60 protein-coding genes (2 of these 60 cut by a window edge) are annotated in these 57,671 nt (G+C 39.7%); 21 read left to right on the top strand and 39 right to left on the bottom strand.

Going from position 1 to position 57,671, the window contains the following annotated elements; genetic code table 11:
* A protein-coding gene (gene pepF, locus ACQKEV_RS02015) for an oligoendopeptidase F (protein ID WP_427442867.1) crosses the window boundary here: on the top strand, positions 1-1,444 show its 3' portion. 377 nt of this gene lie to the left of the window's left edge; the window shows 1,444 of its 1,821 coding nt (coding positions 378-1,821); its start codon lies off the left edge, out of view; its stop codon occupies positions 1,442-1,444.
* A gap of 57 nt (positions 1,445-1,501) precedes the next feature.
* On the opposite strand, the gene ACQKEV_RS02010 is transcribed toward pepF, so the two are convergent.
* Positions 1,502-2,449: a DMT family transporter gene (locus tag ACQKEV_RS02010; RefSeq protein WP_427442865.1), complete on the bottom strand. Its 948-nt coding sequence runs from the start codon at positions 2,447-2,449 to the stop codon at positions 1,502-1,504.
* Positions 2,450-2,633: 184 nt separating this feature from the next.
* Here ACQKEV_RS02010 and ACQKEV_RS02005 point away from each other — a divergent pair, with 184 nt between their 5' ends.
* Positions 2,634-3,113: an Lrp/AsnC family transcriptional regulator gene (locus tag ACQKEV_RS02005; protein WP_427442863.1), complete on the top strand. Its 480-nt coding sequence runs from the start codon at positions 2,634-2,636 to the stop codon at positions 3,111-3,113.
* A 218-nt stretch (positions 3,114-3,331) separates the two neighbouring features.
* Here ACQKEV_RS02005 and ACQKEV_RS02000 read toward each other — a convergent pair whose 3' ends face one another.
* Positions 3,332-3,958 (bottom strand): protein kinase family protein, encoded by a 627-nt coding sequence (locus ACQKEV_RS02000; RefSeq protein ID WP_427442861.1) that lies wholly within the window; start codon positions 3,956-3,958, stop codon positions 3,332-3,334.
* Positions 3,959-4,307: 349 nt separating this feature from the next.
* Here ACQKEV_RS02000 and ACQKEV_RS01995 point away from each other — a divergent pair, with 349 nt between their 5' ends.
* Together ACQKEV_RS01995 and ACQKEV_RS01990 are read left to right on the top strand one after the other, a co-directional pair.
* The gene (locus tag ACQKEV_RS01995) at positions 4,308-5,312 is read left to right on the top strand and encodes an EAL domain-containing protein (protein ID WP_427442859.1); all 1,005 of its coding nucleotides are present in this window, start codon (positions 4,308-4,310) and stop codon (positions 5,310-5,312) included.
* A gap of 73 nt (positions 5,313-5,385) precedes the next feature.
* Positions 5,386-6,678: an MFS transporter gene (locus tag ACQKEV_RS01990; RefSeq protein WP_427442857.1), complete on the top strand. Its 1,293-nt coding sequence runs from the start codon at positions 5,386-5,388 to the stop codon at positions 6,676-6,678.
* Positions 6,679-6,729: 51 nt separating this feature from the next.
* Here ACQKEV_RS01990 and ACQKEV_RS01985 read toward each other — a convergent pair whose 3' ends face one another.
* A complete protein-coding gene (locus ACQKEV_RS01985) occupies positions 6,730-6,993 on the bottom strand; it encodes a hypothetical protein (protein WP_427442855.1) in 264 nt (87 codons plus the stop codon).
* A gap of 144 nt (positions 6,994-7,137) precedes the next feature.
* On the opposite strand from ACQKEV_RS01985, the gene ACQKEV_RS01980 reads away from it, so the two are divergent.
* Together ACQKEV_RS01980 and ACQKEV_RS01975 are read left to right on the top strand one after the other, a co-directional pair.
* The gene (locus ACQKEV_RS01980; RefSeq protein ID WP_427442853.1) at positions 7,138-7,572 is read left to right on the top strand and encodes a GNAT family N-acetyltransferase; all 435 of its coding nucleotides are present in this window, start codon (positions 7,138-7,140) and stop codon (positions 7,570-7,572) included.
* A 135-nt stretch (positions 7,573-7,707) separates the two neighbouring features.
* Positions 7,708-8,691, top strand: coding sequence for an NAD(P)/FAD-dependent oxidoreductase (locus tag ACQKEV_RS01975; protein WP_427442851.1), 984 nt, complete (start codon positions 7,708-7,710; stop codon positions 8,689-8,691).
* A gap of 70 nt (positions 8,692-8,761) precedes the next feature.
* On the opposite strand, the gene ACQKEV_RS01970 is transcribed toward ACQKEV_RS01975, so the two are convergent.
* The 3 genes from ACQKEV_RS01970 to ACQKEV_RS01960 form a co-directional block, all read right to left on the bottom strand.
* Positions 8,762-9,388, bottom strand: a complete 627-nt coding sequence (locus ACQKEV_RS01970) for a YczE/YyaS/YitT family protein (RefSeq protein ID WP_427442849.1) — start codon at positions 9,386-9,388, stop codon at positions 8,762-8,764.
* A gap of 174 nt (positions 9,389-9,562) precedes the next feature.
* Positions 9,563-10,222 carry a type 1 glutamine amidotransferase domain-containing protein gene (locus ACQKEV_RS01965; protein ID WP_427442847.1) on the bottom strand — a complete coding sequence of 220 codons (660 nt, stop codon included), beginning with the start codon at positions 10,220-10,222 and terminating at the stop codon, positions 9,563-9,565.
* Positions 10,223-10,332: 110 nt separating this feature from the next.
* A complete protein-coding gene (locus tag ACQKEV_RS01960) occupies positions 10,333-10,815 on the bottom strand; it encodes a hypothetical protein (RefSeq protein WP_427444795.1) in 483 nt (160 codons plus the stop codon).
* 273 nt (positions 10,816-11,088) lie between these two features.
* On the opposite strand from ACQKEV_RS01960, the gene ACQKEV_RS01955 reads away from it, so the two are divergent.
* On the top strand, positions 11,089-11,754 hold the full coding sequence (locus tag ACQKEV_RS01955) for a GntR family transcriptional regulator (protein WP_427442846.1): 666 nt from the start codon (positions 11,089-11,091) through the stop codon (positions 11,752-11,754).
* A gap of 66 nt (positions 11,755-11,820) precedes the next feature.
* On the opposite strand, the gene brnQ is transcribed toward ACQKEV_RS01955, so the two are convergent.
* Positions 11,821-13,179, bottom strand: a complete 1,359-nt coding sequence (gene brnQ / locus ACQKEV_RS01950; protein WP_427442844.1) for a branched-chain amino acid transport system II carrier protein — start codon at positions 13,177-13,179, stop codon at positions 11,821-11,823.
* A gap of 825 nt (positions 13,180-14,004) precedes the next feature.
* Positions 14,005-15,660, bottom strand: a complete 1,656-nt coding sequence (locus tag ACQKEV_RS01945; protein WP_427442842.1) for an FAD-binding dehydrogenase — start codon at positions 15,658-15,660, stop codon at positions 14,005-14,007.
* A 243-nt stretch (positions 15,661-15,903) separates the two neighbouring features.
* Here ACQKEV_RS01945 and ACQKEV_RS01940 point away from each other — a divergent pair, with 243 nt between their 5' ends.
* Entirely contained in the window at positions 15,904-16,878 is a 975-nt protein-coding gene (locus tag ACQKEV_RS01940; protein ID WP_427442840.1) for a rhodanese-related sulfurtransferase, read from the top strand.
* 57 nt (positions 16,879-16,935) lie between these two features.
* Here ACQKEV_RS01940 and ACQKEV_RS01935 read toward each other — a convergent pair whose 3' ends face one another.
* The 8 genes from ACQKEV_RS01935 to pxpB form a co-directional block, all read right to left on the bottom strand.
* Complete coding sequence (locus ACQKEV_RS01935; protein ID WP_427442839.1) at positions 16,936-17,205, bottom strand: hypothetical protein; 270 nt, start codon at positions 17,203-17,205, stop codon at positions 16,936-16,938.
* A 228-nt stretch (positions 17,206-17,433) separates the two neighbouring features.
* The gene (locus tag ACQKEV_RS01930) at positions 17,434-18,276 is read right to left on the bottom strand and encodes a DegV family protein (protein ID WP_427442837.1); all 843 of its coding nucleotides are present in this window, start codon (positions 18,274-18,276) and stop codon (positions 17,434-17,436) included.
* A 274-nt stretch (positions 18,277-18,550) separates the two neighbouring features.
* Positions 18,551-18,727 (bottom strand): hypothetical protein, encoded by a 177-nt coding sequence (locus tag ACQKEV_RS01925; RefSeq protein WP_269926908.1) that lies wholly within the window; start codon positions 18,725-18,727, stop codon positions 18,551-18,553.
* A 141-nt stretch (positions 18,728-18,868) separates the two neighbouring features.
* Positions 18,869-19,642 (bottom strand): putative hydro-lyase, encoded by a 774-nt coding sequence (locus ACQKEV_RS01920; RefSeq protein ID WP_427442836.1) that lies wholly within the window; start codon positions 19,640-19,642, stop codon positions 18,869-18,871.
* A 43-nt stretch (positions 19,643-19,685) separates the two neighbouring features.
* Complete coding sequence (locus tag ACQKEV_RS01915) at positions 19,686-20,891, bottom strand: NRAMP family divalent metal transporter (protein ID WP_427442834.1); 1,206 nt, start codon at positions 20,889-20,891, stop codon at positions 19,686-19,688.
* Positions 20,892-20,909: 18 nt separating this feature from the next.
* Entirely contained in the window at positions 20,910-21,680 is a 771-nt protein-coding gene (locus ACQKEV_RS01910) for a LamB/YcsF family protein (RefSeq protein ID WP_427442832.1), read from the bottom strand.
* Between the two features lie 2 nt (positions 21,681-21,682).
* Positions 21,683-22,693: a biotin-dependent carboxyltransferase family protein gene (locus ACQKEV_RS01905; RefSeq protein WP_427442830.1), complete on the bottom strand. Its 1,011-nt coding sequence runs from the start codon at positions 22,691-22,693 to the stop codon at positions 21,683-21,685.
* Positions 22,680-23,378 (bottom strand): 5-oxoprolinase subunit PxpB, encoded by a 699-nt coding sequence (gene pxpB / locus ACQKEV_RS01900; RefSeq protein ID WP_427442828.1) that lies wholly within the window; start codon positions 23,376-23,378, stop codon positions 22,680-22,682. The genes ACQKEV_RS01905 and pxpB overlap by 14 nt, the downstream gene beginning before the upstream one ends.
* 215 nt (positions 23,379-23,593) lie before the next feature.
* Here pxpB and ACQKEV_RS01895 point away from each other — a divergent pair, with 215 nt between their 5' ends.
* Positions 23,594-23,776, top strand: a complete 183-nt coding sequence (locus tag ACQKEV_RS01895) for a hypothetical protein (RefSeq protein WP_427442826.1) — start codon at positions 23,594-23,596, stop codon at positions 23,774-23,776.
* Positions 23,777-23,860: 84 nt separating this feature from the next.
* Here ACQKEV_RS01895 and ACQKEV_RS01890 read toward each other — a convergent pair whose 3' ends face one another.
* Together ACQKEV_RS01890 and ACQKEV_RS01885 are read right to left on the bottom strand one after the other, a co-directional pair.
* Complete coding sequence (locus tag ACQKEV_RS01890) at positions 23,861-24,037, bottom strand: YfhE family protein (protein WP_427442825.1); 177 nt, start codon at positions 24,035-24,037, stop codon at positions 23,861-23,863.
* 58 nt (positions 24,038-24,095) lie between these two features.
* Positions 24,096-25,301, bottom strand: a complete 1,206-nt coding sequence (locus ACQKEV_RS01885; RefSeq protein ID WP_427442823.1) for an MFS transporter — start codon at positions 25,299-25,301, stop codon at positions 24,096-24,098.
* Positions 25,302-25,797: 496 nt separating this feature from the next.
* Between ACQKEV_RS01885 and ACQKEV_RS01880 the strand changes: the two genes are divergently transcribed.
* Positions 25,798-26,115, top strand: a complete 318-nt coding sequence (locus ACQKEV_RS01880) for a winged helix-turn-helix transcriptional regulator (protein WP_427442821.1) — start codon at positions 25,798-25,800, stop codon at positions 26,113-26,115.
* 63 nt (positions 26,116-26,178) lie between these two features.
* On the opposite strand, the gene ACQKEV_RS01875 is transcribed toward ACQKEV_RS01880, so the two are convergent.
* Both ACQKEV_RS01875 and ACQKEV_RS01870 read right to left on the bottom strand, forming a co-directional pair.
* Complete coding sequence (locus tag ACQKEV_RS01875; RefSeq protein WP_427442819.1) at positions 26,179-27,297, bottom strand: NAD(P)/FAD-dependent oxidoreductase; 1,119 nt, start codon at positions 27,295-27,297, stop codon at positions 26,179-26,181.
* A 302-nt stretch (positions 27,298-27,599) separates the two neighbouring features.
* Positions 27,600-27,785, bottom strand: coding sequence for an aspartyl-phosphate phosphatase Spo0E family protein (locus ACQKEV_RS01870; RefSeq protein WP_427442818.1), 186 nt, complete (start codon positions 27,783-27,785; stop codon positions 27,600-27,602).
* 209 nt (positions 27,786-27,994) lie between these two features.
* Between ACQKEV_RS01870 and ACQKEV_RS01865 the strand changes: the two genes are divergently transcribed.
* Positions 27,995-29,059, top strand: coding sequence for a saccharopine dehydrogenase family protein (locus ACQKEV_RS01865; RefSeq protein WP_427442816.1), 1,065 nt, complete (start codon positions 27,995-27,997; stop codon positions 29,057-29,059).
* A 243-nt stretch (positions 29,060-29,302) separates the two neighbouring features.
* Here ACQKEV_RS01865 and ACQKEV_RS01860 read toward each other — a convergent pair whose 3' ends face one another.
* On the bottom strand, positions 29,303-30,313 hold the full coding sequence (locus ACQKEV_RS01860) for an LLM class flavin-dependent oxidoreductase (protein ID WP_427442814.1): 1,011 nt from the start codon (positions 30,311-30,313) through the stop codon (positions 29,303-29,305).
* 377 nt (positions 30,314-30,690) lie between these two features.
* Between ACQKEV_RS01860 and ACQKEV_RS01855 the strand changes: the two genes are divergently transcribed.
* Together ACQKEV_RS01855 and ACQKEV_RS01850 are read left to right on the top strand one after the other, a co-directional pair.
* Complete coding sequence (locus tag ACQKEV_RS01855; protein ID WP_427442812.1) at positions 30,691-31,665, top strand: proline dehydrogenase family protein; 975 nt, start codon at positions 30,691-30,693, stop codon at positions 31,663-31,665.
* Positions 31,666-31,989: 324 nt separating this feature from the next.
* Positions 31,990-32,619 carry a YfbR-like 5'-deoxynucleotidase gene (locus tag ACQKEV_RS01850; RefSeq protein WP_427442810.1) on the top strand — a complete coding sequence of 210 codons (630 nt, stop codon included), beginning with the start codon at positions 31,990-31,992 and terminating at the stop codon, positions 32,617-32,619.
* A 268-nt stretch (positions 32,620-32,887) separates the two neighbouring features.
* Here ACQKEV_RS01850 and ACQKEV_RS01845 read toward each other — a convergent pair whose 3' ends face one another.
* The 6 genes from ACQKEV_RS01845 to ACQKEV_RS01820 all read right to left on the bottom strand — a co-directional run bounded on the left by ACQKEV_RS01845 (position 32,888) and on the right by ACQKEV_RS01820 (position 37,542).
* The gene (locus tag ACQKEV_RS01845; RefSeq protein ID WP_427442808.1) at positions 32,888-33,205 is read right to left on the bottom strand and encodes a MazG-like protein; all 318 of its coding nucleotides are present in this window, start codon (positions 33,203-33,205) and stop codon (positions 32,888-32,890) included.
* Positions 33,206-33,518: 313 nt separating this feature from the next.
* Positions 33,519-34,058, bottom strand: coding sequence for an SMI1/KNR4 family protein (locus tag ACQKEV_RS01840; RefSeq protein ID WP_427442806.1), 540 nt, complete (start codon positions 34,056-34,058; stop codon positions 33,519-33,521).
* Between the two features lie 67 nt (positions 34,059-34,125).
* Positions 34,126-34,362: a hypothetical protein gene (locus tag ACQKEV_RS01835; RefSeq protein WP_427442804.1), complete on the bottom strand. Its 237-nt coding sequence runs from the start codon at positions 34,360-34,362 to the stop codon at positions 34,126-34,128.
* Between the two features lie 333 nt (positions 34,363-34,695).
* Entirely contained in the window at positions 34,696-36,558 is a 1,863-nt protein-coding gene (gene asnB, locus ACQKEV_RS01830; RefSeq protein ID WP_427442802.1) for an asparagine synthase (glutamine-hydrolyzing), read from the bottom strand.
* A gap of 87 nt (positions 36,559-36,645) precedes the next feature.
* Positions 36,646-37,014 (bottom strand): hypothetical protein, encoded by a 369-nt coding sequence (locus tag ACQKEV_RS01825; protein ID WP_427442800.1) that lies wholly within the window; start codon positions 37,012-37,014, stop codon positions 36,646-36,648.
* Positions 37,015-37,242: 228 nt separating this feature from the next.
* Positions 37,243-37,542 (bottom strand): hypothetical protein, encoded by a 300-nt coding sequence (locus ACQKEV_RS01820; protein ID WP_427442798.1) that lies wholly within the window; start codon positions 37,540-37,542, stop codon positions 37,243-37,245.
* Positions 37,543-37,780: 238 nt separating this feature from the next.
* Between ACQKEV_RS01820 and ACQKEV_RS01815 the strand changes: the two genes are divergently transcribed.
* Entirely contained in the window at positions 37,781-37,933 is a 153-nt protein-coding gene (locus ACQKEV_RS01815) for a hypothetical protein (protein ID WP_427442796.1), read from the top strand.
* Positions 37,934-38,398: 465 nt separating this feature from the next.
* Here ACQKEV_RS01815 and ACQKEV_RS01810 read toward each other — a convergent pair whose 3' ends face one another.
* From ACQKEV_RS01810 to ACQKEV_RS01780, 7 genes are all read right to left on the bottom strand, one after another.
* Positions 38,399-38,974 (bottom strand): C40 family peptidase, encoded by a 576-nt coding sequence (locus ACQKEV_RS01810; RefSeq protein ID WP_427442794.1) that lies wholly within the window; start codon positions 38,972-38,974, stop codon positions 38,399-38,401.
* A 144-nt stretch (positions 38,975-39,118) separates the two neighbouring features.
* Entirely contained in the window at positions 39,119-39,349 is a 231-nt protein-coding gene (locus ACQKEV_RS01805) for a hypothetical protein (protein ID WP_427442792.1), read from the bottom strand.
* A gap of 523 nt (positions 39,350-39,872) precedes the next feature.
* Positions 39,873-42,965, bottom strand: a complete 3,093-nt coding sequence (locus ACQKEV_RS01800; protein WP_427442790.1) for an AAA family ATPase — start codon at positions 42,963-42,965, stop codon at positions 39,873-39,875.
* Positions 42,962-44,149, bottom strand: a complete 1,188-nt coding sequence (locus tag ACQKEV_RS01795; RefSeq protein WP_427442788.1) for an exonuclease SbcCD subunit D — start codon at positions 44,147-44,149, stop codon at positions 42,962-42,964. Before ACQKEV_RS01795 ends, ACQKEV_RS01800 begins: the two co-directional genes overlap by 4 nt.
* Before the next feature lie 170 nt (positions 44,150-44,319).
* Positions 44,320-44,616 (bottom strand): DUF3817 domain-containing protein, encoded by a 297-nt coding sequence (locus ACQKEV_RS01790; protein ID WP_427442786.1) that lies wholly within the window; start codon positions 44,614-44,616, stop codon positions 44,320-44,322.
* A gap of 118 nt (positions 44,617-44,734) precedes the next feature.
* Positions 44,735-45,601: an AraC family transcriptional regulator gene (locus tag ACQKEV_RS01785; protein WP_427442784.1), complete on the bottom strand. Its 867-nt coding sequence runs from the start codon at positions 45,599-45,601 to the stop codon at positions 44,735-44,737.
* Between the two features lie 410 nt (positions 45,602-46,011).
* Complete coding sequence (locus tag ACQKEV_RS01780) at positions 46,012-47,463, bottom strand: IS1182 family transposase (protein WP_427442782.1); 1,452 nt, start codon at positions 47,461-47,463, stop codon at positions 46,012-46,014.
* 138 nt (positions 47,464-47,601) lie between these two features.
* On the opposite strand from ACQKEV_RS01780, the gene ACQKEV_RS01775 reads away from it, so the two are divergent.
* From ACQKEV_RS01775 to ACQKEV_RS01765, 3 genes are all read left to right on the top strand, one after another.
* Positions 47,602-47,784 carry a hypothetical protein gene (locus tag ACQKEV_RS01775; protein ID WP_427442780.1) on the top strand — a complete coding sequence of 61 codons (183 nt, stop codon included), beginning with the start codon at positions 47,602-47,604 and terminating at the stop codon, positions 47,782-47,784.
* A 65-nt stretch (positions 47,785-47,849) separates the two neighbouring features.
* Positions 47,850-48,185, top strand: coding sequence for a CHY zinc finger protein (locus ACQKEV_RS01770; RefSeq protein ID WP_427442779.1), 336 nt, complete (start codon positions 47,850-47,852; stop codon positions 48,183-48,185).
* Between the two features lie 184 nt (positions 48,186-48,369).
* Positions 48,370-49,608 carry an MFS transporter gene (locus ACQKEV_RS01765; protein ID WP_427442777.1) on the top strand — a complete coding sequence of 413 codons (1,239 nt, stop codon included), beginning with the start codon at positions 48,370-48,372 and terminating at the stop codon, positions 49,606-49,608.
* Positions 49,609-49,662: 54 nt separating this feature from the next.
* Here the strand turns inward: ACQKEV_RS01765 and ACQKEV_RS01760 are convergent, their stop codons facing one another.
* A complete protein-coding gene (locus tag ACQKEV_RS01760; RefSeq protein WP_427442775.1) occupies positions 49,663-50,511 on the bottom strand; it encodes a class I SAM-dependent methyltransferase in 849 nt (282 codons plus the stop codon).
* Positions 50,512-50,678: 167 nt separating this feature from the next.
* On the opposite strand from ACQKEV_RS01760, the gene ACQKEV_RS01755 reads away from it, so the two are divergent.
* Positions 50,679-51,407 carry a BsuPI-related putative proteinase inhibitor gene (locus ACQKEV_RS01755; protein ID WP_427442774.1) on the top strand — a complete coding sequence of 243 codons (729 nt, stop codon included), beginning with the start codon at positions 50,679-50,681 and terminating at the stop codon, positions 51,405-51,407.
* 188 nt (positions 51,408-51,595) lie between these two features.
* Here the strand turns inward: ACQKEV_RS01755 and ACQKEV_RS01750 are convergent, their stop codons facing one another.
* Entirely contained in the window at positions 51,596-51,868 is a 273-nt protein-coding gene (locus ACQKEV_RS01750; protein WP_427444794.1) for a YqhV family protein, read from the bottom strand.
* A 380-nt stretch (positions 51,869-52,248) separates the two neighbouring features.
* Here ACQKEV_RS01750 and ACQKEV_RS01745 point away from each other — a divergent pair, with 380 nt between their 5' ends.
* From ACQKEV_RS01745 to ACQKEV_RS01735, 3 genes are read left to right on the top strand one after another with little or no spacing between them, the layout of a single operon-like run.
* Positions 52,249-53,034 (top strand): transporter substrate-binding domain-containing protein, encoded by a 786-nt coding sequence (locus ACQKEV_RS01745; protein WP_427442772.1) that lies wholly within the window; start codon positions 52,249-52,251, stop codon positions 53,032-53,034.
* A 55-nt stretch (positions 53,035-53,089) separates the two neighbouring features.
* Positions 53,090-53,749, top strand: coding sequence for an amino acid ABC transporter permease (locus ACQKEV_RS01740; RefSeq protein ID WP_427442770.1), 660 nt, complete (start codon positions 53,090-53,092; stop codon positions 53,747-53,749).
* Positions 53,742-54,464, top strand: a complete 723-nt coding sequence (locus ACQKEV_RS01735) for an amino acid ABC transporter ATP-binding protein (protein ID WP_427442768.1) — start codon at positions 53,742-53,744, stop codon at positions 54,462-54,464. The genes ACQKEV_RS01740 and ACQKEV_RS01735 overlap by 8 nt, the downstream gene beginning before the upstream one ends.
* A 186-nt stretch (positions 54,465-54,650) precedes the next feature.
* On the opposite strand, the gene aceA is transcribed toward ACQKEV_RS01735, so the two are convergent.
* The 3 genes in view from aceA to ACQKEV_RS01720 are tightly spaced (at most 57 nt apart) and all read right to left on the bottom strand, a layout consistent with a single transcriptional unit that may run on beyond the window.
* Entirely contained in the window at positions 54,651-55,928 is a 1,278-nt protein-coding gene (aceA, locus tag ACQKEV_RS01730) for an isocitrate lyase (protein WP_427442766.1), read from the bottom strand.
* A gap of 57 nt (positions 55,929-55,985) precedes the next feature.
* The gene (locus ACQKEV_RS01725; protein WP_427442764.1) at positions 55,986-56,144 is read right to left on the bottom strand and encodes a hypothetical protein; all 159 of its coding nucleotides are present in this window, start codon (positions 56,142-56,144) and stop codon (positions 55,986-55,988) included.
* 29 nt (positions 56,145-56,173) lie between these two features.
* On the bottom strand, positions 56,174-57,671 hold the 3' portion of the coding sequence (locus ACQKEV_RS01720) for a malate synthase G (protein WP_427442762.1). It continues 674 nt past the right edge of the window; the window shows 1,498 of its 2,172 coding nt (coding positions 675-2,172); its start codon lies off the right edge, out of view — the gene reads right to left on this strand; it ends in the stop codon at positions 56,174-56,176.

Genomic DNA, 57,671 nt, shown 5'->3' with positions numbered 1-57,671 from the left:
CGCAATGAAAAACTCAACTGAATTCGGTCACTATTTGGAAAAACTGATTCGTAAAAAACCACATCAGCTCCATCCAGAAGTGGAAAAAACGTTGGCCGCTTACTCTTCTTCATTCGGTGGTCCTTACGAGTTATATAATACGACGAAAATGGTTGACCTTTCTTTCGAGGATTTCGAAGTGAACGGCAAAAAATATCCATTAAGCTATGTACTCTTTGAAGGTGACTGGGAAGCGGAAACGGATACAGAAGTACGTCGTGCTGCATTCGAGGCATTCTCAAATCAATTGAAAAACTACCAGCATACGACTGCAAAAACATATGATATGAAATTACAAATCGAAAAAACAACATCCGATTTACGCGGCTATGACAATATCTTTGATTACTTGTTGTTTGGACAAGAAGTGGATAAGTCGTTGTTCGACCGCCAAATCGACTTGATCATGACTGAACTTGCACCTCATATGCGCAAATATGCGAAATTGCTTCAAGACGTTCACGGGTTAAAAGAAATGACTTTTGCGGACCTGAAGATTCCATTAGATCCATCATATGAGCCCAAAATCACAGTTGAAGAATCTAAGAAATACATGAACGACGCACTTGCGATTATGGGTGAAGACTATTTGGACATGGTCAACCGTTCATTTGATGAGCGTTGGATTGACTTTGCACAAAACAAAGGAAAGTCGACAGGTGCTTTCTGTTCCAGCCCTTACGGATCTCATCCTTACATTTTGATTTCATGGTCAAGCCGTATGAATGAAGTATTTGTATTGGCCCATGAACTTGGACATGCCGGTCATTTCTACAATGCACATAAAAAACAAAATGTCTTTAACTCTCGCCCATCGCTATACTTCATTGAAGCACCATCGACGATGAATGAAATGCTGATGGCAAATCATTTACTTGAGAACTCGGATGATCCGAAGTTCAAGCGTTGGGTTATTTCTTCGATTGTGGCACGCACTTATTACCACAACTTCGTGACACATTTACTGGAAGCAGCTTATCAACGCAAAGTATATGATCGAGTGGATGCAGGGAAAAACGTCAATGCGGGCATTTTAAATGAAATCAAACGTGGCGTACTGGAAGAATTCTGGGGAGATGCAGTCGACATCACGCCAGGTGCTGAATTAACTTGGATGCGTCAACCTCATTACTACATGGGCTTGTATCCGTACACTTACAGCGCGGGACTGACAATTTCTACCCAAGTTTCAAAACGTATTTTGGAAGAAGGAGAACCAGCTGTAGCTGAGTGGTTGGAAGTTCTTCAAGCAGGCGGAACGAAATCTCCAGTTGAACTTGCTCAAATGGCAGGCGTCGACATTACGACTGAAAAACCACTTCGCGACACGATTGCCTACATCGGCGAACTAATTGATGAATTGGTCAAATTGACAGAAGAAATCGAAGCAGTACCTGCTAAATAGATACAACTCAAAAAAACGAACCTCGGTCTATATACGACCAAGGTTCGTTTTCATTTGTTACATTTTCAATTGTTTTCGAACGAAAGCGATAGTGACACTCTTTTCTCTAAACAATAGGAATCTTGCGGGAAACTGCTTCATTTTAAAATATGTGAACAAAAAACAACCTATGATGACAATTAAACTCCCAACTCCCTGTATCCAAGTCATTCGTTCCCCAAGAATGAAATAAGCAAGAATGGCAGTGAAGATTGGATTAAAATTTAGGAAAACACCTGAAGTGGTGGCACCTATTTTTTGAACGGCCATGTTCCATAACAACATACAGATGACTGTAGAAACGACACCTGTGTATAAAATCGACTGGATAAAAGTAGCATCCACTTTTGTAAGTGTAAAATCATGAACATTAAAAGGTAATAACATGATTACACCAAATACTCCCGAATACAAAGTCGCTTTTAAAGCGGTCGTATATTTCATCGCCCACTTACTGATCACCGAATACAATCCCCAGATGCATACCGCAGCCATCATCAATAAGTCACCTTTATTAAAACCAATGGAAAACAGCACTTCAACATGCCCTTTGGTTAAAACTAATAGCACTCCCATGAAAGAAATAAACATAGAACCTAACTGGAACTTGTTAATTTTCTCTTTTAAAAACAAGAATGAAAACAAGGCAATGGAAAACATGTTAAATGTAGAAATCAATCCGACATTTGTTGCAGAAGTGAACTCTAAAGACAGGAATTGAAAAAGGTTAAATAAAACGACTCCAGATGCCCCCATTAAGACTAGAGGTACGATGGCTTTACGGTTTAGGAACAAACTTCTCTCTTTCCACCAAACAATTGGAGTGAGGCAAATGACTGCAATTAACCATCTTAGTGTTGTCAGTGTCATAGGAGAAGTATGGTCCACTAATGATTTCCCAACTACAAAATTGCCTCCCCATAACAAACTTGTAAACAACAACAAAGCATAATAAATGTATGGCATGTCATTTAACCCCCTTTTCTTATTACATTAATATTAACACCACCATCGCCTTGACCATATATTATTTCGTCATATCCGTTAATTTCAAAATAAACAAAAGAATATACTGTAATTACTTAAAAATATTCCGTAAAATACTACTCAAGAAATCCTTTTTGGAATAAAAATGAAAGAGGTAAATTATATGGAATCATTTATTAGCAAAGTACTCGATTCAACTGATATTCAAATTCTCGATATTCTGCAAAGAGAAGCGAATATTAGTAATGCAGAACTTGGACGTCGGGTGAGTTTATCACCCCCAGCCACACATGCACGCATAAAACGTTTAGAAATGGAAGGATACATCAACAGGCAAGTGGCGATTCTCAATCAACAGAAACTGGGCTTCGACTTGTTGTGTTACATCTTTATTAGCACAGACATCCATCAAGCAGAGAAACTTGAAGTATTAGAAAAGAACTTGGAAGCCCTTCCTGCCGTTCTTGAGTGTCATTGCCTAACTGGAGAATACGATTATTTATTAAAAGTGGCGAACAAAAACCGTCACGAACTTGAACAGTTCATTCGGATTCTGAACAAATTGGGCATCTCACGCATCCAAACCAGCCTGGTCCTGCGTGAAATCAAACACTCTACCGTCCTACCGATTAATAATTCCTAAGAAGCTCAAAGAAGAAAAAAACTGCGGTCGCAGATGTCCATAACTAATTAGCTTTATTCTCGGTTTTCTTTATATTGGCCGGTCTATTCGCGTTCGCTGGGGTTCTATTCGCGTTAACGGGCCATTTATATACTTTCCTTATCCCATAAGAAAAAGCGGCAGTTGAAAAACTGTCGCTTTCTTACTTACTAATAAAATCCTCAAAGGCAGCCTTCCTGTTAATCCATTTTTGATGATGACAACTGATGCGGAATCAGCTGTTTTTTATAAAAGAATGCAACGGTGTTCATAACAGGTGCAGGAATTTTTTTCGGGAAATACGGCTTCGTATAATAATGGGAATACACCGCTTTTAAATCGCTCCACTGGGTACAATCTTTTGTTTGCCTGAAACGGGCGACATCGATTAGCTTGATTTCATTTGTCGCTGTAATAAAAATATTCCTTAAGTGAATATCCGATGGATTAAGCCCTCTCTTTAAAGCCATTGATAAAGCGCGATCGATTTCATCGATATGCTCTGACGTGATAGGAAATCCTTGATTGACGCATTCAAAAAGCGTACGTCCTTCTATATGATCCATGACAATATAGTTCGGTCCCGCATCGTAAATGGTCGGGAAATACGAGATATCCTGTAATGCTTTATAAATATCCGCTTCTTCTTTTGCGATATATGTGAATTCGGGAAAAAAGATTTTTATGGCTTTACTGGAAGACTTGATTCGAAAGACAAATGCACTTCTCCCGGTACCTACCAGCGTCAAAGCATCGTCATAGCGAAGAAGTCGATTTTTCTTGTCGGAAATGACGACTGATTTTGCAAGTTCTTGATAAGTTTCCAAGCTCAGACCCCCTATTCTAGTATAATCAATAAAAAGAGACGTTATAACCAACTACTGGTCACAACGTCTCTTAGAAATAAAAGACCTCACCAAATAATTGGTAAGGTCTCGCAAACAACTTCTGTTGCCATCAAAGCCGAGGAAAACTTCCTGTATTGACGACTTTGCTGTATAGCTACTCCCCTTAATGGAAGATTGCGTATGAACTTTGTCCTTTAATTATAAATTTCACACGATCCTCCGTCAATAAAATTGATTTGAGGGTTTTTTTGTTTGCCGAAATTATTGCGATATTCGAAACTTATTGTGATACTTAAGGTACATACATAATAAAATACGAGGTGCATTAATGACTAGTTGCGTACACTGCGGAATTTCATTTGATTTTTATGAAGAAGGTTTTTTATTTATTGAATCCAACCATATACACCTACATATGACAGAAGCGTATCACATGATGAACAAAGATATCGCTTATATGCCTTATACTTCATTTTCGACTATAGAAGATGAACTAAATCGACTTAAACAAGTTGCCGATTTAAGGATGGGACTTTCTCGGACGAGCAGACCTGAAAGACTAATTGATTTAGAGACTTTCGTGTTGCGTTTTTATGAAAGAGATACCGTCAACTTAATTCAACACGGAGAATTGGTTAGTTACCTACAACCAATCGTTTCTCTTCAGTCTAATGAAGTATATGGATACGAATCGCTTCTGCGTACCACTAATTCTCACATGGCATTATCACCGGGAAAATTATTTGATGTCGCTACCAAAACTGGTCTTCATTCCTTATTGGACCAGCGCGCTCGTGAAACAGCCGTAAAAGCACGCCAAGGAAAAGTGCCTGCAGGAATAAAAAGCTTTATTAATTTCCTGCCATCCACCATCTACAACCCAGATTTTTGCTTACAACATACATTTAAAATTGTTGAAAAATATCAAGTAAATCCTCAAGACTTAGTATTTGAAGTAGTTGAAACCGAAAAAATAGTGGATGTGGGCCATTTGAAGAGCGTGTTGGATCGTTACAAAAAAGAAGGCATGAAAGTGGCATTGGACGACGTAGGATCTGGATTCTCTACCTTGGATATGTTGGAGATGCTAAAGCCTGATTACGTAAAAATCGATCGTTCCTATATCAGTTTCTGTGATCAAGACCAAAATAAAATGGATTTCCTGAAAGAAGCTAACAAACGTGCACAAGCATTGGGAATCGTAACGTTGGCAGAAGGAATCGAACGCATCGAAGAAGCGCAAGTGTGCGAAAGTTTAGGGTATGATCTGGGACAAGGTTATCTTTTCGGTAAACCTGCTGAAACCCCAAAGATGACTATCGAAATTGCGTAAATCCAAAGGAAGCGAGTGCCTTTACTGGCGCTTGCTTCTTTGATTATTGGAATATGAGGAAAGAGGTGTGAACTTGACTGTATTTCGTAGCAAGAAATATCATTATGCCTGGATCATTCTACTGTTAACATTTATTGCTCTTTTATCGGCACAAGGGGTACGTCTTTCATTTGGTGCATTTATTACGCCTTGGGAAGAAGAGTTTTCAACAAACCGTGGCATGATCTCGCTCATCGCATTCGTCAGCTATCTCGTATTCGCTTTCTCCCAACCTTTTATCGGTAGATTGATTGATCGATATGGAGTACGTCCAATTTTGTCTTTCAGCATTTTATTGGTTGGACTCTCGACACTGCTTACATTTTTCGTCGCTTCTACTTGGCAATTGATGATTTTATATGGAGTTATTGCTTCCATAGGATTTGGCGGTTCATCGAACGTGGCAGGAACCATTGCGATATCCAACTGGTTTGTAGAGAAAAAGGGGTTGGCTCTGGGGCTGATGTCAGCGGGTACTGCTGCAGGACAATTGATGCTTGTACCTCTGTCTCTCATTTTGAATGATCGATATGGATGGCATACAACAGTTCTGATTTTAGGTGCATTCCTGACATTTATCGTCTTTCCTTTGTTGTATTTGTTTATTCGTACTTACCCTTATGAAAAAAATCTTACAGCTTATGGAGACCTGTCTGTTCATAATCCTGATGAACCCGTTACAAAATCCAAGCCAAATGCCCACTTATCGATTTTCAGTCTGTTGCGCAAGAAGGAATTTTTGTTCTTAATGATTCCATTTTTTGTTTGTGGTATTACCACGACTGGATTAATGGACACTCATCTTATTCCGTTCGCCCAATACTGTGGATTTTCGCCGACGATTACCGGGATTGCCGTAAGCTTGTTGGCTGGTTTCAACATTCTTGGCACCGTGCTTTCAGGTTTTCTAGCTGATCGATGGAATCCCAAATACATGCTGGCATTTTTATACAGTACAAGAGCCTGTTCAATTGTCTTGTTATTGGTTATTGTTCACAACACATCACTGTTCGGTTACTTTATTTCACAGTCACATCTCTTAATAATTTTCGCCATCAGCTTTGGTGTCGTCAATTTCGCTACAGTAGCTCCCACTGTTAAACTCGCCACTGACTACTTTCAAAATTTATCAGTAGGAGCTGTCGTCGGTTGGCTCTATTTAAGCCATCAAATAGGTTCTGCACTGGGTTCGTTTTTACCTGGTTTATTGTTCGATTATACTGGGGGCTACGATATTTCCTTTATTGCTTCCATTTTATTACTCTTGGTAGCTGCGACACTCAGCTTCCTGTTACCTAATACCAACCAAGTTAGAATGTCAAAGTAAGCATAAAAAATCCGCACAATCCGATTTCTCGAGTGTGCGGATTTACTTTATTTAATTGAAGTTGCGGCCTTGTTTATTTGCAATATCATGCGTCAAATCATTCAAGTCTTGTTCATTTTGATTGGTATTGGATTGATTGTTCAAGTCCTTTTCACTTTGTGGATCAGGTTGATTATTTTGACCCTGTGCAACACGGTTATCATGTAACTTTTGATTTTGCTTCATTTCTTTTTCGTTTTCTTCTTGCTGTTTTTGTCGTTTTTCAAGTTCTATAGGTTCCGGTTCGAATTCAGGAAACTTCTCTTTTTCATTCATGGGTAATGCCTCCTTCTGAATTTTCGTCTTATGTTTATTATTCCCTTCAGTTCAAAGAAAAAACATAAGACTTTTAAAACACAGTTAAACCCTTTATATCATGTCTTATGAAAGCATTTTTATACCATCAATTGGAGGTTCTTTATGGAATTCATTTATTTTCACGGTATTCCTGAAAAACAGCATCTGCAAGCCATTCAACAACTTCACCAACACGTTTTTGAAGGCTCAGAACTGTCACTTCACGAATTACAAAACAAGCCAAACTTGCTGACTTGTCTTGCCTATTCAGGAGATGAAGTAATCGGCTTTAAAATGGGATATGAACTCCGCCCTGATTTATTCTATAGTTGGCTTGGCGGTGTACACATCTCTTTTCGTAAACAGGGAATCGCATTGGAACTAATGTCCCTTCAACATACTTTATTAATGGAAACGGGCTACAAAACGGTTCAAACGAAGTCTACAAACACTTTAAAAGGGATGCTAATTCTCAACATTAAATATGGTTTCGACGTCATTTCTACGTATACGAATGCAAAAGGAAAACATAAGATTATTTTGGAGAAACTCTTATAAGACTCACTATCTTGAACATTAAAGCCATCTCATCCTTTCGACTGAAATGTACGAGATTTTGCTTACATCACCAATGTTAGTGGTAGAATTATGGTAAACACTTTAGACACTTTATGGACAAGGGGCTTGATTTTCATGAAAGTTTATGACGTTACCATAGTAGGCGCTGGTCCTACTGGATTATTCACAGCTTTTTACGGCGGCATGCGCCAAATGTCGGTCAAGATTATCGAAAGTTTACCTAATGTCGGCGGCCAATTAACGGCACTTTACCCCGAAAAATACATATATGATATTGCCGGTTTCCCTAAAGTACGTGCAAAAGATTTAGTAGCCAATTTATCTGAGCAATTATCCATTTTCTCTCCCACTATCGTCACAGATCAATCCGTAGAAGATATGACAAGACTGGATGATGGCACATGGCAACTAACAACTGAAAAAGAGACTCATTTAACAAAATCAGTCATTTTCACAACTGGAAATGGCGCATTTGAACCGAAGCGACTGGAACATGAAGAAGCAGCCAAATACGAAGGTACCCAACTACATTATTTTGTGGATGATATGGGCAAATTTGCAGGAAAAGACGTTGTATTGTTTGGTGGCGGTGATTCAGCTGTCGATTGGGCTCTCATGCTTGAACCCATTGCAAACTCAGTAACGTTGGTTCATCGACGCGATTCTTTCCGTGCACATGAGCATAGCCTGGAATTGCTCCAACAATCATCTGTAGTCATCAAGACACCATTTGTAGTGGATCACTTTGAGCCTGAAGGTGATAATTTCACACATGTGGCTGTACGTAATTCAGATGGTACGATTGAATTGTTAAAAGCCGATCATGTCATCGTCAATTATGGATTCCGATCACATATCGGGAACATGAAAAATTGGGGCATGGATATGGATAAACACGCAATCAAAGTCAATTCCAAAATGGAAACGACACTACCTGGTGTATATGCCGTCGGTGACAGCAACACGTATGATGGCAAAGTTAAACTAATCGTTTGTGGATTTGGCGAAGCACCAATTGCCATTAATTCCGCGAAACACTTTGTGGACCCAGAAACCAAGAAACACATGAAGCATTCAACCGATTTATTTTCGCATTAAGTCGGAAGAGGAATTATGGACAGAAAAAAGAGCAGTGAATTCACTATGAATTCACTGCTCTTTTGTATATCTATTGCAGTACAGACTCTTTACATAAACGCTCACGGAATTTTGTTACCGGACGATAGAAGAACTGAATCATTGGACCGATTAAGAGAGCAACAAAGATTGTTCCCAATCCAATAGGTCCGCCGAGAATGAAAGCAATGACCAACACACCTAGCTCCATCATCGTTTTTGATACAGCCATGCTTTTTCCAGTCATAGTTTGAATCGCCATCATCAAGGTATCCATAGGATTGCGTGCAATGGTAGATTGCAGATAACAAGCGATACCCACAGCGATTACTGCAACACCGCCAACAAGCATCGCAAATCGAATCGGAAGAATTGGTGCCTGGTAATTAGCAAAAACAAATAACAACCAAAAATCAATCATAAAACCAATCGTTACTACCGGTATCACAGCTGAAATATCAATTCGTTCTCTTAGTAGCAGCGCATTGATGAAAATGAGTAAAATGCCCACAATAAAGATCCACGTACCGACACTTAAACCAAATAGATTGTTCAGTCCAACATACATGGCATCCCAAGGACCTGCACCTAAATCAGCCAATATCATTAAACTAATGCCCAAAGACAGAAACGTTAAGCCAACTAAGTAAAATACAGCGACAATACTACGATTTTTCATAAAAACTCCTTTATATTCCGTCCAAATGAATGATTGCACCATCTTAACATGAATTAAACGAGATTCACTAATTTTTCAATTCACAAAAAATAGCCTTTTCACTGTTCACTTGAAAAAGCCAAGACTTAATTATAATAACCAAGGACTGCACACTAATATGTGCAGCCCTGCTTTTTATCCTAATTGTTTAATTAACTCTTTAACGACCAATGGAGTAGATTGAGGATTTTGCCCGGTAATTAATTTGCCATCCACCACAGCTTTCTCCGACCAATTTGGTGCTGTTTCTACCGTTGCTCCAAGTTCACGCAACTTGCTTTCCAATAAAAATGGCATTAGCGAATCAAAAGTAGTGTCGCGTTCTTCAGCGTCGGTAAACGCACTTACACGTTTTCCTTTAACCAAGGGTTCCCCATTTGAAAGAGTTGGACCAACTAATCCAGCAGGACCATGGCATACTGAAACGACGTACTTATCGGCTTCAGTAAATTCTCGCAGTAGCGATTGTAATTTTTGATTTTCAGGGAAGTCACACATTGTCCCGTGACCACCTGGAAGGAAAATGACATCATAATCGCCCATTTCCACTTCCTCAATTGATACTGTATCCGCTAAATATTTCTCTGCATCCAAAATTTCTTGAGGTGTATTCTCATCGATACTGCCTGGATCTACAGGCGCTTTGCCACCTTTAATACTACTGATTGTTACATCATAACCTTGTTTTTTGAATTCTAAATAGGCATCTGCAAATTCGGAAAGCCATGTTCCTGTTGATTTATCGTCACCCATTTGGTCTGCACTTGTTAATACCATTAATATTTTCTTAGTCATGTGTATTCCTCCTGGCATTTATTGTTTCTATCATTTACAAAAACCATCACTTATCTTATTTACCCAGAACTGAATGTAAAAAACGTCTGGATGCACATTCCGAAATAGCGTTACATTGTCGGATTATTTTTGAACGGTTTCTTGCGAATGAGATTCCAAACAGCCATTCCGTCACTCGGGTTCTCCCCATGCCAAATGGGAAAAAGGGAAAAGAAAATGAAATAGAAAGAAAAATAAACGAATTGATACACGAATATCCCAGGATCCAATTCCCGTACCAAAATTAAGCCATTTAAAAGTAAAATACTAGTCAGATTAAAAATCGATCCACCTAAATAGACCAAAATCAGCTGCCATCTGCTCCCTTTTTTAGCTAGAGCAATGTATTCACACCAACCATCATAAAAGTACAAACGTCGAATATGAAGATGCCCTATCTTCGTCAAAACTTTCCCCGAGCCAATGTGCATATTCACTTCCCCACCAAAAATGCGTGCGAAAAACATATGTCCCATCTGATGGAGAATTGTCACAAGAGGCATTACAAGGAAAAAAGAAAAGAAAAATTTCCACATATCGTTAAATCCAAACATTACGCCACCCGCTTTCCAGTCTCTAATGAATAGGTCAGTGTACGAGAAGCCTGGCATGAATTCAAATATAATCATTCCAACCTCACTGGTAATTATGCCCACCTGTTTTTACTTCTTCCTCAGTGTGGCGTTATTCGTCACTATTTATTACTTAAAATTTCACAAAATAGGAATGAAAGAATGCGATATATCACATACAGAGTATTTGTTGTATAATGGAAAAAACCACATTTTTGTACATATTATTTCAAGATACGAAAGGTTGTTTCAAGTATGCCGATACCCATTAATCACGCCAAACCTATTCGCATCTCTGCGAAAGAGAATGCTTTCAATCAATTGCAGCAATGGATCATCGACGGCACTTTACGTCCTGAAGAAAAATTGAATGATACGGAATTGGCGCAAGCATTGGGCGTCAGCCGCACACCTATTCGAGAGTCGTTACAATTGCTTGAAGTCCAAGGATTTGTTGAAATGTTCCCAGGGAAAGCAACGCAGGTCACTACTGTAAAAAAGGAAGATATTAAGGATCTACTTCCTCCACTGGCTTCACTGCAAGCCCTGTCTGCAGAGTTGGCCATCGCTAATTTAGATGATGAAACGATACATAAGATGGAAGATACGAATGAGCGATTTTCAAAAGCAATTCAGATAAAAGATTATTTTTCAGCTTTGAAAATTGATGAAGAATTTCATCAGATTATTGTGGATGCTGCAAATAACCCATACATAAAGTCAATGGTTGCTAATCTCCAAGCCCATGTACGTCGCTTGTTCTTCCATAATTCAATTGTCTTGACGAACCACTCGATTCAGGAGCATGCAACCATCATCGACTTGATGAAAAAACGCGATGCTACAAGCGTCTCTAAAGTAATGAGAGATAATTGGCTGCGTGCGATTGAAGAATTTTATACGCGTGAAGATCTATACTAAATAAGTAAAACCCCAAATCTCAAAAGTACTTAAGAGATTTGGGGTTTTCGTTTAAAAAAATCATATTTACTGTGCATAAGCGAATGAAACTTTTTTTACATAAGCCAGAATTCCTGTAACCATCATGACGATGAGAGCAGGGATCAGCCAGCCAAGACCTTGGCTGTAAAAAGGTAAATGGCTTTCATAAAACGAAATAATCGGTTTCATCCATTCGAAATACTCCATATTTAATGATGTACATAGTGTTTTCAATGCATCCACACTACTCACCAGTAATGTCACAACGGTCGCAGAAACATAGACCAAACGAGAGTGCTTGAACAATGGTGATGCGAACGTCAGGATAATTAAAACAATTGCCAATGGATACAAGAACATTAATACCGGAACGGAGTAGGTGATAATATTTGATAACCCGAAATTAGCGATGATAAATGAAAATACAGAAAAACCGATGGTAAATAATTTATAACTTACATTTGGGAACAGACTATGGAAATACTCCCCACATGCTGTGATCAGTCCAATACTGGTTGTTAAACACGCAAGAAAAATAATGACTGCCATAAAGAGCGTGCCGAATGTCCCAAAATAATACGAGGCAGTATTTGAAAGCACTGGTCCACCTGTTTCAAACAAGCCAAACATTTCAGTACTCGTTGCCCCTAAATAGGCAATCCCAACATAAATCACACCAAGTAAAATCGTAGCTACTCCGCCTGCTTTAGCAGTAGCTTTTAAAATGCCTCGAGTGGATTTAACACCCATTTTCCGAATGATATCAATAACGATAATCCCAAATACTAGTGACGCCAATGCATCCATCGTATTATAGCCTTCTGTGAAGCCTTTCATGAAAGCCCCTTTAGCATACGATTCCTGTGGCGCCTGAATGGAACCTAGCGGATTGACGATCACCATGACAAGCAAAATGCCAAGCAGAACTAATATAGCTGGCGATAATAACTTCCCGATACGGTCAACCATTTTAGACGGATTCAGGGATAACCAAAGTGTTACAGCAAAGAAAATAAAGGTAAAGACAAGCAGTCCGATTTGCTCATGACCTGCACCTAAAAATGGAGCCACGCCAATATCATAAGAAACAGCGCCCGTTCTCGGAATGGCGAATAACGGTCCAATGGTCAAATACAACAAAGCAGTGAAAATGATCCCATAGACAGGGTGAATGCGACTAGCAAGGTCCTGTAAACTTCGACTACCTGAATACCCCATTGCAAGAATGCCAAGAAACGGCAATCCAATACCAGTTAACAAGAAGCCACCGACTGCGAGCCACACATTAGAGCCTGCATTTTGGCCAAGTGTTGCCGGGAAAATTAAGTTTCCAGCACCAAAAAATAAAGCAAACAGCATCAATCCAATAAAGGAGTAGGCTGATAAAGACAATTTTTTATCCATTTTCTATTACCTCCTGGCATACTATCATTCTGTTTATAGATTTATCTTTGTTAGCGATATATTGCATACTGAAACTATTACTGTCAGTAATCCTACTCTCTTTTAGAATGAAATGCAATATATTGCATAAAATATTTAAAATTTTTATTTAATTACTGTGAACGTCCACCTAATTAGATTCTCTGGAAACAAAATAATCTCCGCTCAGCAATCTATGTGGCTTTAGAGGTGAGAATACTTGTCCAGGTTGACAGAGTGAGGGTCTAGGTAGACAGTTCGCGGTTGCAGGTAGACAGTTTTGCACTCCAGGTAGACAGAACAAGTGTCCAGGTAGACAGTTCGGCTATCCAGGTAGACAAAATGCGTATCCAGGTTGCACAAAATCAATTTGACGACAAAAAAACGTCTGCCCCCAAAATGAGGACAGACGTTTCCAATATGTTCAATCATTTAAGCGTTACTAGCATAATACCAAGCAAGATATAAACTTATCCCTGATAAGATAAATAAAGGGATCGAATACTTGCGGATTCTCCTCAGCTTAAAACCATAGGCTCCAAGAAAAATCGCTGCTGCCACCTTGGAACCACTATCGTAATAGGCATTATAAGAGAAAAAAGTGCTACTAAAAATAACTGATGCGAAGAAAGTGGTTAAAACCAGTAACTTAAACCATAACGGTTCTTGTAGGAATGATAAGAAAAAAAATTTAAACCGTTTCATACATTTGCTCCCTTCAAAAGCTTGAAATACAAAAACTCTTCACATTTTATGCATTCAATATGGAAAAATCCCACTTTCGAATATACCAGGTAATAAGTTTAATTAATCGTGTTCAATCTCAGACAATGCCCTTCCCACCTGTCTTCCCGTAAACAGACATCCCCCAAGGAACGTCCCTTCGAGAGAGCGGTATCCATGAACTCCACCACCGCCAAAACCACTTACTTCACCCGCAGCGTATAAACCCGGAACCGGTTCTCCTTCCGTATTCAACACACGGCCAGACAAATCTGTTTGCAGACCGCCGAGTGTTTTACGACTGATGATATTCAATCGTACCGCAATCAACGGTCCATATTTCGAGTCTAAGAATTTATGGGGAGAAGCGACGCGAATCAATTTGTCCCCTATGTAGTTTCTCGCACCACGAAGTGCTGTTACTTGTAAATCTTTTGTGAAGGTATGATCCATTTCACGGTCTCGTGCTATAATTTGGCGCTTCATTTCATCCACTTGAATGAGTCCATCTCCAGTTAAACGATTCATCCCTTGAACCAATTCTTCCAAAGTATCGGCCACTATAAAATCTTCGCCTTTTTCCATGAAGGCTCTAACTGGCGCAGTTGGACCTGGTAAAATACGTGCCAGCACCTGGCGAATACTCTTTCCAGTCAAATCAGGATTTTGCTCGGAGCCTGATAATGCAAATTCTTTTTCAATGACTTTTTGTGTTAGCACAAACCATGAATAGTCAAAGCCCGTCTTTTGAATGGCTTCAAGTGTTCCGAGTGTATCAAACCCAGGGAAATTCGGTGCCGGGAAACGTTTCCCGGTTGCGTCAAACCATAGTGAAGAAGGTCCTGGCAGTATACGTATCCCATGTTTTGCCCAAACCGGATTCCAGTTTGTAATCCCTTCGGTATAATGCCACATGCGGTCACGATTGACGATTCTTCCTCCAGCCGCTTCGGTGATTCCAAGCATCCGTCCATCCACATGGGCAGGCACTCCAGAAATCATGCGAGCTGGCGCCTTCCCTAACCTGGCCGGCCAGTTTTGACGAATCAAATCAAAATTCGCCCCTAGCCCACCACTTGTCACGACAACTGCTTTGGCTTTCTCACTAAATTCACCAACTGTGATTCTCGAGCTTGCCTCGCCTCTGCCTGCATCACTCGGTTCCAGAATGGCGCCTTTTACTCCCACAACCGCTCCACCTTCTTTCAACAACTCATCAACCCGATGTCTCGGACGGTAATCGACCAGCCCGTTTTCCATCGCTTTTCGCATTTTTTCTTCAAATGGTCGGACAATACCTGGCCCCGTACCCCATACAATGTGAAACCGCGGAACGGAATTGCCATGACCTTCTGCTAAGTAGCCGCCACGCTCTGCCCATCCGACCACAGGAAAGAATCGAATGCCTAATGATTTCAGCCACTCCCTTTTTTCTCCCGTTGCAAACTCAACATAAGCCTGTGCCCACTGATGCCCCCAATAGTCTTCATCTTCCCTGTCAAAACCAGCAGCTCCTTGCCAATCCTGCCACGCCAATTCAAGCGAATCATGAATCCCGAGTCTACGTTGTTCAGGCGAATCCACTAAAAACAACCCTCCGAATGACCACCAAGCCTGACCTCCAAGAGAGGCTTCCGGTTCTTGATCCAACAGCAGAACTCTTTTTCCCGCATCCGTTAGCTCTGCCGTTGCCACTAATCCTGCAAGCCCCGCACCTACCACAATTACATCCACCTTCATGCCATTACACCCCATTGAAATATTGTCATTTGAATACTTATTCGAGAAAATATGAACGTTATCCTTTAATGGTTTTTGCGATATCTGGATTGCGCAGTTGGTTTCATTCCCCACTGATCTTATAAATTTCACTTTTCCTACATTATTTAACAGAGCCATTTACTAATTAGCCCTGTTCTTTTAACCTCATTTATGCTATATTTATTGATTGAATTACCATAAAAGTAAGGTGGTTATATTACAATGGAAAACAATGCTTATCAAGTCTTGTTATATTATAAATATGTATTAATAGATGAACCTGAATTATTCGCACAAACTCACTTGGCTGCATGTAAAGAAATCGGCTTATTGGGCCGTATTCTTGTATCCCACGAAGGTATTAACGGTACTGTTTCTGGCACGATCGAACAAACCCAAGCCTACATGGATATGATGAAGAGTGATGAACGTTTTGCTGATATGATGTGGAAAATTGATGCAGCGGACGGTCATGCATTCAAAAAAATGCATGTTCGTGCAAAAAATGAAGTAGTACATCTTGGTCTTGGAGAAGATGATATCAACCCGAACGAAATCACGGGGGAATACTTGACGCCAACGGAATTCTACGAAAAAATGCAACAAGACGACACAATCGTGATCGATGCACGTAATGATTATGAATTTGATTTAGGGCATTTCCGTGGGGCTGTTCGTCCGGATATCAAGAACTTCCGTGACTTGCCACAATGGATGCGCGAAAACAAAGATCAATTCGAAGGCAAAAAGATTTTGACTTACTGTACAGGCGGAATTCGTTGTGAGAAATTCTCTGGCTGGTTAGTTAAAGAAGGTTACGAAGATGTCGGTCAACTTCATGGTGGTATCCACAATTACGGAACTGACCCAGAAGTGAAAGGTCAGCTTTGGGACGGACAAATGTATGTCTTTGATCAACGCATTGCTGTACCAATTAACAAAGTCGAGCACGTCATCGTCGGTAAAGATCATTTTGACGGTACTCCTTGTGAGCGTTATGTTAACTGTGCGAACCCGGAATGTAACGATAAAATTCTTTGTTCGGAAGAAAACGAACATCTTTACTTGCGCAGCTGTTCCGATGCATGCCGCACGCATCCACGCAACCGTTATATCGTGGAGCACGGCTTAAGCGAAGAGCAAGTTCAAGCTAGACTCGATGTAGTTGAACGTGTTAAAGGGTCTGTCAAAGCTTAAAATATGGTGTGAGCCAATCTTCTATACAAATACAAAGAGAGATGCAAAGTGATTTCGTCACTTCGCATCTCTCTTTTTTCGATTTTCAACGAAAATACCAACAACTCCAACGAAAACTCCTAAATGTCCAACTAAATGTTCGATAATAGAAAACTGATTTATAGAGTTAGCCCGAGAAAGTGGATGGTATTGCGAAACCGTAGTTTTGAATAAGCAAAGGCTAAAAGTTGTTTTTACAACGTGAACGTGGATTTTTCCTACGTCAACCCCGATTTTTACTACGAGGTCTCCAATTTTTCCTACGTTAACGTCGATTATTACAACCAAGAATCGCGTTTCTCCTTTCCAGCCTCGGATAGACAACTTAATTTGTTTAATATAGACCAAATAGAAAGAAAACCCGATGCAAATGTGCAAAAAGTATACTCTTTTAGATATTAAAGGAGCAACAGGCATCAGCAAATCTACTTTGTACCGAAATTTGGAGAATTAAAAACCACGAAAAAATCGCCAATCCTTATGTAGGATTAGCGACTTTTCTCATTCAATCTATTCTTATTCCCCTAACCAAGCAAGACCGATTGTACCTCTTCCCGTATGAGTACCAGGTACTGGGCTAAGTTCGGTAATAGAAATAGCCATCTGAGGATATTGCGTTTGTAGTTCATTTTTCCATTGAGTTGCTTCTTTCAAATTGTCAGCGTGGAGGACGGTCACCTCTTTCACGTGATCTTTCTCCGCTTCCAAATAGTCGGCCATTTTTGCGATGGCACGTTTATGACTTCGAACTTTATCGGATAGTATCGCACGGCCTTCATGAAATTTCATCACGACCTTCATATTCAATAACGTTGCAAAAACAGCTTGTGTACCTGTTACGCGTCCACCTTTGTGAAGTTGTTCCAGACTTCCTGGCGTCAAGAACAGTCTACCTTTTGCAGGCAAGGTCTTAATTTCAGCAATAATTTCTTCAAATGATTTTCCTTGCTGCTCTAAAGCTACAGCGCGCTCCACCATTTTCCCAAGTGGAAACGATCCAATCTGGGAATCTAGAACAAACGCGTTCACACCCGCTTCTTTAGTCGCCGAGACTGCACCACTATAAGCACCTGTTAATGCGCCAGTCGCATGAATGGCAATAACGTGCTTGTATTTGTTTTTAATTTCGTTAAACAGCTCCAGCATTTCACCTGGAGAAGGTTGTGATGTTTTTGGCAAATCCTTAGAAGATGCCAACTTTTTATAAAAGTCAGTTGAACTAATATCAACATTTTCTTTGTAAGCGATTTCGCCAAAGATGACAAATAACGGGACCACATGGATATTATGCTTTTCTATAAATTCCGGTGACAGGGTGGCAGTTGAATCCGTTACCCATGCAATATTTGATTGGTTCATGAAAGTAGCTCCTTTTATATGACCGTAAGTCTCAGTAAATTAAGTTCATTTGGAAATCAAGAGACGATTTCTTTGAATTTATAAGTATGGAAAGAATCACTGTTTTTGACTAGGGTTATGTATCATGAGTGTGATATGACAAATGTCATGTTTACGGGGAAATATTAAAGATTGTCATCATCTGTACATAATACTCGCTTCAATTATTCCTTTAAATAGAAAAATCCAAACCAGGAGTGTCCCGATTTGGATTTTTGCACTGCCAAACGGCAGATTATGAAAGTTCCTGATATTTTGCTTGAAACTTACCTTCCACTACTTCAGTATGGTACATCGCTTTAAGTGCATAATCTTTTTCAAGCTCATGTTCCTTCATAATTTGTTTCAAACGCACCTTCAGTTCTTCGTTTTCTTTTACGAGTTGCTTCATCTTCGATTTAACGAATTTCATATAAAGAGCCTCCTTTTTTAGATTGTGTCGATCACGTCCAATTGACCTTATATTGCTTATACTAGCACAAAAAAGTATCTCTCAGTCATAAACGGAGAGATACTTCAGTAATTGCTTATGTTCAATTAGCCATAGTTTGAATCAAATCACACTCATATGTTCACTTTTTAAATCTGTGATGAACATATGACCCGGTGCATGCGTAATCATCAATGGTGGTTTCATATGCATGGCGATTGCTTGAGGTGTCACACCACATGCCCAAAACACGGGTACTTCACCTTCTTTGATTGTCACTGCATCACCAAAATCAGGCTGATGAATATTCTGGATGCCAATCGATTCAGGGTTTCCGATATGAACCGGTGCTCCGTGAACAGATGGGAAACGACTCGTTACTTGAACCGCCCGTATGACATCCGCTTCTTTCATTGGACGCATACTGACGACAGTCGGTCCTGCAAACTTGCCAGAAGGCGAAGTTTCAATAGACGTTTTATACATGGGGACATTAACGCCTTCTTCATTGTGCCTCATTGGAATGCCGTTTTTAATCAGTGCATCTTCGAAGGTGAAGCTGCAGCCAATTAGGAAGCCGACCATATCGTCTGTCCAATACGCAGTAATATCCGTAGGTTCATCCACAACTTGACCATCGCGATAGATGCGGTATTTTGGCAAATCCGTACGCAAGTCCGCTTGAGGTGCAGACATTTTTGGGATATAGGAACCGGCATCTGTCACATCAATGAGTGGACAGGATTTCGGATTTCTTTGACAGAACAGCAGAAAATCAAAGGCTAGATTTTTAGGCAATATCACCAGATTTGCTTGAATGTATTCTTCACACAAACCAGAAGTTGGCGAAGAAAAGTCACCACTGCGCATCTTTTCTCTTACTTCAGACGGTGTCATCAAGATAAGAACCCCTTTCTATTTCGCTCTGATAAAAACCACTTTATTTAAACAATTGAGGAATGCCTTCAATTAAGGTATACACGCCCATGATCGACATTGCGATAACAATAATAATACCGAAAATCGTCATCCACATTGGATGTTTGTAGTCCCCGACAATTTTCGTTTTATAAGCGGCAATAAGCATTACGCCTAAAGCAATCGGTAAAATCAAGCCATTCACAGAACCTACGAGTACAAGAATACTTACCGGTCGACCGACGAATACAAAGACAATCGTCGAAATTGCAATAAACGCGATGATAATTTTTTGATGATGCTTCTCTAACCATGGATGGAATGTACGAATAAATGAAACCGATGTATATGCTGCGCCAACTACGGACGTAACTGCCGCTGCCCACATCACGATCCCGAAAATTTTATAACCAAAGTTCCCAGCTGCATGTTGGAACACAGACGCTGGTGGGTTAGCAGGATCCAGCTTCAATCCTTGAGAAACAACACCCAGTACGGCAAGGAACAAGGCAATTCGCATGATAGCAGTAACTACAATTGCAAAAACCGCACTACGGTTTACTTCAGGAAGTGCGTCTACACCTTTGACACCTGCATCAATTAAGCGGTGGCCTCCTGCAAAAGTGATATAGCCCCCAACCGTTCCTCCAACCAATGTAACGATTGCTAAAATATCAATTTTATCTGGAACGAATGTTTTCACGACCGCTTCCCCTACTGGAGGAGCTGCAGTAAACATCACGTATACCGTCAAAGCAATCATGATAAACCCTAAAATTTGCGCGAACTTGTCCATCGCTTTACCAGCTTCTTTAACTACAAAAATACCGATTGCAAGAATCCCACTCAGAATGGCTCCCGTCTGTGCAGAGATTCCGAATAAAACGTTTGTCCCTAGACCAGCACCCGCGATATTTCCGATGTTAAATGCAAGACCACCCATAACAATTAAGATAGCAAGAAAATAACCGAGCCCCGGCAATATATCGTTCGCAATATCTTGTGCCCGTTTTTCAGATACCGCAATGATTCGCCAAATGTTCAGCTGAGCACCGATATCAATAATAATGGAAATCAAAATAACGAAACCGAAACTTGCCAAAAGTGATTCTGTAAAGACGGTCGTTTGTGTTAGAAAGCCTGGTCCGATAGCTGAAGTCGCCATCAAGAATGCCGCACCAAGCAACAAACTACGATTGGTGTTTTTTAATTTGTTTTCAGTTTTCATATAGTGCCCCTTTGTGATTTATTTGAACTCTGAAATTTTCCGGATATCAATTTCAGAAGTTTTTAACGTTTGAGAAATCCGTCTTGCAAAATCGAGTGCATGAACACCGTCTCCATGAATACAAACGGTATCAGCCTGGATGGTTACTTCTTTTCCATCGGTACTTGTGACCAAACCTTCTCTAACCATTCGCACAACTTGACCAATCGCTGTATCAGTATCCGTAATGAGCGCATTGGCCTCTTTTCGGCTCGTCAATGTCCCATCAGCTTGATAGGTACGATCGGAAAATACTTCATTGGCCGTGCGCAAACCAATCTTCTCCCCCGCTTTGACGATTTCACTGCCGGATAAACCAAATAGAACTAACTCAGGATTCACTGCATAAATAGCTTCAGCAATTGCTTCAGATAATGCCGCGTCTGTGGCTGCCATATTGAACAAGGCACCGTGCGGCTTGACGTGTTGCATCACGCCTCCCTCCGATTTCACAAAACCGTATAACGCACCAATTTGATAGACCACGAGCTCATATGCTTCTTGAGGAGACACGAATATATTTCTTCTACCGAATCCCGTTAAATCCTGAAATCCTGGATGCGCACCGATGCCCACGCCCTTTTCAAGAGCGAGTTTGACCGTTTTGCGCATCGTGGAAGGATCACCAGCATGAAATCCACACGCGATATTTGCCGATGTTACGAAATCTAAAATTTCTTCATCATTCCCCATTTTGTATGCGCCAAAACTCTCGCCCATGTCACAATTTAAATCGACTTGGTACTTCATTTTCAGGATTCCTCCTTAAATTTAAGCGAAATTGATTTCGATAATTCATCAATCAATTTTCTCTGCTCAATCAACGCTCGCTGAGCTTCTTCCAGAGATATTTTTTCAAATCGAATCTTTTCCCCTGGCTTCAACTGGCTCACTTTCGGTAAATCCACCGTGACAACTGTGCCGATTTTCGGATATCCGCCGGTCGTCTGGCGGTCAGCCATCAAGATAATAGGTTGTCCGTCGGGCGGGACTTGAATGGAACCAAAAGACACCGCTTCGGACAGTAATTCTTTCGGTTCTTTTAAAGTAAGTTCCAATCCTTTTAAACGATAACCCATACGATCGGAATCTGATGTACTTTGATAGGCTTGTTCCAGAAAATCATTCTGGCTTTTTTCAGCGAATAAATAGGCTTGTCTTCCTTCAGTGACTCGCACTGTCGCTGCCTTTTCATAAATAGGAATCGCGTCTGAATTCAACGTCCATTCCGCTTGTACAAATGGTGTTTCCTTCACATCTTTAGCGAGTCTTTCGATAAATCCTTGAACATGTTGAGGAGCAAAAGCAACCGGAATGACGTCTCCTTTTTGCAAGGCTCTTCCGTTAAACCCTCCGATACTGGCTCTTAAATAAGTGGACTGACTGCCCATGACTTCAGGCACATCAATTCCTCCGGCAACCGCCATATACGTTCGGCAACCGGAAACAGGTTTCCCAAAAGTTAGCTTGCTCCCTTTTCTCGCAAGAATCGGACGCCACATTTTTAGTGGTACTCCATCAATCGCTGGTGATAGATTCGCTCCAGTTAATGCAAATAAACAGTCAGCAAGAAACGTTATTTGTGGACCCATCAATGTGATTTCTATTGTTGCTTTTGTCTCTTCATTACCAACCATTATGTTCGCCAATCGATGTGCATATGCATCCATGACGCCACTTGCGATCACACCATACTTTTGAAAACCATTCCTGCACAGGTCTTGAACAGTCGTTTGCAAACCTTCTTTATCAATCTGCAGCATGAGTCGTCCCCTCCCATTCTGCATACTCTGTTTCTGTTATCGGTTTGAAGACAATGAAATCGCCCGCTTGCAGTAAGCTCGGGATGTCTTCATTAGGAAGGAAAAGTTCCATAGGCGTTCGACCAATTAGTTGCCATCCTCCTGGTGTTTCAATCGGATAAACGCCAGTCTGCATTCCTGCAATGCCAACAGAACGCTCAGGAATTCGCAACCTTGGGGTCGAGCGGCGTGGAGCCGCAATTTTGTCGGACATCCCACCAATAAATGGGAACCCTGGCGCAAATCCGATCATATTCACTTCATAAGTACCTGAAGAATGGATGGCAATCACTTCTTCTACGGATAAATGATTATGTGACGCAACGAACTCTAAATCCGGTCCGTGCTGCCCGCCATAACACACGGGAATCTCAATGGTGCGTTGTTCTATTTTTTCTGAAACATTATTCTCGAGTAAAATCTTTTTGAGAAGATTCTTCATATCTTCAAATTGATGATTAACAGACACTTTATAAAAAACCGTAACGGTCGTAAAGGCTGGAATGACTTCTACAACCGATTCAATTGATGCTTGTTCGATCCGTTCGGTAATTGATCGTACCAGGCTGGTGCTTTCTTTTGTAATTTCTTGTCCAACCTCTAGGACAATGGCTTCGTCTCCAAGTGGTGAATAGTTAATGTCCATCTTTTCACTTCCAAACGTTTTCTGAAATATAGGATTATTATAAAGAAGATAATATTGGGATACAACCGTAAGTTAATAAAAATGCAAATTTTATATTGAAAATACATATCTATCATTTTTTTAAAGGAACATAGGATGAGATGTTTGAAGTTCTACATTTGGGGAATTAAATTACTACAACACTATTACTAAAATTTATCAGGAGGCGTTTAACAATGAAAAGAAATACTATGGCAATGGCAGCACTTGGACTTGGAGCGGCTTTCCTAATGCGAAACAAAGATTCCAGAGAAAAATTGAAAGGCCAAGTCAACGATTTCACGAAAAGTGGAAATGGTAAAGGCATGCTTGATCAAGTATTAAATTCCTTTGATAAGAAAAAATCGACAACTATGTAATTTTATTGTTAACTTGCACTGTATGAATACTGTATAAAAAGAGGCAAATCCAAAGTTGAAACTCAACCTGGACTTGCCTCTTTTTTAATGAAAATTCTTCTCGTCTTTGTTTTTGTCTTTCTTGTTAATGCCTTTAACGCCTTCTAGTCCACTCGCTTTATCAGCTCTGTTGAACTCTTCGTTATACAGCACTTCTTGCGTGGCGGACAAACCGTTATTTTCTTCAGACATTTGTTGATGTGGAGGTTTTCTCTCACTCATCTTTGCATCCTCCTCTCTTATCTATTGAAAACATTAGTTTGTCCTTATTGAACTTCCTTTATTCTAAAGCATCTCTTTTCTCAAGGCGCAGTGATACAGCAGTTAGTAGAACAGCACCTAAAACCATGATTCCGCCTACCCACGGAGTATGCACCAAACCAATTGTATTAATCACTACTCCACCAATAATCGAACCTAATGCGATTCCAACATTAAACGCGGCAATGTTCAGTGCAGAAGCAACATCAACCGCAGTCGGAACATATTTTTCAGCCAGTTGAACGACATATAGCTGCAATCCAGGAACGTTCATAAAGGCAAGCAACCCCATTAACATGATGGCGATTAATCCGGCAATTTTAAATGGAATCATAAAGGACATGACAATCATGATGGCTGCGTGCAGGATAAACATCCAAAACAGCGCTCGTGCAGGATTGTGATTGGCAAGCTTTCCTCCTATAGCATTCCCAATAGCAACGGCAATTCCGTAAACCAATAGAACAATGCTAATTAATTTTGAATCAAGTTTTGTGACTTCTTGTAAGATCGGCGTTAAGTACGTGAATGCTACAAACGTTCCTCCGTACCCAAGTGCCGTTATGGCCAATCCGAGTAAAAGACGTGTGTTTGTGACAAGTCTAAACATATCCTTAAATTTGGCAGGTGGAGATTGTTCCAGGTTTTTCGGAATCAACAAAGCACTTGCTACGACCGCGATGATTCCAAGAATCGCAACTCCCCAGAATGTTGCACGCCATCCAAATGCTTGTCCGATAAACGTGCCAAGTGGTACTCCTGTAACAGTGGCTACAGTTAATCCGGTAAACATTAACGCAATGGCACTTGCTTTTTTATGCGCAGGCACTAATTGCACTGCAATGGTTGCTCCTATTGAAAAGAAAACACCATGTGAAAATGCCGTAATAAACCGAGCGACCATTAACAGTTCAAACGATGTGGACATGGCGGCAACGATATTTCCTACTATAAAAACAAACATTAAGGAAATTAACAGCGTTTTCCGGCTGATTCGATTCGTAAGTGCAGTTAATAGTGGCGCACCAACCGCTACACCCACCGCATAACCAGAAATCAATAATCCTGCAAGTGTAATTCCGATATCCAAATCCTGTGCAATCGAAGCCAATAATCCTACGGGAACAAATTCAGTCGTTCCTATTCCAAAAGCGCTTATGGCAAGTGCCCATAACGCTAGCTTGCCATTTCTTGCTGTATTTTCAGCTGTATGTGAATGTTTCATGTATGAATCCTCCTGTTTTTTATTGATGGCAAGTATGCGAGGTAGTCGAAAAAGCATTTTGTGCAACCTGGAAGGCTGTTCTGTCTACCTGGAACACGTTTCTGTCTACCTGGAGATCAGTTCTGTCTACCTGGAGCACGCTTCTGTCTACCTGGAGATCAGTTCTGTCTACCTGGAGCACGCTTCTGTCTACCTAGAGATCAGTTCTGTCTACCTGGAACCAAAAAATCTGTCTACCTGAAACCAAGAGCTTCAATCTGATCCTCCATGGTTTTCCTGGAGCTTAACTCGCCGGCAAAACTTATTATGTACCCTTACTCCACCAATGAACAGTACGCACTTTTAAGTAATGTAGGCACTTTAAAGTACCTATATCCTTTTAAAAGATGCTAGAGTAAAGTGGGATATGTTAGAATGCGATTAATTGAAAACGTACACACACTTAAGGATGATAGGTTCTTTTTGGAGCCTTTGAATTTATAGAGGAGGCAACGCTATGGCATATAATATACCTGTTGAAGCGACGCTGGACGTAATTGGTGGGAAATGGAAAGTTGTAATCATGTGCCATTTAATTAAAGGAGAAAAACGGACGAGTGAATTAAAGAAGCTCATGCCGACCATTACACAAAAAATGCTGACGCAGCAATTGCGTGAACTGGAGCAAGATGGCGTAGTGAACAGAATGGTATTTGATCAAGTTCCACCAAAAGTCATTTATTCGTTAACTGAGTACGGATGGTCATTGCGACCAATTTTAGATGCCATGTGTGCTTGGGGAGAACATCATATCGAAATTATTGAAGAAAATTAAAAAACGAACACCCCCGTAGAAAAACGTCTCTACGGGGGTGTTCGTTTGTTTGGATTCATTAAATTATTCCACAATAGCACCTGACACATCGTATAACGCCAGATCAATTTCGACGGGTTCATCAAGCGCAAGTTTCGCAAGTTGTGCACCAAGGAATGGACCTACAGTTAAACCAGAAGCACCTAATCCGTTAGCGAGAAGAAGTCCTTCCCAGCCAGGAACCTGCCCGATAACTGGCAGGAAATTTGGTGTAAATGGGCGAAAACCTACACGGGTTTCAACAAATGTACTGTCCGCTAATCCTGGTGCCACGGAAAGCGCTTTGTGAAAGACTTCGTACAAACCACCTGCAGTTACGCGGAGATCAAAATTTTCATGGTCTTCATGGGTGGCCCCAATTACCACTTGGCCGTCATCAAAAGCAAGAATGTATTGATCATTTGGAGGCATCACAACTGGCCAATCATCCGTTTGCGAATTCTCGATTTGAAGATGAACGATTTGAGCTTTCTGAGAAGAGAGTTGTAACTCAATGCATAATGGTTTCAACAAGTAATCTGCCCACGCTCCAGCAGTTATTATTACATTTTCCGCAGCGTAATGTTCATTGCCGACTCGAACACCAGTGACAGCTGCATTTTCATGTTCAATTTCAGCAGAGCCTTGAACGAAAGTTGCTCCATGTTTTTTTGCAGCATTGACTAAGGATTGTCTCAATGCCCTGCCGTTTACTCGAGCCGCTCCACTAACATACACTGCGCTATATTCTTTAGCTAAAGGAGGAAATGCCGAGCTCGTTTCATCCGGTGTGATTAGACGAACATCTCCAATTTCCGGCGCATCCTCTCTTCTTGCAATAGCTCGTTCTTCCATTTTAATGAGTTTACTCTCGTCGGTATGCAAACTAATGGCTCCCACACGTTTGTAACCCGTTTCTGTTTCCCCGTCTTCTTCCAATTGGGCAATCAGTTCCTCATAATAGGCCGCCCCACTCTTAGCAAGTGCGTACCAAGCTTTGTTACGTCTTTGTGATAGCCATGGACAAATAATACCCGCCGCGGCGTCTGTTGCCTGTCCTTCATCATGTCGATCCACGACAGTTACGATCGCACCAGATTTAGCTAGATGATAAGCGGTTGAAGCTCCTAATATTCCAGCTCCTACGATGATGTAATTTTTCATGAAAACACCTTTTTCAATAGATTTCCTAAAGCCATTTTACACGTTTACATTCCATGACTCAAAGCGTCTCGAACTTCTCACTTAAAGCTTTCCCAAGAATTGAATATGCTGTGCATTTCCGCGGAAATAATGAAGCAAAAAACCCTTGTTGAGGGTTGGGGCTTCGCGGCCTTCACATCAACAAGGGTATACTTACTTTATGGCATTCTTTGATTGTTTAATTAGTTATTACTTCAACAGTTGAGAGTATCTAGATGAGCGAATCTGAAAATGACGTTAGTGCAGTAAGATACAGTGCATATTCACCCTACTTCTTGGTAAGGAAACATGCCTTGGTATTGGTTTAAGAGGTGATCAAGTTCTTGGCTACAAGTTACAACCAAAGTATGCGTGTAACCAAACTGTTTTGCTTTTTGGTACATGTCTTTCTTTTTACGGTTAATTTGCTTCAATAATAAATGTTGTTTATAAACTGTTTTCGTTCTCATCTGTTTGCATCCTCCAACTGTTTAGTAGCTTTAAATTTTTAGATTTAATTTTGTATGGTGATAACCATGTTCAAAATCATGTATTATCTCTTTAACCATTTATATACTTCATTAAACTTAATTTTTAAAAATTTTTTATTAAATATTCAAATTTTTTATTTCCGGAAGAAAATTTTAAGTTCCTGTCCGGTAGAATCGGGGTTTTTTGAATGAACGGTACTTGGATGATATATGGAGCCAATGGTTATACAGGCGAGTTAATAGCGAGAACAGCAGTCGAACAAGGGCTGAAACCCATACTGGGCGGTCGAAATAAGGAAAAAATCCACACGCTTGCCAGTGAATTAGGGCTTGAAAGTCGCTTGTTTTCATTAAATGAGCCAACTAATGTACAGGATGGACTCTCAGGAATTGACTTGGTTCTTCATTGTGCAGGTCCATTCTCCGTAACTAGTGCCCCTATGATTGAAGCATGTATAGAAGTTGGGGTACATTACCTTGATCTCACAGGAGAAATCGGTGTATTTGAACATGCCCATGCACCTGAGCAATCAAAGCGTGCGAAAGAAGCAGGTGTGGTTATTTGTTCAGGTGTAGGTTTTGATGTCATACCCACAGATTGTATAGCGCTTAAATTGAAGGAGTTGCTACCAAATGCCACGCATCTATCTCTTGGCTTTGACTCTGACTCAGGCATATCACCTGGCACCTATAAAACAATGCTCCAAGGGCTTTCTTCCGGAAGTGCAGAACGGAGAAATGGGATAATCACTGAATTTCCAATCGGCACTAAAGTCCGGTTTATCGACTTTGGCAGGGGTTCCCGTTCAGCAATGGCCATTCCATGGGGTGATGTTTCAACCGCCTTTTATACGACAGGCATTCCAAATATCACCACGTGGATTCCTATGCCTACTTACAAAATTATTGGTGCTCGTTCATTAAAATGGCTGAAACCCATCTTGGCAAAGCCGATGCTTCAAAAGTTATTAAGAAATTGGGTGGATAAATCAATCACTGGACCTGATGAGGAAGCACGGAAAAACTCTCCCGCTTATATTTGGGGTGAAGCAACCAATTCTACTGGCGAAAAACGGACCGTTCGCATTCAAACCGCAAACGTCTATAGTTTGACTGTATTTGGCGCTCTAGCTATCGTAACGCGATTGCTCGAAACAGAAGACTTACTAGGTGGTAGTTATACGCCAGCTACTTTGTTTGGTTCAGAGTTGATTGAACAATTATCAGGATCGGGAAATTTTCAGATAGAATAATTCTTGGAATGAAACTGAGGAATTAGGAGGTAATTGGATAGTTGCAACGAAATCTCGAAAGTTGCAACCAAATCAGGAAAGTTGCAACAAAAATAGTAAAAGTTGCAACCAAATCCGAAAAGTTGCAACCAAATCGAAAATATTCACCTCATTATTGAAGAGTTACTGGAAATGATCCAATCTGTTCAATCGTTGTTAAATAACAAAAACAGGCCTGAATGTCGGCCTGTTTTTTTGTAACTATTAAAGTTCGCCCATCGCTTCTTTCAGTATTTCATACGAACGATGTCTTGCTTGTTGCTCGTAAATGTAGGTCACAGCCATTAATTCGTCCACTTGGAAAGTATCCAGGAATTTTTTTAGTTGTTGCTGGATTGCGTCCTTGTCACCTTTAAAGGAATAAGCCGACATGCTACGGACTGCACTTTCTTCAAATGAGTTCCATAAACCATCCATTGATTCTACTGGAGGTTTCAAGAATTCTTCGGTGCGTCTAACCACATTTAAATAGAAACGGTCAGTTGAAGTAGCAAGTTTTGCTGCTCCCTCATTTGTATCAGCTGCTACCACATTTACACAAACCATCACGTAAGGTTCGCTTAAATACTCAGATGGTGTAAATTGATTGCGATAAATTTGAAGTGCTTGTTCCAGTTGAGCCGGTGCAAAGTGCGCTGCAAATGCATATGGCAATCCGAGTCTAGCAGCCAGCGAAGCACTTGATGTACTTGAACCGAGAATATAAATCGGTACATTGGCATCTACGCCTGGAAAAGCACGAACTTCACCTTGTTGTTCATTGGATTTAAAATATTGTTGAAGTTCCACAACATCTTGTGGAAACGCAAAAGCCGTTTCCTGTGTCGTGCGACGAAGTGCATGAGCTGTACGCATATCTGTACCCGGTGCCCGGCCTAAACCTAAGTCCACCCGTTTTGGATAAATGGCTTCTAATGTCCCAAATTGCTCCGCCACAACTAGAGGTGCATGATTCGGCAACATGATTCCACCTGATCCCACTCGGATTGATTGGGTATTTTCCAATACATGTCCAATGAGAATGGAAGTGGCAGAGCTGATTACTGCAGGCATATTATGATGTTCGGTTAGCCAATATCGTTGGTAACCAAGTTTTTCTGTATGTTGAGCTAAACTGACCAAATCGCCAATTGCTTGTTTATGTGTTTGTCCTTCACGTACTGCAACCAAATCCAAAACGGATACTGGAATAGATTTTTTATTTAATGTCATCATCAAAATCCTTTCGATAATCTAATATCTTGAGTTGATAATATATCGTAGACTTTCAATCATCAAGCTATCTGCCTGCAAGAATTTCTTGTCTCTTTACGTACCCCCCAGAATTCTCGTTATGATGAGTATTGTAGGCGTTTTCAACCACTAAAATTCAGTTATTTCTGATATCGTTCTGTTGTGATGTTTTTCAGATACTATTAAATAGATGGTATGAGATTATAAGGAAAGAATTTCCGTACAATTTCGATATGTTTAGTGTACATGTTCGTGAAAAAAGATTTATAATGAAACGGTATCATGATTCACATGATAGGATTAGTGATTTTACGGATGCAAGACAACATATAATGAATATTTTTCAGGAGGCAAAAATCATGTTAAAAGATGTATTTATGGCTTTATCCAAAAACCAATTGCTGACGAGTGCAGCTAAAAAATATGGTTTAAAACTAGGCGCACAAACAGTTGTAGCTGGAACAAATGTTGAAGATACAATCAAAAGCATTCGTGAGTTAAACGCGTTGGGCATCAGTGCAACAGTTGATAACTTGGGCGAATTCGTTTTCGAAAGATCGGAAGCGCTGAAAGCAAAAGCTAGTATTTTAGAAGTGATTGAAGCGATTCAAGCGAATGGTGTTAATGCTCACATTTCTTTGAAACCAACTCAACTTGGTTTAGATATCGATTATGATTTCTGTTACGAAAACTTGCTAGAAATCGTTGATGCTGCAAGCAAGTATGAAATGCATATCAACCTTGATATGGAGGATTATGGTCATCTTCAACCTTCATTCGATTTAATTGATACACTTTCTGAGAAGTACAGCAATGTCGGCACAGTAATCCAAGCTTACTTCTACCGTGCTCAAGACGACATTGAAAAGTATAAAGATATGCGTCTACGTATTGTAAAAGGTGCATACAAAGAATCTGTTGAACACGCTTACCAAACAAAACAAGAAATTGATGCCAACTACATCAAATTGATTGAATATCATTTACTGAATGGTAAATTCACGTCAATCGCGACACATGACCATAACGTCATTAATCATGTGAAGAAGTTTGTGGAAGAAAATCAAATTTCAAACGATAAATTTGAGTTCCAGATGCTATATGGTTTCCGTAAAGACATGCAAGTGGATTTAGCGAAAGAAGGATATAACTTCTGCACATATGTACCATTCGGAGATGATTGGTACGGTTACTTCATGAGAAGATTGGCTGAACGTCCGCAAAACTTGAACCTTGTTGTAAAACAAGTCTTCAACAAACGTACAAATACAGCAATCGGAGTCTTTGCAGGTGCATTCGCATTGGGCCGTATAGTTTCTAAAAAGAAGAAGTAATTTTAGTCAGCTGCCCTTTATTAAGGGCAGTTTTTTATGTTACTTTTCTTCTAAAAATTCTTTATTTACGGTTTGAATGAACTCTCGTTTCATCTCCACGCCACCTGTGGTATAGCCAAGTTATAATTAATAATACACAAACTCATCCTCTGCCAGAAAAGGATGAGTTTTTTGTGTTATTTGTCACGCTCAGATGGATTTTTACACATTGTATAGGAAGAAGTGTTTAATCTTTTAAAATGGTGGAAACCACTTATGAAGACTTTTCTACATACAGATTATACATTGACAAGAATTCGTCACCTTAAAGGAGCATAAAATACAATGGGAATTCATCGATTTTTTACAAGCATGAACGATCTGGAGCGAATTATTCGTTGTCCTGGGAAATTTAAATTTGAAGAACATAATGTTGCAGCACATAGCTGGAAAGTGTCTCAATATGCCATGTTTTTTGCGACGATTGAAGAAAATAACGGAGAAGTCATCGATTGGAAAGCTTTATATGAAAAAACCATCAACCACGATTTCGCAGAGGTATTCATTGGCGACATTAAAACACCAGTCAAACACGCCTCGCCAGAGTTGAAGCAAATGATCGCCCATGTGGAAGATAAAATGATGGAAAAATTCATTTTGGAAGAAATCCCGGAAGAGTTTCAACCTGTTTTCTTTCACCGTATGAAAGAAGGCAAAGATGCTTCCGTCGAAGGAAGAATACTTGAATTTGCGGATAAACTCGATCAGTTTTACGAGTCCTTTGCAGAATTAAAACGTGGGAATACCGACCCGGAATTTGTACTTATGTATCAGGAAGCATTAACGAAGTTGCTAAAATTGCCTTTACCGGCAAGTGTTGCTTATTTCCGCGATATTATGCTCGAAGACGTGAAACGGGAAGATACGGCCCTCGATGTAAAAGCATTTACCCTTAAAGTACTGCAGGCACCGTGATATATATATCCTCTATCATCAACAAACTGGAAACATAGTCTTACGTCCTACTATTTCACAACATAATGTTTCAACACATATGTGATCTGTTTTAAAAACGTCCGGAGTGGTTGCCAGACTTTTTTCATGTGTTTTTTGTCTCGACGTACTTTCATGTTTCGAAACTTGCGAAGGATGCAACGAAAGCACCTGTTGGTTGAATAAGAAAAAGGCGTTTCTCCTTTTGGAAGAAACGCCTTTTTCTTGAACATGGACAGGATTATTAACTTCAAATCCCTATTTTTTTTTCAGTTCTGGATAAGAATTTTTCCAATACTTCACTGCTATTAATATCCATACGTTCAGCCAAAACAATTAGCCACCACATGCATTCACCAAGCTTATGTTCAAGTTCAGATTCAGTTTCCCCATTTGTTGGCCAACGACCCTGTTGAGACATTGTTAGACGACCGACCAAACCAGCATCTGTCAGGAAAGCTAACGCATCTTCTTCTACAGTCCATTCTACTTCATGATACTGACGTTCTAATTGGTGGTACGCTTTTCTTAATTGTACAGAACGCTCAACGGCTTCATTAAAATTCATGGTATGTTTCCTTTCATTTATAGACATGAATTGTTCAACTGTTTCATCAAAATCCTAACCAATGATTATTACTACTTTGCCATTTTACCATTTATAACTCGACTACATTCAGTTATTGAATATTCACCAGTATATAACCATTCATCAGCTACCCTTTAGTTAAATGAGAATATGCATTGCTCCTTATTGAAGTAGTGCACTTGCTGAACAGGAGAGATTACTACCACCAGACGATGAAGGTCGATCCATTTTGGTGCTTCGAGTCCCACCGTTAATCTGCCTCAAACAATTACGGTGATTCACAGATGTGATCTTAATCATGTTCTATAACCTTTGAATACCATTCCCAATAAAAATTACCTTCAGCACTAATCATTCTGTCTAGCCATGTATTTAAATCACAATAAAAATCAATTGTTTCAATACCTTCCAAAAGGATATTCTCTTTACCTGTCTGATTTACTTTAGAATGGTCAACTAAAATAGGGCCAATATCGATTACATAACCTATTGGATAACAATTCTGCTTAATATAGGTGCTGAAATTAGTATTAAGCATACTATTATATTCACGAATCATTTCTTCTATTGAATATAGACAAAAGGAATATCCATATTCATAGGTGAAGAATTCTGCACCATTATGAAGCAATAAAAATTCCTTGTGATTTCTCGGAAGAATCAACTCGTTATCAATAATAATGCTCTCTAATTCATCAATCTTTATAGGGTTTTTGAACACAAAACCCTTCTTAGGATAAATTCCAAATCGATCTTGCACATGTAATAAACCATCTTCGTCTAACCGTGATTTCAATGTTTCCAAGGTATTAGTAATTGAGAACTCTTTCAAGAATATTCACCTTTTCTAAGAAATGGATATTGATTCAATTGGGAGTTAAAGAAATATACCCAATTATTTAAGAACAACATATTACCGCCTTGTCTAAATCCTTTTCATTGATCAAAACACGTCCATTGTCGTCAATTATGAAATCGACATTGGCACCTGATAGCCTTTTAATTGCTGAATCTATCGTTTCTTGACCACTTGTTGATGGTTCCACCCATACTTTATAGCTTTTTTCTACAGAATTGCAGCCAGTAATCACAATAATAAAACTTAGACTCATCATGAGTAGGATTCTTGATTTCACCTGCATCCCCCTTGATTTACTTGTTCAATTATCAAGCCATTATTAGTTCAATAAGAATACAAAATCACACTTCATTTATTATACCAACAATTCCCATTCCACCTGTAAACTATAACACTTTCCGTTTATAAAAAGAGTTGTCGATTGGCTTCTTATTAAGCTTTAAATTCACTGCTAAATTTGATGAATCTATGGTAAGACTGCTTTTAAACCCAAAAAGAACTACCAAATTAAATGGTAGTCCGTTTGTTTTTTGTATAAATTTTTGCACCTCTGTAGAGAACCCATTAACCGTTTAAGAGAGTTACTTTAAATCCTATTTCGATATTTATCTTAACGATTGAAATCATAAATCTTCTCTACATAAACTTGATGCCAAACCATAAAGATGAGAATCGTCCAGAGTTTACGGCTGTTGTCTTTTTTGTTGGTTACGTGATCCGCAAGCAATTGAAAGACTTCCTGTTTATTCAAAATTGTTTCGGTCTGACTGCTATGTATTAAGTTTATTGCCCATTCATATAATTCATCTTTTAGCCAATGACGAATGGGGACAGGAAATCCAAGCTTTTTGCGATTCACTACGTGTTTAGGTACAAGCCCTTCTGCCGCTTTTCTCAAAATGTATTTGGTTGCATTCGCCTTTATTTTTTGATTGGACTGTATTTTGGCTGCCACATCGAATACATAAGTGTCGAGAAATGGTACACGAAGTTCCAGTGAATGTGCCATTGTCATCTTATCTGCTTTAACTAAAATATCTCCTTTTAGCCATGTATGAATATCGATATTCTGCATTTTGATGACTGCATCATAACCCATAGACTGCTGGTAAATAGGCTTTGTGATGTCTGTAAAATGCACATTTGATTGATAGGTACGAAGAATTTTTCTTTTCTCGTTTTCCTCAAACATTTTAGCATTGCCAATGTATCGTTCTTCCAAAGGTGTAGTCCCACGTTCAATAAAACTCTTCCCTTTAAATCCCTCAGGAATTAGTCGACTTAGGACCTTCAATATTTCTTTCACACGCTGAGGCATATGATTAAATATTCTTAGAGAATGAGGTTCTCGATATATATTATAGCCACCGAATAACTCATCTGCGCCTTCCCCAGACAATACCACCTTTACATGCTTAGCAGCTTCCCGTGCCACGAAATATAGTGGAATCAAAGCCGGGTCAGCCAAGGGATCATCTAAATGCCAAACGATTTTAGGAAGTTCCTCAAGAAATTCCTCTGAAGAGATAATATAACTGGTATTTTCTAATTGGAGTATATCGGCCGTTTTTTGTGCAATATAGACCTCACTGTAACCATTTGTCTCAAAACCGACAGTAAATGTTTTTAGTTGTGGATTCACTTCCTTTGCCAATGCGACAATAAAGGACGAATCAATCCCTCCTGAAAGAAATGATCCCACAGGTACATCACTACGCATATGAACATGAACTGAATCGGTTAAGACATTGCGGATTTCATGGATCAATTGATCTTCAGAAGAATGAACTGGATGGAATTTCGGGGTCCAGAAAGAATGTATGTTCATTGGTTGATTCAACTTTTTGGTGAAATAATGTCCAGCTGGTAACTTTTTAATTACTTTCGTCATCGTGTTTGGTTCAGGTACGTATTGAAAGCTCAAATAATGCTGAAGTGAATCAGTATCCAGTTCCTCAGGTTCGACTAAAAGGATTGCCTTCTTTTCAGATGCAAAATACGTTGTTTCCTCCTTTTCTAAGTAAAAGAAAGGCTTGATGCCAAAATGATCCCGTGCTCCGAATAGAAGTTGTTCTTCCTTATCCCAAATAACAAATGCGAACATCCCTCTCAGCATGTAAACCATTTTTGCTTTCGACTCGCTATATAAAGCTAGAAGCACTTCTGTATCCGAATCGCTAGAAAATTCATGACCTTTGGCTATTTGTTCTTCACGAAGTTCAATGTGATTATAAATTTCCCCATTAAAGATAATCCAGTACCGTTCATTCTCATACGATAACGGTTGATGACCACCTTCAATATCCACTATACTCAGCCTTCTGAATCCGAAGCTTACATGCTCATCCACAAAACATCCCTCGTCATCAGGACCTCTGTGGCCAATTATTGACGTAATTTTTTCCATTTCTTGCTTTCTCAAATCACTTATTTCTTGAGGGTGGTTATACAAAATCCCAACAAATCCACACATACCAATCTCCTGCCTACGTTAATTTCCAACAATACTGATTGATATTATGCAGGCTGCCCTTTCCCTATGTTCAAACATGAATACGTTTTAAACAATCGTCATTTTTTTCAGCGCAGTAGAAAATTCTGAGTTCTGGATTTCTAGTGTGGCTTGATTCACTAAATGCGCAAGAAATCCTTCTTCATCGAAATCCTCCGTATCAATTTCAAAACGGTCCAACTCCAATTGAACTTCTTCGTTCACATTCGTTTCAATTTCAATCAAATCCGAAAAGATAAAACCCCATCGTCTTTCTTCATATAAAGTTCCTTCTATTTTTATAATGGTAGAACTGATAGTGGAAGAAGGAACGGAAAAATGATTTTTGATTCTGATGGTTGTCTCATCGTGATTTGCTACAAATTCTATCATTTCATAACCTAGATCGAAATTTTTCTTAAACTCTACTTTGTTCATAATCTTCCTCCTCAATTTTTGATAGATTACTGTCATCCTATCCAATTCGCACAGTGATTATACCAATTAATTTTCGAATCTATCATTTTTCACCCGAATGGCCTCGTCAAACACGCCACACCTCACGTACTCGAAAAAAGTCTAATAAGAAAATGAAAAAGGGCTGTCCTCAAAAGTCATTTTTAATGACGATTTGGGCAGCCCTTTGTTTTTGGTTATTTCTTTTCTTCAAGCTTTTGATTTTTCATGAAATGATTGTAGAACCTGTTTAACTGCAACTCTGAACTCAGGTTGTGTGAACTTCTTAATGCTAATGAACTGTCTTTTATCCATGTGATGACGGTATTCAGTCAAATAGCCAACAAATAAATATCCATTACCCGATAGATGCAATTCTTGTAATACATTCTCTTTGCGAATTGGACTATTGGCATAATAATAAGTCGTTCGATTATTCGAGACTTCTTTACACTTTAACTCTGGAAACTCATCCAAGACACTTACTACCTGTTCATAAGACATCGGCATGTTTTAGCACTCCCTTATTCAGAGTTTTATTAATTTCTCATCCATCCGAAATATACCCCAAAATAAGATTTTTCATCCTAACATGTCCTGTTGTAACTAAGCTCTTCATGGTGAATGAACGGAAATTTTCGCGTATGGAATCGCAAAAGATTTTTCGTTTCCATTCATTTATCCGTAATTTTTTTGAGAATACATTCATACACTAATTCTAAAACTATATTGGGGGAGTTATTTGACGATGAAACCTGTGTATGTCGATCAAAAGGAAATGGAATTACGTCAAAACCAAGATTTTAACGCTTCTCTTAATATGGTCGCTGAAGGATCACCAATTTATCATCTCGATAATCAAGAAACAGATGCCGAAAAAGAAGATAAACAATCATTCTAACGGGCTACTTTACCTACCGCAAAACTTTAAATCACACATGAATATGTATAACTAATTGCACCGCAATTTGAATTGCGGTGCTTTTTTTGTACATACAATTCATTTTAATTTGGAGGAATTGAAGAACAAATTACGTTACTAATTTTCAAGAAACATTATTGATGGAAGGTGTAGTGAAAGAGAATTTTGCTACTAAATCTACAGCATTAGCATGAAAAGTGAGCCGTCTTAAGCAGAGGAATTAAAGCACCAATTATTCATTCATGCTGCGCAAAAATAATGAAACAAAAAAATAACCATCAATTTAGCATTCTAATTGATGGTCATTTTATATTTGCGATAGCTGTTATTGGAATTTGCTGTGATCATTGCTATAAAAAAGTACCTATACCTCAGGAGCGTGAAGCCTGAGTTCACAAGTATGTGTTTTCCAAACTGGATAAAACACAGGAAACGAAGTCTAAATTAAAGAACTCGCTGTGCCCACATAAAGTGCTTTTGAGCCCATGGTCCCCAGACAGAAAAAGTTTGTACACTCTTTGCGGAGTTAAGGTTGCTGATCCATTGCCCATTCCCCATATAAATACCGACATGTGAAATCGTTTTGCCGTTGCTAGCAAAGAACATTAAATCCCCTTTTTTCATATTTTTGAATGAAATAGAAGTACCTACATGTGATTGCTCACGGCTAGTTCTCGGTAATTTCACACCAAATTTAGCATAAATATGTTTGGTCCAGCTGCTACAATCAGCCTTGTATGGCGCTCGGCTTATATCTGCACCGTACACGTATTTCGTTTGTGATTTAAGAACCTTTGCATAGTCAACAAGATTTGATGCTTTGTCCGGTGTTCTAACCACAATCGATTGGCCAACATATAGTTGGTTCGGATTTATGATTTGTGGATTTAATGACCGCAAATCGGTATAGCCCATTCTGTATTTTTGTGAAACTTCGTATAAGGTATCACCTTTATGTACTGAATATGTAGCTCCTGCCGCGCCTGAAAAAGAAAGTGTGAAAATAAATGATAGAACCAAAATCTTTGTAAGCTTTCGAATGGTCGTTCATCTCCTTGTGATAAATTGTTTTGTATGTTTTCTTGCAATTGGTACTGAAACGAAAATGAGGTCTTCTATGTAAAAAATATATGTAAGCGCTTTCGGCTAGTCCTTCTCTCAATGTTATCCATTCCACTGACGTTGCATCTGTTGAATAGGGATCCTGTCGATTAAATGGCGGCGGTCGGTTTCAGCAAGTAAACTTGCTAGTGAGATGGCTTTTGAGCGATAAAGTGCGTTATATGAGCGATAAATCCTCCGTATGAGCGATAAATCTCCAGTTTGAGCGATAAATACCGTTATCTGAGCGATAAATATTTGAAAGCAACTCTCACGAACAAAACCTTGTTTCATCCTCCAACTTAACTTGCCTTATGAGACAACACACAATCACACCACTACAAATGGAAGCTATTCCGCTAACATTGCATGACTCTTTATCTGTTGGATATATCCCTAATTGATTCATATAAAGTACGGATATCATTTACTTGGCTAACATTTTTTGAGTATATCATGCGAACAATAGAGGAAATGGTGGTAAATATTACCGAAGTTTTTCACCTACAACTTCCCCAACTACCAGCAATTACTTAAAGGGAGACTAATTAACTACCTAATATGTCACCGTGTTTTTCCAAAAACCTTTGCATATTTAAATAACAAAAAACCAGTCCTCTCAATAAGGTACTGGTTTTTTGCGTGTATTGACATCTAAGATTATTTTCCGCTCTTTTGTATATAATCACTCGTTCTTTATCGATTCTCCAACATGACATTTGTATCTCCAAGAACAATCTATATTAAATAGAATTGCTTATTTTCAACACTTAAAAAAGGGTAAAATCAATCAGTGATTTTTCTACTAAAATTCTAATCATTTAATGACAAATCGTGTTTCACTGTAGCCTTCTTTCGATTTTCTCACTTCCAAAATCGCAGGAATGGCCGTTTTCAACTCTTGGACATGTGAGATGACGCCGATCATCCGGCCTGATTTTTGTAAGTCTATTAACGTATCGATCGATTTGTTCAATGACTCTTCGTCAAGTGAGCCAAAGCCTTCATCTATGAACATCGTATCAATGGAGACATTTCCTTGGAAACTTTGGATGACATCGGCCATACCGAGTGCCAAGCACAACGACGCATTGAACTTCTCTCCTCCGGAAAGAGTTTTGACATCTCGAGTTTGCCCCGTATAAGCATCATAAACATCCAAGCCCAAACCACTTTGTTTCCCTCTCGATTCCTGTCTCTCGCTTCGAATCAAGTGGAATTGCCCGTTCGATAGGTGCTTTAACCGTTCATTGGCAGACTCGATAATTTGCTCCAAATACTCGATTTGTAAGTATCTTTCGAACGAAATCTTCATTCCGTTTTGCCCTCGAACGACATCATACAAGTCCGTAATTCGGTTGAATTCTTGTTCTTTCCATGCGGATTTTTCATGGGAAATCTTGATGTTCTCAATCAATTTGCTTGCTGCCTTTTGAGTTTCCACAGACTGGTTCATTTCTTGAAGCGCGAACTCATACACCTGCTTCAACGCAATCATGTCATTTTGCAAAGCGACTAAATCGACTTTCGTTTTGTTTTGAAGTAACGCGCTCAACTCAGTAACTTGTTGGTCAAGTGTGTGTCTTGTTTGCTTGAAATGTGTGATTTCTTCTTTTAATGAAGCTTTATCTGAAGCTCGTAACTTCGCTTGTTGATATGCTTCTGCCGATTCAAAAGATGAAGAAGTGAGTGCCGTACTAAACGAATTGCCAGCCCGTTCCTCTTTGGCTTTTACTTCGAGTACTGCCTTTTCCATGTGCTCAATTGTCAGGACAGTTGTTGAATACTGATCTTTTGCTTTCTGTCTTTCCTGTTGCACAGTTGCCCAAGCCTCTTCTAACCTGCGTTTACGGTCTTCCGTTTCACGGATCTGCTTCTCTAATTGAGATAACACACGCACTTCGCTCGGAATTGATTGCAACTTATCTTCATAAACAGCTTTAGACTTTTCAAACGTTGAATTCAATTCTTGATATGTTGCAGTAATATCAGCTGTTTCTGCCTGAAGCTGTTCAACTTTTACTGTTTGATCTTTGAATTGTTGCTTCTTAATGCGCAGTTTTTCTTTATCTTTTCGCATATTACTGACTTCTGCATCGAGTTTCAGACGCACCTCGTCCATCGATTTATGAACTTCAACAGTCTGACCGATCTCAATGTCAAACTTCGAAACTTCTTGACCTTTATCATCGCGCTGGTCCTTGTATGCCTTCAGTTTTGCCATCGCATCGCGATAGTCGTTATCCACTTGGTTTAAGATGTATTTGGACTGCTCCAACTCTTCTTTCGAAGGAGAGAGCGTCTGGTCCTTGTCATTCTTCTGAGGGTGTTCGACGCTGCCGCATACCGGACAAGCTTCACCATCATGTAGATGAGCTGCCAGAACACGTGCCTGATTATCAAACCATTCCTGTTCGAGTGCCGAGTAAGCATCATGGACAGTAGTGAATTCTTGTTGTTGTTTGAGCGTAACAGCTTCTTGATTATAGACGGCTCGTTGAATAGCATTGTATTCCTTTAACACGCGGCATTGATCATTTAATTCACTTAACTTTTGCAGTTTATCGTCAAATGAACCCAACTGATTGTCGAGACTTTCCGTTTCTTGCTGTAATGATTGAAGTATTTCATTTTCAATAACAGCCCGTTCAGCGAGTTTTTTTACATTTACAGTCAAGCCAATAATCTTCAATTCAAGTTCTTTTAACTCATTTTCTTTTACTGCCATATCCCGCACCACTGGCAAAATATCATGGTATCGAACGAGTGACTCACTTAACTTCTCGCGTTGATCCTGCTTCTTCTCTTCTTCAACGTATTTCAATTCCATCTGCTCGAGATGAACCTTCGCTTTCTCCTCTGAAGCAATAGCATCGTTTAAGAACTGCTGTTTTTCCAGCACTTCTTTTTGAAGCTCAACATACTGCTGTTCAATTGCTTCGATCACACTTGCTCGCTCTGCTTTCTCGAGTTGCTTTTCTTTTCCCTCGAAAAGAGGCAACTGTTCGGTCAGGACGTGTAACTTCTGTTTCTTGGTCTCCCATTCTTCAAAGCGTTCATTCAAACTCTTGGCTTGATGAAATTCATCGGACTTGCTCGTATGTTTCTGATAAGCATCATTGTATTTGATCTGATCCAATATAATTTTGTTTTCATAATAAGAAGCTTCTTCTGCCAAGCCGGAAATGACTTGATGCATGTTGTAATGCTCTTGAGCTAATACGTTAAAAATGGTCGATTCTCTCGTTGGAAGTGAAGAGCCGATATTGTGAATGTAACTATTCGTCGTTCTTTGAGCAATTTTCAATTCTTCTTCAGCATGAGCCTTCTTTTGCTTAAGGCGTTCACTGATCATTTTATAAGGCTCAGTTTTAAAGATCTTACGTAATATATCCTCTTTGTTTTCTGTTTCAGAAGTCAGCAGTTTCCGGAATTCTCCTTGAGGAAGCATCACAATTTGGATGAACTGATTTTGGGACAGTCCAATGATTTCTTCCACTTTCACATTGATTTCCGAAACAATTTGGCGTTCCACAACGGGCACTTCACGGTCTCCAAGCTTTTCAAAGAACTCATACTTTTCCCCAGTTGCACTTTTATTCCCTTTTTTCACATGACTCATTTGACGAAGGATTCGATATGTCTTCTGATGGATTTCAAATACAAGCTCTACAGCAGTGTGAACGGCATCGTCTGCAAAATCACTGCGCATAATCCGTGATTCACTGCGATCCGACCCACTTGCCGCTCCGTAAAGTGCAAAACAGATGCCATCGAAAATTGTTGTTTTCCCAGCACCAGTACTGCCTGATATCACAAATAATTGATTGCCCTGTAGCTCAGTGAAATCAATCGTTTCTGTCTGTTTGTAAGGACCAAATGCGGTCATTTTCAATGTAATCGGCTTCAATGTTTAACCCCCTCTTTCTTAGCGGGGCCAGTGAGTTCTTGCTGCTCATGTAAGAACTCCTGTAACACTTCTTTAAAAATCGCGGATGTTTCTTCAGAAGCTTTTACACCTTTGACTTCTTCGTAAAAAGCGTTAAACAAGGACGAGTCATCCATTTTACGTCGAGAACCGACCGTACTTTCTTCTTTTCCTTTTAAAACGGACACTACTTTGCGTTCCACATGCATGGCATTTGGATAGACTGAACGCACCTTTTCCATTGGGAAGAGGATAGGCGTTTCATCAAGCAATCTCACAAACACGTAATCTTCATTGAACTCATGCTGCAAAATATCCTCCATTTTCCCTTCAACGGTGCGGATATCGCGATTCGGTGTGAGCAGGCGTTTTTCAACCGTGACATTGCCAAGCTCGTCCATCTCAACAATATGGAAACCTTTTTTATGGTGCTCTTCTGAAATTGAATATTTCAATGGTGAACCGGAATAGCGAATGGTTTCGTTCAACACAAAATGCGCTTGGTGCAAGTGACCAAGGGCTGTATAGTGGAATTTTTTAAAGTGGGAAGCACTCACATATTCCGCTCCACCTATTGCGAGCGGACGCTCCGAATCACTAGTATTTTCCTCTTCTTCCCCGTGTGGTGTCACAAAAGCGTGTCCAACAAGGACATGTCGTTTTGATGGATCCATTGTGGACTCAATATGAGCGACCATTTTCTTCATGGCATCGTCATGTGTGCGTACTTCTGCATCATCCAATACATGACGAACTTGAGAAGGATCTGCGTAAGGAACCAGATGGAAATGAACTTCCCCGTGTGCATCTTGGAGTACAATCGGCTCCAAATCTTTTTTTAATTGTCCCGTAATATAAAATCCGTTTGATTTCATCATGCGACTGCCAAAGTTCAATCGACCTGGACTGTCATGGTTTCCTGAAACGGCAATGACCGGTGTTTTCAGTTTTAAAACAATCGTTTCCAGTACTTCATCCAATAAATTCACGGCATCCGTCGGTGGTACTGCTCTGTCATATAAATCACCTGCGATGATGACTGCGTCCGGTTTTTCTTTGGCAATTGCCTCTGTAAATTGCTGAAGTACGAATCGTTGCTCATCTGTCATTGAAACGCCTTGTACAAGCTTTCCTAAATGCCAATCGGCTGTATGGAATAATTTCATCTTGTGCTCCTTTCATCGTGCATTTAGTTTATAAATTCCAGTAGTTACTCTACATTTATCTTATCTATAATTTAAGCCAAAGAGATTTCCAAAATAAGTATTATTATACATCATTACACTATCGAAACTGAAAAGAAAAAACACCAGTAAGAAATGAATCTTACCAGTGTTTATACCGTTTCTAATTTTTCAAGCTTACGATCGAATAGGATATTGCCAAACGGAATGAAGGCAACAATCACAGCGATGACACTATAAATAAACGGCCATCTCACGATAAAAGTCATATAGGCAATCATCAGGCAGTAGCTGACAAACAGAAACCCGTGAATGGACCCAACAACTCTCACTGCTTCTGGCATTCCAAAGAAATATTTTAATGGCATAGCCAGGAATAACAAGATTAATAGGGAGCCACCTTCCAATAATCCCATGAAACGAAAACGCTTAAGTGGTTTTTCTGACATTTTAACCCCTCCTGCTCTCTACATCCCTCATTATAGAGAGGTGTAGGGTAGGGTGTACAGTCATACCGTCTTATTCGAATGATTTTATTGATAGTGCCTTCAAGGATTTGTCACAGTTCTACTTATTGACGACGGGAATCCAGATCTCTGAATAATAATCTGCCTTTCTGGCATCATCGATTGTGTAAACTTCCATTTCGGCAGAACCGCTCGGTCGATAAGAACTGGAAGGGAACCATTCGCTATAGATTTTCTCCCACATTGATTGAATCGCTTGTGGCATCGGGCCAACAACTTCAAAAACCGCATATGTCGCAGCTGGAATTTCTAAACGTTCATAACGTGCAGGTACTTCATTTCCTTCATAAGCTGTGGCAATCCAATACTCTAAAGTATTTGTAGCTGTATCCATCATTTTGCAAACACCAAGCATTCCGTCCACTTCACCGTTGTTCAATTTCGTCAGTTCATCATTCACCCCGTTTTGATGAGCTTCTTGCCACATTTTCGGAATCTCACGTGTATTTTCTCCATTCTCACATGAGAACTCTCTTTTCACACCAATAATCTGAAAAGCCTCTTTTTCTTCAATTCGTACCTTCATCGGTAACGCCCCTTTCAATTGTACAGAGATGACCAAACGATTGTAGGAAGTGAATCCTTTTTTAGAAGAGCGGGCTTCAGAAGGCGACATCCCATGCTGTCGCTTGAATGCCTTCGCAAAGGATTCTGGTGTTTCATATCCATATTTGAATGCTACATCGATTACTCGCACACCCGTTAAAGCAAGCTCCTCCGCAGCGAGCGTCAATCGACGCCGACGCACATATTCCATCACACTCATGTCAGTCAGCACCATGAAAATTCTTTGAAAATGAAAGACAGACACATTCGCTTCCGCTGCGGCATCCTCCATTTTGAAATCAGATTCCAAATGATTCTCCAAATAATCGATCGACCGTTGCAGTGCTTCTATCCAGCTCATTTCATCACCTCGTATTTCCACTTTAATTCTATTTCGACAGTGAATCCTGTCTTTTCCTGCTTGATGCGGACAGATGCGTCATCATTAGCGTGCTGAGCGGTTGCTCAGTCTGACTTTTTGGGGATGACGTGTGAAAAAATGAGGTTCACGTGTGAAGAATGAAGTATCACGTCTGAAAAACCATATTCGAAAATAAAGTGACTCATTTTTTAACAGAAAAGGCTGCCGAGCAAAGCGAACAGCCCCATTTAAAGATTTTAAACCCACTCGAATAGCCCCAACAGCCATTGCTGAGGCCACTGAAAAACATGCATTTTTAATGAGACGGTATAAAAAAAGACGACTTTAAATTCGATTTTGAATTTAAAGTCGTCTTTTGAATTAGAAACTGGGTGCCCTTGGACTGTATTTTACTCCAATAATTTTAGTATTCGTTTTAGATTAACTGCAAATATCGCCATAGCCCCTTGCATTTGCATGCCTATTAGACCCGATGAAGATGCAACATCATACCCGTGTCTGTGTTTTAATTCACTATTTTTAGCTTCAATTTTATATCGCTCTTTTGACTTCTCTTTGAAAAAATCGCTTTCCTGAAATTGAGCCTGTCCCTTGTGTTCATTTGATTTTATCGTGACAGTATACGACTTACTTTTGGCGCCGTCTTTATAACATCCATCTCTAAAAGGGCAGTGTTTACATTTTGCAACATCAAAGAAGTATTGCGTGCGTGGATTTTTAGTTTCACCTTTTCTCTTACTGTGTGTTTTCTTGATTGCCATATGTCCTGCCGGACAAACATACATGCCTGCGTCTTTATTGAACTCAAATTCATCTTCTTTTTTTCGGAAACCTTGTGTAACGGAAGGGTTCAATTTTGCGACCAATTTCATTTCTTTTTCACTCGTATATTCAATATTTCCTTTTTCGGAATAGGCTGCGTCACCAATAATTGTTTCAACTTTCATTCCTGTGTTTAAGCTTTTCTCAATAAGCGTATCGAGTTGCTTTCCATCATTTTTCTCACCTGTCGTAATGACTGCAGCTGTAATAATTCTTTCCTCGCTCATCGCGAGATGTGTTTTATAACCGAAGAATGAAGAGTCCGCTGTTTTATGTCCAACACGAGCATCTGGATCATTAGATAGTTGAAGCTGTTCCTGATGGTCTTCTAGTGTTTCTTTTAATAGGTTCAGCTTTTCTTTTACTTTTGGATACTCACGAATGACCTCTTCCTTATCAATGACATCCAATAACTTCTGACAATAATCAAGTTCATCTTCTAGTACATCTGTTTTAGTTTTGAGTGGAAATTTAGCCTTTATACTTTCATCTACCTGATAGATTGTTTTTCGAAGTAGTTTCGAACGTTCCATTAATATTTCTTTTGGAGATTTTTGATTATAGCGTGCTTTCGTGTGAGTAGCATCGACGATGATGGCGTTACTTTTAATGATTTCTTTTTCAATCGCAACATCAACGGTTTTATTGATGAGTAAATCTAAAAGACCGACATCTTTTAATCGGAGTCTGCGGAACTTAGTTAAAGAGCTAGGATCCATAACAGGGTCTTCGGGTGCCATATCCAGAAAATATTTAAACGACATATCATACTTTGAACGCTCAACAATATCTACATCTGATAGGTCGAAAATAGATTTTAATAATAAATATTTGAACATGCGGATAGGGTGAATCGCATTTCTTCCGTTATCATGGCAGTATTTGTCCTTAAGTTCATCGTATACAAATGAAAAATCGATGAGATCATTAATTTTTCGTAGCATATTATCTTTTGGCACGACTAAATCATAAATCGCCATAAAGGGACTTAAATTCATAGACTGTTGATTTGGAATCATCGTAAACACCCACTTAAAATTGATACCCTTATTATACGATGAAAAAAGCACCCTTTCCTCAAATAAATGGAGGAAAGGATGCTTTCTTGAATCAATGGACTTTTTCAGTGGCCTCGCCATTGCTTGGTGGGTGTTTCTGTGAAAGAAGTGATGCCAGGAGCGCTGAGCGGTCGCTCAGTTGGAAAAATGGGGGGTGACGTAGGAATTTTAGGCGTTGACGTAGGAAATTTGGAGGTTCACTTAGGAATTATCGCCGTTCACGTAGGAATTCGGGTACAATCAGAAAATCCGAGAGGTGTGACAAGGGAAAAGTACCTTTGATTGCATGACTTCCTTCAAGTATTATGATTAAATGACTTCAACAGCCCTCAAAAGGAGATTACCAAATGCTCATTCATGGACATCAAGTACAAGGAAACGATGTGGACAAAGAAACGCGTTGCGCTCATTACCACTCTGAAATTGACCGAATCGCCATTAAGTTCTATTGTTGTAGCACTTACTATCCTTGCTTCTCTTGCCATGAAGAAGTCGGATGCAACTCTCCTAAAGTTTGGCCGATTGATCAATTCGACGAAAAAGCCATTTTGTGTGGCGCATGCGGACATGAATTAACGATCGATGAATATTTGTCTTGCAACTCTACTTGTCCTTCTTGCCACAGTGCATTCAACCCTGGCTGCAGCCTACATAAGCATCTTTACTTTCATACGCAAATGTAAGAACGTTGAGCACTTCCTAAACGAGGAAGTGCTTTTTTCATGCACCTTCTGTCTGACAAATCCTGTTAATACTTCAGTCATTTGGCTAAGGAAAACTAAGCACCATTGGATGAAAGCCCTCCACACTTCAGGCGTTATAGTAAATGTATAGCCTTAGTTCAAAATTAAAAAGGAGATAAATACAATGAAAAATCTATATCAGGATTCACGTTTCCGGCTGATTATATTTGCGAATATTGCTTCATCGATTGGCTCGGGAATCACAATGATTGCCATCCCTTGGTTGTTGGTTTCTAGTGAAAACGGGAACGCCGTATTCGGTTACATAACAATCGCCATGACCATCATCAGCTTTGTGGTCACGCCTTTTATTGGGCATCTTATCGACAAAACCTCCCGCAAAAAACTGCTTATCACGAGTAAAATTGTGAGCATGCTTTCCTTACTGGTTTTTACGATGATTGGATTCTTAGGGATGTCTTATGAAATATGGCATTACATGATTATTTATATGATTGGCAGTCTGTATTACACGATTTTCTATCCAACAATGTTTGCACTTAATCAGGAGATTTTCAGTAAGGAGCATTATAAATCTTTGAACGGAATTATGGAGGTTCAGGGGCAACTATCAAGCATGATTGCAGGGGCTATCGCCAGTATTTTATTGACACATTGGGATTTACACTATATTTTGTTGCTCGATGTGTTATCTTTTGCCGCGGCCATACTCTTTTACATAAAAATTCCGTATGCCCGAAAAAAACAAAAGACAACCATAAATACAGCCCCTTCAAAAGCAACGGAAGGTCTGAGTTATATGAGGAAGCGACCACTCATGTTCATGTTCCTTCTTTGTTCGATGATGCCGTTTATCGGTGTAATGATTACCAATTACCTATTCCCCGTTTATTTGTCCGATATTCTTAAGACATCTGGGAGTGTCTATGGAATTCAAGGAATGGTCTATGGATTAGGAGCTATCGTGGCTGGAATAACTGTTCCAGTCATTGCTAATAAAATGGGTGATGGAAAGACAATTATTTATGCAGTAATTACTTATACGATTGCCATTTCCTTCATTTTAATAGCAAATGTCCCTTTGTATCTGGCGCTTATGTTTTTCATTGCGCTTGGTAATAGTGGTGCCAGGGTAGCTCGAAACTCTTTCTTGATGGATGAAGTCCCTAATGAATTAATTGGGAGGGTGGATAGCCTATTCCGCTCTTTAGGTTTGCTATTAAGAATTGGACTAGTCGCTATCTTTACTGGTATGGTCTCTTCGGGTTTGATAATTTATTGCTTTATCTCACTTAGTGCCTTATTGTTTGTAACATCTATTATTGTCTTGCTAACTTGGAGAAAGGCCTTTGAGTCACCAATCAAAGAGAATTATCAAGTCACTCTAAGAACTGTAGAGTAAATTGAAACTCATAAAGGACCTTCCCTATGGCGGAAAGGTCCTTTATCTATACTGCTAGTTCGCTGTAAACACGTAAGTAGACAACGAAGAGATGGTGGGAGTTTTCTTTACGGCTTCTTCCAATAAGTTTACTTCGGATATTATTAACGTTTTTAGTTTGTCAGGCATTTGTTTAATTTCTTCAAGTTCATTTTGATAATTACTTAATGTCATTTCAACTTCCCATTTCCCATCCTGGAGCTCTGACGAGTAAACAGATTGTTCATTGGTGATTGTCCAACCTGCTTTCCTAGCAATAGATATTAAATCATTCGGTGTGAACAATGTCCGTACATTTGACCAACTGGATTTCTTGAAGCATTCGTATTGGGCTTGAATATGTACTGCTAGAAAATGAGGATACTGTTCCATGGTTTGAAGCCGCGGATCCCATTCTGCAAAACAAAGTTGTTTAGCCCATTTTCTAGATTTCTTCAACAATTCGTACAGTTCATCTGTAGATTTTAAGTACCAGGAACAATGTGACAATACGACATAATCAAAAGTATTCTCAGGAAAATCGATATCTGGTGCTATCACATCTACTTCGAATTCCATATGGATTTGTCTTCCCAACTCCGATTTCATTAAATAGTCAGCGGAGTCTCCAACAGTGATTGGACTACCATAGCTGGCAGGTGCAATATCGATTCCATGTACAAAACCTGTATCTCCTACCATATAAGCAAGAACTGCAGTTGTATCCCCTTGTCCACAGCCTATCTCCAGAATACGCTTCCCATCTGTAATCCCCCAAACCTCAGCAAGCTTCAGACGGTGTTCAGTTTGTATGAACTGAATGCCTTTCATCTGTTCATTTGTTGCCATACAGTCCACTATGTTTTGGATTTCACCATAGCTCATCGGACACCTCTTTTTATTTTTATCATATCATTACACCGTTTCATTTAGCTGATAATCAAGACGAGGATATAGGTCGAAAATCCTTTTTACTAAAAATTCCCTCTTTTCTTGTAACTCTTTTCACTTCATAACGTTCTAATCGGTATTAACGAAAGGTGGTAAAAAAGATGAAAAATGTGCTGAAATTTTTCTCTACAGCAGTTATGGTCATCGTTCTGGCAGGCTGTGGAACAACTGCAGATACAAGTGAACCGGGAGAAGTAAACACAGGCTCAGGAAATGAAAACAGTGGGATTGTCGAAGGCTCAGTTGTACCGAGTCTGACAGAAGAAAGTACAGACGGAGCACACCAATTTGTATTTCAATTGAGAAATGACAAAGAGACAGACGTAAAATTGTCGATGAATAGTTCGCAATTCTTTGATTATCAATTAGTAGACAGCTCAAATACAGTTGTTTATAAGGACTCCGAAAACAAAATGTACACACAAATGTTGCAGGAAAAAATCTTGAAGCCTGGTGAAGTCCTTGAAATGAGGTTTGATGCAACGGAAGGTCTCGCTAAATTGCCTGCAGGGAAATACAAGCTCGAGGTTTGGTCAACTGCCAATGAAGCAGAAGATTGGAAAGCATCTACTGAAGTAACATGGGACGGTAGCGAGGATGCTGCATCTGATGACGGAAAATTGAAGGTGGAAGAATCTTCGGTTACTTACGTGGGACGCCAGGATTTGAACTCAATTGAAGTGAAAAATGATAAGAACGAACCTGAAGCAATGAGATTATCTGAAACAGCCAAACCATTCTTTGATGAGTTGGAAGATGGCGCAAAAATTAAAGTCTTCTATGTGATTATGGATGGACAAAAAGTCATTCAAAATGCGGAGAAAGAATAAAGCAATTCTTCAATAGTTCATTAACAAGGACCGATCAGTAATCTGATCGGTCCTTGTTAATGATAGTCTCATATCATTTTGTGCAACCTGGAAATTCATTCTGTCTACCTGGAAAGCAAATCTGTCTACCTGGAAGACCATTCTGTCTACCTGGAGCCTGATTTCTTAAATCTCCCAAGCTGATCCTTTTAGTTCGATTTCAAACTAAAAAGAATCAGCACGATCCCACTAAATAGACAAATCATTTTGGTTAACGGTATTTTATCAGCCAAGCCTACCAATCCAATTCCTGTGGTAAGGATTAAAATAGTGGGACCTACTAAAGCGAGTAGAGTATTAATATAAAACGCTTTTTCCAAGTCGTTGAATTTGAGCATTAATAAAGCCGCTGTAACTTCTACACTTCCCCCAATAAGTCGTAATACTATCATGAATAGAAGTGCCTTCTCAATGTGATTGATCTTGATCACCTTCTTCCGGATAAAACTTTTCTATGTAATAACAACTTGCTTTCTACTATATGTATGCTCAACCGTAAATATTGAAAAGTAACTTGATAAATTGAAGTAGCATTTTATTTCACCTGCTCTTCTTTTTGTGAAAATCACTTACTTCCACCTACAATTCTCCGTATAAATATGCATTTATTTATACACAAAAAACATAAAACTATAATACATTAGTATTTTCATCTTCTTTTAATGCCTTCACTACAACTTTTTACCTATTATTTTCTGAAAAATAAAACTTTTATTTTTTGAATAAAAATGCTTCCCAACTTATAATTCTCATGATAAACTCCATTTAACACAAAACCATATATTAACGGGAGTGATTATACATGATGAAAAAATGGAGTTTAATTGGAACACTAACACTTGGGGCAATGCTTTTGAGCGCGTGTGGAGGCGATGCTTCTAAACAAGAAGGAAATGAAACAGCAGGTTCTGGTGATCAAAAAGTATTGGAGATGGCGACATCAGCTGACTTCCCACCATTTGAATCACGAAATACAGCTGGTGATTTTGAAGGATTCGATATTGATTTGGCTAATTACATTGCCGACGAACTAGGATACGAACTAAAAATTAATGACATGAAGTTTGATGGTTTAATTGGTGCTTTACAAAGTGAACGAATCGATATGGTACTATCCGGTATGTCTGCAACGGAAGACCGTAAAAAAAATGTTGATTTCTCTACTGAATATAACCAATCTGGCGAAATGTTCATTACATTAAAGGATTCAGACATTAAAACACTAGAAGATTTGGAAGGCAAAAAACTTGGAGTGCAACTTGGGACGATTCAAGAAGACGGCGCTAATAAACTCAAAGAAGAAACGGTCGACTTTGAAATTAAAGCAGTGGATAGTGCTAACGTGTTAATTCAAGAATTGTTGTCCAACCGAATTGATGTTGCTTATATGGATAAAGCGGTAGCTGAAGGCTTCATTGCCGAACAAGATTTGGCTGGCTTCGAAGACACTACTTCTAGCTCACCTGGAATGGCTGTGGCTTTCCCTAAAGGAAGCGAACTGACTGAAAAAGTAAATGAAGTTCTGAAAGAAGCGGAAGAGAACGGCAAACTTCAGGAATTAAAAGATAAGTGGTTATCTGAAGAATAAGTACTTAAAGTCACAAAGATTTATACAAAAGCAAAATAGAAATGAGGTGTAAGGCATGAATTTGGACTTTGGGCAAATCACGCCTTATATTCCTTTTATGTTAGAAGGAATTTGGGTAACGTTAAAATTTGTCGCCGTCGCGTTGATCGTTGGATTTATTCTCGGAACGCTATTGGCATTGTTCAAGATTAGTCACATTAAACCATTGAATTGGTTTGCTACTGCGTATACCTCGATTTTCAGAGGAACGCCTTTGATTTTGCAGTTGATGACCTTTTATTTTGCCATCCCCCAACTGACTGGCTATGATATTTCTCCATTTTTATCAGCCGTTTTGGCATTTGGATTAAATTCAGCTGCATACATTTCTGAAATCATCCGTGCTGGTATTCAAGCAGTGGATCGAGGACAAACAGAAGCGGCTATGGCACTTGGTGTTCCTTATCGCCAAATGATGAAAGACATCATTTTACCTCAGGCCATGAAAAACATCTTACCGGCACTAATGAATGAAGTAATCACACTAACAAAAGAGTCCGCTCTTGTTTCAACGATTTCCGTCTTGGATTTAATGCGTCGTGCACAAGTCGTCGGTGCGGATATTTATCGTAATTTCGAACCGCTGCTGTTCGTCGGTTTTATCTATTGGATTATGGTCGTTGGTCTATCGACAATCGGACGAATGATTGAAAGGAGGTTGAAGGTCAGTGATTAAAGTTGAGAATCTATCTAAAAAATTCGGTAACAACGAAGTACTTCATGATATTTCCACTGAGATTGCTAAAGGTGAAGTAGTTTCCATCATCGGACCTTCAGGCTCTGGAAAATCAACGTTCCTACGTTGCATGAACATGTTGGAAACCCCAACATCAGGTAAGATTCTGATTGAAAATCAAGACTTAACGGATTCGAAAACGCCGATTCATAAGATACGACAACAAATAGGCATGGTTTTTCAACACTTTCACTTGTTTCCTCACCTTACCGTACTTGAGAATTTAACGTATGCACCAATGAAGGCAAAAGGCATCAAAAAGCCAGTTGCTGAAGAAAAGGCGCGACTATTACTTAAAAAAGTAGGCTTGTCTGAGAAAGAAAAAGCTTATCCAGGCAGCCTTTCAGGTGGTCAGAAACAACGTGTCGCAATCGCCCGTGCGCTTGCCATGGAACCTGAACTTATGCTGTTCGATGAACCTACATCAGCTCTTGATCCCGAAATGGTGAAAGAAGTATTGGATGTCATGAAAAATCTTGCTAAGTCCGGGATGACGATGGTCGTGGTCACACATGAAATGGGCTTTGCACGCGAAGTCGCGGATCGAATCCTGTTCCTTGATAATGGTGTGTTACTTGAAGAAGGCCAACCCACTGAATTTTTCACTCAGCCAAAAACTGCTAGAGCAAAAGAGTTTCTGGATAAAATTTTATAATTGAGAGTTTGTAAATGCTGAATGGACGGTAATTGCTTGCGACTGGACGAAAACGTGGATTGAGTGGTCAAAAATCGATGCTGACTGGACAGAAAACCGTTCTGAATAGACGAAAACCGAAACTGAATGGACAAAAACTCATATGTAAAACCAGTAGGCATACGCTCTACTGGTTTTTTCGTGCACTTATTCGAATTGTTCCGCTTCAGTGGAACCGCTTAAAGCAGTCGTAGATGATTTACCACCTGAAATGACAAGTGATACTTCGTCAAAGTAACCTGTTCCTACCTCACGTTGATGACGGGTTGCGGTATAGCCGCTTTCTTCTGCAGCAAACTCGGCTTCCTGCAATTGGGAATACGCCGCCATCCCCCGCTCCTTATACCCTTTCGCAAGTTCGAACATGCCATAGTTAAGCACATGGAAGCCTGCAAGTGTGACAAATTGGAATTTGTATCCCATCTTTCCTAACTCTTGCTGGAAGCTTGCAATTGTTTCTTCATCCAACTTCTTTTTCCAGTTAAATGAAGGCGAACAGTTGTAAGCCAATAGTTTCTCGGGAAATTTCTCGTGTATTGCTTCCGCAAAAATTCTTGCTTCTTCCAAGTTCGGCTCGGAAGTTTCGCACCAAATTAAATCGGCATAAGGCGCATAGGCAAGCCCACGTGCAATCGCCTGATTGATTCCATCATTCGTTCGGTAGAAACCTTCTGGAGTCCGCTCCCCTGTAATGAATTGGTGATCATACGGATCTATGTCACTCGTAATTAAATTGGCTGCATTGGCATCCGTTCTTGCAATAATGACCGTTGGCACACCCATCACGTCAGCCGCCAAACGTGCAGCAATGAGGTTGCGGACGGCTGTTTGTGTCGGAAGTAATACTTTCCCACCCAAGTGACCACATTTCTTCTCAGAAGACAATTGGTCCTCCAAATGTACGCCACCAGCCCCGGCTTCAATCATTGATTTGGTCAACTCAAATACATTCAGCGTTCCACCAAAACCCGCTTCCATATCCGCTACAATGGGGGCGTACCAATATGTATCGCCCTTTCCTTCCGCTTGCTGAATTTGATCAGCACGTTGTAACGCTTGATTTATTCGTTTCACTACTTGTGGTACGCTATTGCTCGGATATAAACTTTGATCGGGGTACATATGTCCTGACAAGTTGGCATCGGCAGCTACTTGCCACCCACTTAAATAAATTGCCTTCAAACCTGCTTTCACCTGCTGCATTGCCTGGTTCCCAGTAAGGGCACCAAGTGCATTGACGTAGTCTTCCGTGTTGACAAGCTCCCATAAACGATTGGCGCCTAAAGTTGCAAGTGTATGCTCGATGACGATTGAGCCTCTTAACTTCACGACATCTTCTGCACTATAGGGTCTAACCACGCCTCTCCAACGGCTGTCATTCCAACTCTCTGTTAATAACTCCGCTTGTTGTTTTCGATTTATCATATCCAAATCTCCTTATCATTTAAGTAAAAAAATCTTTAAACAGCCTAACTGAACAAATCAGTCCAAATCCGCGCAGCATTGAATAGACTCTTTGAAACTATCAAATTCCTGTCCGCAAGCAAGACAAATATTTAAATGTTTTCTTTCCTTTTTGGATTGAAACATAACGATTGGTGTCATTTCGTTTGTACTAATTTCCGGTTGATTTTCAAACATGGGTATCCCTCCATTTCATTTTTTCTTAGTCAGCTCTTTTTGGCAGCGTTTTGTGTTTTGTACTGTAATCTTCTGCGGTGTAAAATCGGTTCCGTATAGCCACTCGGCTGATCTTTTCCTTTAAAAACAAGTTCACAAGCAGCTTGAAACGCAATGGATTCTTCGAAATTAGCGGACATGGATTGATACAACGGGTCGTCGCCGTTTTGTGCATCTACAATTTTCGCCATACGTTTTAAAGTCTCCAGTACTTGTTCTTTAGTACAAATTCCATGGTGAAGCCAATTGGCCATATGCTGACTTGAAATACGCAGTGTCGCTCTGTCTTCCATTAACCCTACATCATGAATGTCAGGCACTTTCGAACAGCCCACTCCATGCTCTACCCAACGGACCACATAACCGAGCAGCCCCTGTGCATTGTTATCCAGTTCCTGTTGGATTATTTGTGGTGACCATCCTTCTTTAGCTAATGGAAGCGTTAAAATATCATCTGTTCGATCTTGAATTTTCTTCTCCAGCCCTCTTTGCACATTCGAAAAATTTATTTGATGGTAATGAAGTGCATGCAAAGTTGCCGCCGTCGGTGAAGGTACCCAGGCAGTGCTTCCTCCCGCTTCCAAATGACCGATTTTCAGTTCCATCATTTCCTTCATGCGATCCGGCATCGCCCACATGCCTTTCCCAATTTGCGCCACCCCTGGCAAACCGCAAAGCAGCCCATTATCAACATTTGACTTCTCATATGCCTGAAGCCAACAAGAATGTTTCATATCATTTTTTCGGATGACGGGCCCTGCCAGCATCGAAGTATGAATTTCATCTCCCGTACGATCCAAAAAGCCCGTGTTGATAAAGACAATTCGATTTTTTACTTGTCGAATGCAGTTTTCAAGATTTATCGAAGTTCTTCGTTCTTCATCCATTACGCCAACCTTCAACGTATAACGGTCCAGCCCTAGCAAATCTTCCACACGATTGAATAGTTCATTGGCAAAAGCCACTTCAGCCGAGCCATGCATTTTGGGTTTCACAATATAAACTGAACCTTGCTCTGAGTTCCTCAAACGTCCTGGTGCTTTTAACAGATCATGTTTCGCGAGTAAACTGGAGATGACCGTATCGATGATTCCTTCTGGCACTTCCTCATTTAGCTCATCCAGTATCATATTGGAGGTCATTAAGTGACCCACATTTCGCACAATTAATAGAGAACGCCCGCGTAACAGTCGTTCTTCCCCTTCAGGCGTCCTGTATGTTCGGTCAGCGTTCAACTCTCGTCTAACTTCCCGTGAACCTTTTTTAAACGTCGCCTTCAGTGTTCCTTTCATTAATCCAAGCCAATTTCGATATACCAATACCTTGTCTTCTGCATCAACCGCTGCTACTGAATCCTCGAAATCGAGTATGGTCGATAAAGCTGATTCAACTATTAAATCTTTCACACCCGCTAGATCCACTTTCCCAATTGGGTGATGGCGATCGATTTGCATCTCCACATGCAATCCGTTGTTTTGAAGAAGAATG

Source organism: Paenisporosarcina sp. NPDC076907, from assembly GCF_050269735.1.
Lineage (GTDB): Bacteria > Bacillota > Bacilli > Bacillales_A > Planococcaceae > Paenisporosarcina.
The sequence above is the reverse complement of the archived record's forward strand: the minus strand, read 5'-3'. Positions and strand labels throughout refer to the sequence as shown.

Bases quoted from the DNA above. Each gene is read 5' to 3' on its own strand.
- ACQKEV_RS01785 (WP_427442784.1), bottom strand. From the start codon at position 45,601: ATGAGCTGGATAGAAGCACTGCAACGGTCGATCGATTATTTGGAGAAT.
- ACQKEV_RS01825 (WP_427442800.1), bottom strand. From the start codon at position 37,014: ATGAACAAAGTAGAGTTTAAGAAAAATTTCGATCTAGGTTATGAAATG.
- ACQKEV_RS01905 (WP_427442830.1), bottom strand. From the start codon at position 22,693: ATGCTGCAGATTGATAAAGAAGGTTTGCAAACGACTGTTCAAGACCTG.
- ACQKEV_RS01945 (WP_427442842.1), bottom strand. From the start codon at position 15,660: ATGAAGGTGGATGTAATTGTGGTAGGTGCGGGGCTTGCAGGATTAGTG.
- ACQKEV_RS01960 (WP_427444795.1), bottom strand. From the start codon at position 10,815: ATGTTTGGATTTAACGATATGTGGAAATTTTTCTTTTCTTTTTTCCTT.
- ACQKEV_RS01755 (WP_427442774.1), top strand. From the start codon at position 50,679: ATGAAAAATGTGCTGAAATTTTTCTCTACAGCAGTTATGGTCATCGTT.
- asnB (WP_427442802.1), bottom strand. From the start codon at position 36,558: ATGTGTGGATTTGTTGGGATTTTGTATAACCACCCTCAAGAAATAAGT.
- ACQKEV_RS01970 (WP_427442849.1), bottom strand. From the start codon at position 9,388: ATGAAAAATCGTAGTATTGTCGCTGTATTTTACTTAGTTGGCTTAACG.
- pxpB (WP_427442828.1), bottom strand. From the start codon at position 23,378: ATGGACATTAACTATTCACCACTTGGAGACGAAGCCATTGTCCTAGAG.
- ACQKEV_RS01865 (WP_427442816.1), top strand. From the start codon at position 27,995: ATGAACGGTACTTGGATGATATATGGAGCCAATGGTTATACAGGCGAG.
- ACQKEV_RS01920 (WP_427442836.1), bottom strand. From the start codon at position 19,642: ATGACACCGTCTGAAGTAAGAGAAAAGATGCGCAGTGGTGACTTTTCT.
- ACQKEV_RS01965 (WP_427442847.1), bottom strand. From the start codon at position 10,222: ATGACTAAGAAAATATTAATGGTATTAACAAGTGCAGACCAAATGGGT.
- ACQKEV_RS02010 (WP_427442865.1), bottom strand. From the start codon at position 2,449: ATGCCATACATTTATTATGCTTTGTTGTTGTTTACAAGTTTGTTATGG.
- ACQKEV_RS01880 (WP_427442821.1), top strand. From the start codon at position 25,798: ATGGCATATAATATACCTGTTGAAGCGACGCTGGACGTAATTGGTGGG.
- ACQKEV_RS01725 (WP_427442764.1), bottom strand. From the start codon at position 56,144: ATGTTTGAAAATCAACCGGAAATTAGTACAAACGAAATGACACCAATC.
- ACQKEV_RS01875 (WP_427442819.1), bottom strand. From the start codon at position 27,297: ATGAAAAATTACATCATCGTAGGAGCTGGAATATTAGGAGCTTCAACC.
- ACQKEV_RS01845 (WP_427442808.1), bottom strand. From the start codon at position 33,205: ATGAATTTTAATGAAGCCGTTGAGCGTTCTGTACAATTAAGAAAAGCG.
- ACQKEV_RS01930 (WP_427442837.1), bottom strand. From the start codon at position 18,276: ATGAACCAATCAAATATTGCATGGGTAACGGATTCAACTGCCACCCTG.
- ACQKEV_RS02005 (WP_427442863.1), top strand. From the start codon at position 2,634: ATGGAATCATTTATTAGCAAAGTACTCGATTCAACTGATATTCAAATT.
- ACQKEV_RS01850 (WP_427442810.1), top strand. From the start codon at position 31,990: ATGGGAATTCATCGATTTTTTACAAGCATGAACGATCTGGAGCGAATT.
- ACQKEV_RS01955 (WP_427442846.1), top strand. From the start codon at position 11,089: ATGCCGATACCCATTAATCACGCCAAACCTATTCGCATCTCTGCGAAA.
- ACQKEV_RS01815 (WP_427442796.1), top strand. From the start codon at position 37,781: ATGAAACCTGTGTATGTCGATCAAAAGGAAATGGAATTACGTCAAAAC.
- ACQKEV_RS01995 (WP_427442859.1), top strand. From the start codon at position 4,308: ATGACTAGTTGCGTACACTGCGGAATTTCATTTGATTTTTATGAAGAA.
- ACQKEV_RS01860 (WP_427442814.1), bottom strand. From the start codon at position 30,313: ATGATGACATTAAATAAAAAATCTATTCCAGTATCCGTTTTGGATTTG.
- ACQKEV_RS01870 (WP_427442818.1), bottom strand. From the start codon at position 27,785: ATGAGAACGAAAACAGTTTATAAACAACATTTATTATTGAAGCAAATT.
- ACQKEV_RS01805 (WP_427442792.1), bottom strand. From the start codon at position 39,349: ATGAAACAAGGTTTTGTTCGTGAGAGTTGCTTTCAAATATTTATCGCT.
- ACQKEV_RS01760 (WP_427442775.1), bottom strand. From the start codon at position 50,511: ATGAGCTATGGTGAAATCCAAAACATAGTGGACTGTATGGCAACAAAT.
- brnQ (WP_427442844.1), bottom strand. From the start codon at position 13,179: ATGGATAAAAAATTGTCTTTATCAGCCTACTCCTTTATTGGATTGATG.
- ACQKEV_RS01780 (WP_427442782.1), bottom strand. From the start codon at position 47,463: ATGATTCCAAATCAACAGTCTATGAATTTAAGTCCCTTTATGGCGATT.
- ACQKEV_RS01925 (WP_269926908.1), bottom strand. From the start codon at position 18,727: ATGAAATTCGTTAAATCGAAGATGAAGCAACTCGTAAAAGAAAACGAA.
- ACQKEV_RS01985 (WP_427442855.1), bottom strand. From the start codon at position 6,993: ATGAATGAAAAAGAGAAGTTTCCTGAATTCGAACCGGAACCTATAGAA.
- ACQKEV_RS01740 (WP_427442770.1), top strand. From the start codon at position 53,090: ATGAATTTGGACTTTGGGCAAATCACGCCTTATATTCCTTTTATGTTA.
- ACQKEV_RS01820 (WP_427442798.1), bottom strand. From the start codon at position 37,542: ATGCCGATGTCTTATGAACAGGTAGTAAGTGTCTTGGATGAGTTTCCA.
- ACQKEV_RS01895 (WP_427442826.1), top strand. From the start codon at position 23,594: ATGAAAAGAAATACTATGGCAATGGCAGCACTTGGACTTGGAGCGGCT.
- aceA (WP_427442766.1), bottom strand. From the start codon at position 55,928: ATGATAAATCGAAAACAACAAGCGGAGTTATTAACAGAGAGTTGGAAT.
- ACQKEV_RS01975 (WP_427442851.1), top strand. From the start codon at position 7,708: ATGAAAGTTTATGACGTTACCATAGTAGGCGCTGGTCCTACTGGATTA.
- ACQKEV_RS01940 (WP_427442840.1), top strand. From the start codon at position 15,904: ATGGAAAACAATGCTTATCAAGTCTTGTTATATTATAAATATGTATTA.
- ACQKEV_RS01795 (WP_427442788.1), bottom strand. From the start codon at position 44,149: ATGAAATTATTCCATACAGCCGATTGGCATTTAGGAAAGCTTGTACAA.
- ACQKEV_RS01770 (WP_427442779.1), top strand. From the start codon at position 47,850: ATGCTCATTCATGGACATCAAGTACAAGGAAACGATGTGGACAAAGAA.
- ACQKEV_RS01765 (WP_427442777.1), top strand. From the start codon at position 48,370: ATGAAAAATCTATATCAGGATTCACGTTTCCGGCTGATTATATTTGCG.
- ACQKEV_RS01790 (WP_427442786.1), bottom strand. From the start codon at position 44,616: ATGTCAGAAAAACCACTTAAGCGTTTTCGTTTCATGGGATTATTGGAA.
- ACQKEV_RS01890 (WP_427442825.1), bottom strand. From the start codon at position 24,037: ATGAGTGAGAGAAAACCTCCACATCAACAAATGTCTGAAGAAAATAAC.
- ACQKEV_RS01915 (WP_427442834.1), bottom strand. From the start codon at position 20,891: ATGAAAACTGAAAACAAATTAAAAAACACCAATCGTAGTTTGTTGCTT.
- ACQKEV_RS01885 (WP_427442823.1), bottom strand. From the start codon at position 25,301: ATGAAACATTCACATACAGCTGAAAATACAGCAAGAAATGGCAAGCTA.
- ACQKEV_RS01855 (WP_427442812.1), top strand. From the start codon at position 30,691: ATGTTAAAAGATGTATTTATGGCTTTATCCAAAAACCAATTGCTGACG.
- ACQKEV_RS01980 (WP_427442853.1), top strand. From the start codon at position 7,138: ATGGAATTCATTTATTTTCACGGTATTCCTGAAAAACAGCATCTGCAA.
- ACQKEV_RS01745 (WP_427442772.1), top strand. From the start codon at position 52,249: ATGATGAAAAAATGGAGTTTAATTGGAACACTAACACTTGGGGCAATG.
- ACQKEV_RS01910 (WP_427442832.1), bottom strand. From the start codon at position 21,680: ATGAAGTACCAAGTCGATTTAAATTGTGACATGGGCGAGAGTTTTGGC.